The sequence below is a fragment of the Achromobacter agilis genome, assembly GCF_900496965.1.
Lineage (GTDB): Bacteria > Pseudomonadota > Gammaproteobacteria > Burkholderiales > Burkholderiaceae_B > Achromobacter > Achromobacter agilis.
Map to the genome: position 1 here is coordinate 54,281 of NZ_UFQB01000025.1, position 49,686 is coordinate 103,966.

Annotated in this window: 53 protein-coding genes and 1 tRNA gene (1 of these 54 running past the window's edge); 27 read left to right on the top strand and 27 right to left on the bottom strand. The window is 66.7% G+C overall.

The annotated features are described in order from the left end of the window. A protein-coding gene (locus tag AGI3411_RS24095) for an OsmC family protein (RefSeq protein WP_129529848.1) crosses the window boundary here: on the top strand, nucleotides 1-50 show its 3' portion. Its footprint begins 349 nt before the window's first position; only the last 50 of its 399 coding nucleotides appear in the window; its start codon lies off the left edge, out of view; the stop codon is at nucleotides 48-50. Nucleotides 51-98: 48 nt separating this feature from the next. On the opposite strand, the gene fabI is transcribed toward AGI3411_RS24095, so the two are convergent. The 3 genes from fabI to gloB form a co-directional block, all read right to left on the bottom strand. After that, nucleotides 99-884, bottom strand: coding sequence for an enoyl-ACP reductase FabI (gene fabI, locus AGI3411_RS24100; protein ID WP_129529849.1), 786 nt, complete (start codon nucleotides 882-884; stop codon nucleotides 99-101). A gap of 125 nt (nucleotides 885-1,009) precedes the next feature. Then, nucleotides 1,010-2,428 carry a transglycosylase SLT domain-containing protein gene (locus AGI3411_RS24105; protein WP_129529850.1) on the bottom strand — a complete coding sequence of 473 codons (1,419 nt, stop codon included), beginning with the start codon at nucleotides 2,426-2,428 and terminating at the stop codon, nucleotides 1,010-1,012. A 7-nt stretch (nucleotides 2,429-2,435) separates the two neighbouring features. Next, the gene (gene gloB, locus AGI3411_RS24110) at nucleotides 2,436-3,257 is read right to left on the bottom strand and encodes a hydroxyacylglutathione hydrolase (protein WP_129529851.1); all 822 of its coding nucleotides are present in this window, start codon (nucleotides 3,255-3,257) and stop codon (nucleotides 2,436-2,438) included. A 21-nt stretch (nucleotides 3,258-3,278) separates the two neighbouring features. Between gloB and AGI3411_RS24115 the strand changes: the two genes are divergently transcribed. The 7 genes from AGI3411_RS24115 to AGI3411_RS30195 all read left to right on the top strand — a co-directional run bounded on the left by AGI3411_RS24115 (nucleotide 3,279) and on the right by AGI3411_RS30195 (nucleotide 10,400). Then, the gene (locus tag AGI3411_RS24115; protein WP_129529852.1) at nucleotides 3,279-4,064 is read left to right on the top strand and encodes a class I SAM-dependent methyltransferase; all 786 of its coding nucleotides are present in this window, start codon (nucleotides 3,279-3,281) and stop codon (nucleotides 4,062-4,064) included. 50 nt (nucleotides 4,065-4,114) lie between these two features. Further along, the gene (gene rnhA / locus AGI3411_RS24120; protein WP_129529853.1) at nucleotides 4,115-4,576 is read left to right on the top strand and encodes a ribonuclease HI; all 462 of its coding nucleotides are present in this window, start codon (nucleotides 4,115-4,117) and stop codon (nucleotides 4,574-4,576) included. A gap of 247 nt (nucleotides 4,577-4,823) precedes the next feature. Continuing rightward, nucleotides 4,824-5,912 carry an efflux RND transporter periplasmic adaptor subunit gene (locus AGI3411_RS24125; protein ID WP_129529854.1) on the top strand — a complete coding sequence of 363 codons (1,089 nt, stop codon included), beginning with the start codon at nucleotides 4,824-4,826 and terminating at the stop codon, nucleotides 5,910-5,912. A 33-nt stretch (nucleotides 5,913-5,945) separates the two neighbouring features. Then, nucleotides 5,946-9,062 (top strand): efflux RND transporter permease subunit, encoded by a 3,117-nt coding sequence (locus AGI3411_RS24130; protein ID WP_129529855.1) that lies wholly within the window; start codon nucleotides 5,946-5,948, stop codon nucleotides 9,060-9,062. Nucleotides 9,063-9,068: 6 nt separating this feature from the next. Further along, a complete protein-coding gene (gene dnaQ, locus AGI3411_RS24135) occupies nucleotides 9,069-9,791 on the top strand; it encodes a DNA polymerase III subunit epsilon (RefSeq protein WP_129529856.1) in 723 nt (240 codons plus the stop codon). Nucleotides 9,792-9,850: 59 nt separating this feature from the next. After that, nucleotides 9,851-9,925, top strand: a tRNA-Val gene (locus AGI3411_RS24140). Between the two features lie 307 nt (nucleotides 9,926-10,232). Continuing rightward, nucleotides 10,233-10,400, top strand: coding sequence for a hypothetical protein (locus tag AGI3411_RS30195; RefSeq protein WP_087881433.1), 168 nt, complete (start codon nucleotides 10,233-10,235; stop codon nucleotides 10,398-10,400). Between the two features lie 18 nt (nucleotides 10,401-10,418). On the opposite strand, the gene AGI3411_RS24145 is transcribed toward AGI3411_RS30195, so the two are convergent. The 5 genes from AGI3411_RS24145 to AGI3411_RS24165 form a co-directional block, all read right to left on the bottom strand. Beyond that, entirely contained in the window at nucleotides 10,419-10,874 is a 456-nt protein-coding gene (locus tag AGI3411_RS24145; protein ID WP_129529857.1) for a YaiI/YqxD family protein, read from the bottom strand. Between the two features lie 4 nt (nucleotides 10,875-10,878). Next, on the bottom strand, nucleotides 10,879-11,145 hold the full coding sequence (locus AGI3411_RS24150) for a hypothetical protein (RefSeq protein ID WP_129529858.1): 267 nt from the start codon (nucleotides 11,143-11,145) through the stop codon (nucleotides 10,879-10,881). Nucleotides 11,146-11,186: 41 nt separating this feature from the next. Then, entirely contained in the window at nucleotides 11,187-12,683 is a 1,497-nt protein-coding gene (locus AGI3411_RS24155; RefSeq protein WP_129529859.1) for a TAXI family TRAP transporter solute-binding subunit, read from the bottom strand. Nucleotides 12,684-12,685: 2 nt separating this feature from the next. Beyond that, nucleotides 12,686-13,894 (bottom strand): sodium/glutamate symporter, encoded by a 1,209-nt coding sequence (gltS, locus tag AGI3411_RS24160; protein ID WP_129529860.1) that lies wholly within the window; start codon nucleotides 13,892-13,894, stop codon nucleotides 12,686-12,688. Between the two features lie 187 nt (nucleotides 13,895-14,081). Then, nucleotides 14,082-14,588, bottom strand: coding sequence for a GNAT family N-acetyltransferase (locus AGI3411_RS24165; protein ID WP_129529861.1), 507 nt, complete (start codon nucleotides 14,586-14,588; stop codon nucleotides 14,082-14,084). 223 nt (nucleotides 14,589-14,811) lie between these two features. Here AGI3411_RS24165 and AGI3411_RS24170 point away from each other — a divergent pair, with 223 nt between their 5' ends. Further along, the gene (locus AGI3411_RS24170; RefSeq protein ID WP_244240447.1) at nucleotides 14,812-15,804 is read left to right on the top strand and encodes a glycosyltransferase family 2 protein; all 993 of its coding nucleotides are present in this window, start codon (nucleotides 14,812-14,814) and stop codon (nucleotides 15,802-15,804) included. Nucleotide 15,805: 1 nt separating this feature from the next. Continuing rightward, a complete protein-coding gene (locus AGI3411_RS24175; RefSeq protein WP_129529863.1) occupies nucleotides 15,806-17,389 on the top strand; it encodes a glycosyltransferase family 39 protein in 1,584 nt (527 codons plus the stop codon). On the opposite strand, the gene AGI3411_RS24180 is transcribed toward AGI3411_RS24175, so the two are convergent. Then, nucleotides 17,349-17,744, bottom strand: a complete 396-nt coding sequence (locus AGI3411_RS24180; RefSeq protein WP_129529864.1) for a GtrA family protein — start codon at nucleotides 17,742-17,744, stop codon at nucleotides 17,349-17,351. The two genes, AGI3411_RS24175 and AGI3411_RS24180, sit on opposite strands and share 41 nt — an antisense overlap. Before the next feature lie 36 nt (nucleotides 17,745-17,780). Here AGI3411_RS24180 and AGI3411_RS24185 point away from each other — a divergent pair, with 36 nt between their 5' ends. Beyond that, nucleotides 17,781-18,608 (top strand): ChbG/HpnK family deacetylase, encoded by an 828-nt coding sequence (locus AGI3411_RS24185; protein WP_129529865.1) that lies wholly within the window; start codon nucleotides 17,781-17,783, stop codon nucleotides 18,606-18,608. Between the two features lie 10 nt (nucleotides 18,609-18,618). Here AGI3411_RS24185 and AGI3411_RS24190 read toward each other — a convergent pair whose 3' ends face one another. Further along, the gene (locus tag AGI3411_RS24190; protein WP_129529866.1) at nucleotides 18,619-19,512 is read right to left on the bottom strand and encodes a LysR family transcriptional regulator; all 894 of its coding nucleotides are present in this window, start codon (nucleotides 19,510-19,512) and stop codon (nucleotides 18,619-18,621) included. A 113-nt stretch (nucleotides 19,513-19,625) separates the two neighbouring features. Between AGI3411_RS24190 and AGI3411_RS24195 the strand changes: the two genes are divergently transcribed. Next, nucleotides 19,626-20,102 carry a multidrug/biocide efflux PACE transporter gene (locus AGI3411_RS24195; protein WP_129529867.1) on the top strand — a complete coding sequence of 159 codons (477 nt, stop codon included), beginning with the start codon at nucleotides 19,626-19,628 and terminating at the stop codon, nucleotides 20,100-20,102. Between the two features lie 28 nt (nucleotides 20,103-20,130). Here AGI3411_RS24195 and AGI3411_RS24200 read toward each other — a convergent pair whose 3' ends face one another. After that, nucleotides 20,131-21,018, bottom strand: a complete 888-nt coding sequence (locus AGI3411_RS24200; protein ID WP_129529868.1) for an alpha/beta hydrolase — start codon at nucleotides 21,016-21,018, stop codon at nucleotides 20,131-20,133. 38 nt (nucleotides 21,019-21,056) lie between these two features. Beyond that, nucleotides 21,057-21,944 (bottom strand): LysR family transcriptional regulator, encoded by an 888-nt coding sequence (locus tag AGI3411_RS24205; protein ID WP_129529869.1) that lies wholly within the window; start codon nucleotides 21,942-21,944, stop codon nucleotides 21,057-21,059. Between the two features lie 97 nt (nucleotides 21,945-22,041). Between AGI3411_RS24205 and AGI3411_RS24210 the strand changes: the two genes are divergently transcribed. Both AGI3411_RS24210 and AGI3411_RS24215 read left to right on the top strand, forming a co-directional pair. After that, nucleotides 22,042-22,446, top strand: coding sequence for a CidA/LrgA family protein (locus tag AGI3411_RS24210; RefSeq protein ID WP_129529870.1), 405 nt, complete (start codon nucleotides 22,042-22,044; stop codon nucleotides 22,444-22,446). Beyond that, the gene (locus AGI3411_RS24215; protein WP_129529871.1) at nucleotides 22,436-23,128 is read left to right on the top strand and encodes an LrgB family protein; all 693 of its coding nucleotides are present in this window, start codon (nucleotides 22,436-22,438) and stop codon (nucleotides 23,126-23,128) included. The genes AGI3411_RS24210 and AGI3411_RS24215 overlap by 11 nt, the downstream gene beginning before the upstream one ends. A 9-nt stretch (nucleotides 23,129-23,137) precedes the next feature. On the opposite strand, the gene AGI3411_RS24220 is transcribed toward AGI3411_RS24215, so the two are convergent. Both AGI3411_RS24220 and AGI3411_RS24225 read right to left on the bottom strand, forming a co-directional pair. Further along, on the bottom strand, nucleotides 23,138-23,782 hold the full coding sequence (locus AGI3411_RS24220; RefSeq protein ID WP_129529872.1) for a LysE family translocator: 645 nt from the start codon (nucleotides 23,780-23,782) through the stop codon (nucleotides 23,138-23,140). Beyond that, nucleotides 23,779-24,699 (bottom strand): DMT family transporter, encoded by a 921-nt coding sequence (locus AGI3411_RS24225; protein ID WP_129529873.1) that lies wholly within the window; start codon nucleotides 24,697-24,699, stop codon nucleotides 23,779-23,781. The genes AGI3411_RS24220 and AGI3411_RS24225 overlap by 4 nt, the downstream gene beginning before the upstream one ends. Nucleotides 24,700-24,811: 112 nt before the next feature. Between AGI3411_RS24225 and AGI3411_RS24230 the strand changes: the two genes are divergently transcribed. The 4 genes from AGI3411_RS24230 (at nucleotide 24,812) to fusA (ending at nucleotide 29,626) form a co-directional block, all read left to right on the top strand. Then, nucleotides 24,812-26,272: an aminotransferase-like domain-containing protein gene (locus tag AGI3411_RS24230; protein WP_165359259.1), complete on the top strand. Its 1,461-nt coding sequence runs from the start codon at nucleotides 24,812-24,814 to the stop codon at nucleotides 26,270-26,272. A 41-nt stretch (nucleotides 26,273-26,313) separates the two neighbouring features. Next, on the top strand, nucleotides 26,314-26,658 hold the full coding sequence (locus AGI3411_RS24235) for a protein tyrosine phosphatase family protein (RefSeq protein ID WP_129529874.1): 345 nt from the start codon (nucleotides 26,314-26,316) through the stop codon (nucleotides 26,656-26,658). A 98-nt stretch (nucleotides 26,659-26,756) separates the two neighbouring features. After that, nucleotides 26,757-27,221, top strand: a complete 465-nt coding sequence (locus AGI3411_RS24240) for a universal stress protein (protein ID WP_043544932.1) — start codon at nucleotides 26,757-26,759, stop codon at nucleotides 27,219-27,221. A 293-nt stretch (nucleotides 27,222-27,514) separates the two neighbouring features. Further along, complete coding sequence (fusA, locus tag AGI3411_RS24245; RefSeq protein WP_129529875.1) at nucleotides 27,515-29,626, top strand: elongation factor G; 2,112 nt, start codon at nucleotides 27,515-27,517, stop codon at nucleotides 29,624-29,626. Nucleotides 29,627-29,633: 7 nt separating this feature from the next. Here the strand turns inward: fusA and AGI3411_RS24250 are convergent, their stop codons facing one another. Further along, a complete protein-coding gene (locus AGI3411_RS24250) occupies nucleotides 29,634-30,590 on the bottom strand; it encodes a DMT family transporter (protein WP_244240446.1) in 957 nt (318 codons plus the stop codon). A gap of 244 nt (nucleotides 30,591-30,834) precedes the next feature. Here AGI3411_RS24250 and AGI3411_RS24255 point away from each other — a divergent pair, with 244 nt between their 5' ends. Next, nucleotides 30,835-31,305: an Lrp/AsnC family transcriptional regulator gene (locus tag AGI3411_RS24255; RefSeq protein WP_129529876.1), complete on the top strand. Its 471-nt coding sequence runs from the start codon at nucleotides 30,835-30,837 to the stop codon at nucleotides 31,303-31,305. On the opposite strand, the gene AGI3411_RS24260 is transcribed toward AGI3411_RS24255, so the two are convergent. Then, a complete protein-coding gene (locus AGI3411_RS24260; RefSeq protein WP_129529877.1) occupies nucleotides 31,302-32,111 on the bottom strand; it encodes an alpha/beta fold hydrolase in 810 nt (269 codons plus the stop codon). The two genes, AGI3411_RS24255 and AGI3411_RS24260, sit on opposite strands and share 4 nt — an antisense overlap. Before the next feature lie 137 nt (nucleotides 32,112-32,248). Here AGI3411_RS24260 and AGI3411_RS24265 point away from each other — a divergent pair, with 137 nt between their 5' ends. Then, nucleotides 32,249-32,746 carry a YbaK/EbsC family protein gene (locus AGI3411_RS24265; RefSeq protein ID WP_129529878.1) on the top strand — a complete coding sequence of 166 codons (498 nt, stop codon included), beginning with the start codon at nucleotides 32,249-32,251 and terminating at the stop codon, nucleotides 32,744-32,746. Nucleotides 32,747-32,753: 7 nt separating this feature from the next. Here AGI3411_RS24265 and AGI3411_RS24270 read toward each other — a convergent pair whose 3' ends face one another. The 10 genes from AGI3411_RS24270 to AGI3411_RS24315 form a co-directional block, all read right to left on the bottom strand. Next, complete coding sequence (locus tag AGI3411_RS24270; protein WP_129529879.1) at nucleotides 32,754-33,560, bottom strand: ABC transporter ATP-binding protein; 807 nt, start codon at nucleotides 33,558-33,560, stop codon at nucleotides 32,754-32,756. Beyond that, entirely contained in the window at nucleotides 33,557-34,600 is a 1,044-nt protein-coding gene (locus AGI3411_RS24275) for a FecCD family ABC transporter permease (protein WP_129529880.1), read from the bottom strand. The genes AGI3411_RS24270 and AGI3411_RS24275 overlap by 4 nt, the downstream gene beginning before the upstream one ends. Next, complete coding sequence (ybgF, locus tag AGI3411_RS24280; protein ID WP_129529881.1) at nucleotides 34,600-35,289, bottom strand: tol-pal system protein YbgF; 690 nt, start codon at nucleotides 35,287-35,289, stop codon at nucleotides 34,600-34,602. Before ybgF ends, AGI3411_RS24275 begins: the two co-directional genes overlap by 1 nt. Before the next feature lie 85 nt (nucleotides 35,290-35,374). Beyond that, nucleotides 35,375-35,875 (bottom strand): peptidoglycan-associated lipoprotein Pal, encoded by a 501-nt coding sequence (gene pal, locus AGI3411_RS24285; protein WP_129529882.1) that lies wholly within the window; start codon nucleotides 35,873-35,875, stop codon nucleotides 35,375-35,377. Nucleotides 35,876-35,906: 31 nt separating this feature from the next. After that, the gene (tolB, locus tag AGI3411_RS24290) at nucleotides 35,907-37,229 is read right to left on the bottom strand and encodes a Tol-Pal system beta propeller repeat protein TolB (RefSeq protein WP_129529883.1); all 1,323 of its coding nucleotides are present in this window, start codon (nucleotides 37,227-37,229) and stop codon (nucleotides 35,907-35,909) included. A gap of 16 nt (nucleotides 37,230-37,245) precedes the next feature. After that, nucleotides 37,246-38,361 (bottom strand): cell envelope integrity protein TolA, encoded by a 1,116-nt coding sequence (gene tolA, locus AGI3411_RS24295; protein ID WP_129529884.1) that lies wholly within the window; start codon nucleotides 38,359-38,361, stop codon nucleotides 37,246-37,248. A gap of 39 nt (nucleotides 38,362-38,400) precedes the next feature. Further along, complete coding sequence (locus tag AGI3411_RS24300) at nucleotides 38,401-38,859, bottom strand: ExbD/TolR family protein (RefSeq protein WP_129529885.1); 459 nt, start codon at nucleotides 38,857-38,859, stop codon at nucleotides 38,401-38,403. Then, entirely contained in the window at nucleotides 38,859-39,539 is a 681-nt protein-coding gene (gene tolQ, locus AGI3411_RS24305; RefSeq protein ID WP_129529886.1) for a protein TolQ, read from the bottom strand. Before tolQ ends, AGI3411_RS24300 begins: the two co-directional genes overlap by 1 nt. 2 nt (nucleotides 39,540-39,541) lie before the next feature. Beyond that, nucleotides 39,542-39,964 (bottom strand): tol-pal system-associated acyl-CoA thioesterase, encoded by a 423-nt coding sequence (gene ybgC / locus AGI3411_RS24310; RefSeq protein WP_129529887.1) that lies wholly within the window; start codon nucleotides 39,962-39,964, stop codon nucleotides 39,542-39,544. A gap of 58 nt (nucleotides 39,965-40,022) precedes the next feature. Next, on the bottom strand, nucleotides 40,023-41,753 hold the full coding sequence (locus AGI3411_RS24315) for a proline--tRNA ligase (protein ID WP_129529888.1): 1,731 nt from the start codon (nucleotides 41,751-41,753) through the stop codon (nucleotides 40,023-40,025). Between the two features lie 65 nt (nucleotides 41,754-41,818). On the opposite strand from AGI3411_RS24315, the gene AGI3411_RS24320 reads away from it, so the two are divergent. The 6 genes from AGI3411_RS24320 (at nucleotide 41,819) to AGI3411_RS24345 (ending at nucleotide 47,927) form a co-directional block, all read left to right on the top strand. Continuing rightward, nucleotides 41,819-42,391 (top strand): RNA pyrophosphohydrolase, encoded by a 573-nt coding sequence (locus AGI3411_RS24320; RefSeq protein ID WP_129529889.1) that lies wholly within the window; start codon nucleotides 41,819-41,821, stop codon nucleotides 42,389-42,391. Then, entirely contained in the window at nucleotides 42,372-43,067 is a 696-nt protein-coding gene (locus tag AGI3411_RS24325) for a response regulator (RefSeq protein WP_129529890.1), read from the top strand. Before AGI3411_RS24320 ends, AGI3411_RS24325 begins: the two co-directional genes overlap by 20 nt. A gap of 60 nt (nucleotides 43,068-43,127) precedes the next feature. Next, nucleotides 43,128-44,660: a sensor histidine kinase gene (locus AGI3411_RS24330; protein ID WP_165359260.1), complete on the top strand. Its 1,533-nt coding sequence runs from the start codon at nucleotides 43,128-43,130 to the stop codon at nucleotides 44,658-44,660. Between the two features lie 261 nt (nucleotides 44,661-44,921). Next, entirely contained in the window at nucleotides 44,922-45,350 is a 429-nt protein-coding gene (locus AGI3411_RS24335) for a tripartite tricarboxylate transporter TctB family protein (protein ID WP_129529903.1), read from the top strand. Nucleotides 45,351-45,356: 6 nt separating this feature from the next. Next, on the top strand, nucleotides 45,357-46,886 hold the full coding sequence (locus AGI3411_RS24340) for a tripartite tricarboxylate transporter permease (RefSeq protein ID WP_129529891.1): 1,530 nt from the start codon (nucleotides 45,357-45,359) through the stop codon (nucleotides 46,884-46,886). Nucleotides 46,887-46,997: 111 nt separating this feature from the next. Beyond that, nucleotides 46,998-47,927, top strand: coding sequence for a 2-hydroxyacid dehydrogenase (locus AGI3411_RS24345; RefSeq protein ID WP_129529892.1), 930 nt, complete (start codon nucleotides 46,998-47,000; stop codon nucleotides 47,925-47,927). On the opposite strand, the gene AGI3411_RS24350 is transcribed toward AGI3411_RS24345, so the two are convergent. Then, the gene (locus AGI3411_RS24350) at nucleotides 47,921-48,856 is read right to left on the bottom strand and encodes a LysR family transcriptional regulator (RefSeq protein ID WP_129529893.1); all 936 of its coding nucleotides are present in this window, start codon (nucleotides 48,854-48,856) and stop codon (nucleotides 47,921-47,923) included. The two genes, AGI3411_RS24345 and AGI3411_RS24350, sit on opposite strands and share 7 nt — an antisense overlap. A 111-nt stretch (nucleotides 48,857-48,967) precedes the next feature. Here AGI3411_RS24350 and AGI3411_RS24355 point away from each other — a divergent pair, with 111 nt between their 5' ends. Beyond that, the gene (locus AGI3411_RS24355) at nucleotides 48,968-49,597 is read left to right on the top strand and encodes an FMN-dependent NADH-azoreductase (protein ID WP_129529894.1); all 630 of its coding nucleotides are present in this window, start codon (nucleotides 48,968-48,970) and stop codon (nucleotides 49,595-49,597) included. Nucleotides 49,598-49,686: the final 89 nt, after the last annotated feature.

Here is a 49,686-nt window from a genome sequence, read left to right on the forward strand (position 1 = left end):
TGACGGCGGTGGACGTGCAGGTGTCCACGGTGGTGGTGCGGCCGGCCTGAGCGGCCGGACGCGGCAGGCCGCGCGCAGGGCGCCGCCCGCGCCGGCGATCAGCCTTCCATGCCGGGGACGACGGTGGAGAAGCCGGCGTCCACGTGGGTGATTTCGCCCGTCACGCCGGCGGCCAGGTCCGACAGCATGAACGCCGCGACGTTGCCGACTTCTTCGATGGTGACGTTGCGGCGCAGGGGCGCCTGGGCCTCGACGAACTTCAGGATGGCGGAGAAGTCCTTGATGCCGCTGGCGGCCAGCGTCTTGATGGGGCCGGCGGAAATGCCATTGGCGCGGATGCCGAGCGGGCCCAGCGCGGTGGCCAGATAGCGCACGCTGGCTTCCAGCGAGGCCTTGGCCAGGCCCATCGTGTTGTAGTTCGGGACCACGCGTTCGGCGCCCAGGTAGGTCAGCGTCAGCACGGAGCCGTTGCGGCCTTGCATCAGCGGCAGGGCGGCCTTGGCCATGGCGGGGAAGCTGTAGGCCGAGATGTCGTGCGCGATGCGGAAGGCTTCGCGCGACAGGCCGTCCAGGAAGTTGCCGGCGATGGCTTCGCGCGGGGCGAACCCGATGGAGTGCACCAGGCCGTCCAGGCCGTCCCAGTGCTTGCCGAGCTCGGCGAAGGCTTCTTCGATCTGGCTGTCTTCGGCCACGTCGCAGGGCAGCACGATCTTGCTGCCGAATTCGGCGGCGAATTCGCCCACGCGGTCCTTGAAGCGGTCGCCCACGTAGGTGAATGCCAGTTCGGCGCCCTGCTGGTGACAGGCGCGCGCGATGCCGTAGGCGATGGATCGGTTGGAAAGCACCCCGGTGACCAGGATGCGCTTGCCGGCGAGAAAGCCCATATATCTATCCTTTGATTTTTTCCCTTCTGGAATCCGCCTATTTTAAGGAGTTTGGCGGCCCATCGATGAAAGAAAAAGAGGGCGCGCCCGCCTTGGGGTGCGCCCTCTTGCCATTCCCGGCACGGTCAGCCGCGGGCGTTGGTGCCCGGGACGCGCAGCGGGGTGCCTATCTTCAGGGCGCTGCCCTTGATGTTGTTCAGCGCGCGCAGGGCGTCGACCGAGGTGCCGTATTGCTTGGCCAGCGAGAACAGCGTATCGCCCTGGCGCACCTTGTGAGTGCGCACGTTCGGGCGGGCGCTGGCGACGCGGGCGGCCGGCGTCTGCGCGCCGCGGCTGCGCGCCGCGGGGGCCTTGTCGTTGGACGGCGACGATTCCAGGGCGCCGACCGGGGGCGCCAGCGAGGCCAGTTGCACGCCGCCTGTGCCGGAATCGCCCGGCACCAGCAGGGATTGGCCGGACGCGGACTTCTGGCGCGAGCCGATGTCGTTGGTCTGGCGCAGCGTGGCTTCGCTGATGCCGAACCGCTTGGCGATCGAGGCGTAGGATTCGCCCCGGCGCGAGTGGTAGATCTTCCACGCGCTGAGGTCGCCCTTGTAGTTGGTCAGGTTGGCGTTGAAGATTTCGACGCGGTCGGCCGGCAGCAGCAGGGTGGGGCCGTGGTCGCCGCGGATGACCGGGCGGTTGAAAGAGGGATTCAGCGCCTTGAATTCGTCCAGCGGCATTTCGGCCAGCTTGGCGGCGATTTCCAGGTCGATGTCGCTGTTCTTCTGCACCGTCACGAAGTAGGGCGTGTTGCCTACCGGCGGCAGGGCTACCGCATAGCGCTGCGGGTCGGCGATGATGTTTTTGATGGCCTGCAGCTTGGGCACGTAGTTGCGGGTCTCGTCGGGCATGTTCAGGGACAGATAGTCCGTGCCCTGCCCGGCGGCCTCGTTCTTGGCCATGGCGCGCTGCACCGAGCCTTCGCCCCAGTTGTACGAGGCCAGCGCCAGGTACCAGTCGCCCTGCATTTCGAACAGCTTTTCCAGGTAGTCCAGCGCCGCGTTGGTCGAGGCGATGGGGTCGCGGCGCTCATCGCGCCACCAGTCCTGCTTCAGGTTGAAGTGCTGGCCGGTGGCCGGCACGAACTGCCACAGGCCGGAGGCCTGGGCGCGCGACAGGGCGGTGGGGTTGTAGGCGCTTTCGACGAAAGGCAGCAGCGCGAGTTCGGTCGGCAGGCCGCGGCGATTGATTTCGTCGACGATGAAATACAGGTACTTGCCGGCCCGTTCCGCCATGCGCTGCACCGACTCGGGGTGGGACGCGTAATAGTCGGTCCACTGCTGCGAGAGGTCGGTGTTCAGGTTGGGGATGGCGAAACCGCGGCGGATGCGATCCCAGGCGTCCGCGGGCGGATTGGTGAGGTCGACGGTGCGGGAAGTGTCGCGGGCGATGTAGCGCCCTTGGGAATTGGTGGTGAGGTTCTTGCTGTCGGGGGATTTGGTTCCTGCGCAACCGGCGAGGACTGCCAGCATGAGCGGCAGAAGGAGTCGGGATAGATTCATCGGGCTGTCACTTGAATTCGTTCTTCCATTCACGAAGGGAGGCAAAGACCTCTACCGGCGTAGCGTGGTTGTGGCCTGCCCAGCGTTCTGCCGCTTGGACGACCTCGATTTGTTGCGTGCGCAAAAAAGGATTGGTCGCGCGTTCCTGACCGATGGTCGATGGAAGCGTGGGAAGACCTTCTGCTCGTAATTGCCGGGCCCGCTGATGCCATTGCTGCAGGTTGCGGTTGGCCGGTTCGACTGCCGACGCCCAGCGCAAGTTCGCTAGAGTGTACTCGTGCGCGCAAAAAACCTGTGTATCTGGCGGTAAAACGGAAAATTTTTCCAAAGAATCAAGCATTTGCGCAGGAGTTCCTTCGAAAAGGCGGCCGCAGCCCCCCGCAAACAGGGTGTCGCCGCAGAACAAAACGGGTTCCACGCCGGCCGCACGGCCGGTATAAGCGATGTGGCCGGCGGTGTGGCCGGGCACGTCCAGCACGCTCAGGTCCAGGTCCAGTTCCGGTATTTCCACGCGGTCGCCTTGCGCCAGCGGCACGTCGCAGCGCGGCAGGCGTTCCCGCGCCGGGCCGTATACGGTGATGCCCTCGATGCGGGACAATTCGGATACGCCGCCGACATGGTCGCCATGATGGTGCGTGAGTAGAATGGCGCGCAGCCTCAGGCCTTGCTGCTCGAGCAGCCGCAGCACGGGGCCGGCCTCGCCGGGGTCCACCACGGCGGCCTGGCCGTCGCGCACGATTGCCCAGATGTAGTTGTCGGAGAAAGCGGGTAGCGGCAAGACCGCGGCGTTGCGCTCGCGGCCGCCTGAAGGGGCGGTCAAGGCTTGCATGGGATTCGAAGGATATAGAACGTGGCAGAAGATACTCCGCCGATTGTAGAACTGGCCGAATGGTTCCAGACGCCGCCGGGACAATACGTCCTGGCCTGGGAGCGGGCGCAGTTCGACGCGGCTGTCGCGGACGTGTTCGGATATTACGCCTGGCAGGTCGGTTTGGCCGACATGAATCTGCTGCGCGCCAACCGCATGCCGTTCAAGGGCTACGTGGGCACCGAGTCGCCGTCGGCGGACGACGGGGCGGGCTGGCATTCCCGGGTGGTGATCGCCCAGCCGGAGGCATTGCCTTTCGAATCCCAAAGCGTGGATCTGCTGATCCTTCCGCACGCCTTCGAATGCACGCAGGAGCCCCACAACGTGCTGCGCGAGGTCGAGCGCGTGCTGGTCCCGGAGGGGCGCGTGGTGATCTCGGGGTTCAATCCCTGGAGCATGTGGGGCGCACGCACGCGCATGCCCGGCATGGAGCCCTGGCTGCCCCAGCCGCCGTCGTCCCAGGTGTCGCTGCCGCGCTTGAAGGACTGGTTCAAGCTGCTGTCGCTCGAGGTCGAGGAAAGCCATTTCGGCTGCTACGCGCCGGCCTGCCGCAGCGAAAAATGGCTGCAGCGCTGGTCCTTCCTGGAGTCGGCCGGTACCCGCTGGTGGAGCGTCGGCGGCGCCGTTTATCTGGTGTCGGCCGTCAAGCGCGTGGCCGGTATGCGTATCATTGGCCCGGCCTGGAAGACCAGGACCAAGCCCAAGCGCGCGCGGGCGGCGTCGGTGGTGGTCAACCGCCAGGCGGACGACGGCTTCGACCGCTCCTGAGCGGCCGGCCGGGACGGAATCAGCACGAACAAGGAAAACCAGGCAGCACCATGCAGGACAGCAAAGCGAACGAGCAGAAAGTGGAAATGTGGACGGACGGCGCCTGCAAGGGCAATCCCGGCCCGGGCGGCTGGGGTGTGCTGATGCGCGCCGGCAGCCACGAGAAGACGCTGCATGGGGGCGAGCTCCAGACCACCAACAACCGCATGGAGCTGCTGGCGGTCATCCAGGGCCTGCGGGCGCTCAAACGGCCGTGCGTGGTCACCATCCACACGGATTCCCAGTATGTGATGAAGGGCATGACCGAATGGCTGGCCAACTGGAAGCGGCGCGGCTGGATGACGGCGGACAAGAAGCCGGTCAAGAACGCCGAACTGTGGCAGTTGCTGGACGAGCAGGTGGGCCGCCATACGGTGTCCTGGCGCTGGGTGCGCGGACACGCCGGGGATCCCGGTAACGAACGGGCCGACCAACTGGCCAATATGGGCGTGGAAGCGGCCCGCCGGGCCTGATTCCTTTGCGGCCGCCGATTGGCTGCGCCGCCTCGACTCCCGACTGAGGCGTGGCGGGAATCGGCGCAAGGCATTGGGATATACCCTCAATTGCGCCTTCCGGGGCGAATTTAGTTCTTTCATCCGGCTTCTGGATTGTTCCAGTATGTAAGTCCGGGTGCTAAAGTGCCAACCCTCATTCCCGTTCCTGCGGCGCCGTCCGCGCGGCCTGGCTCGCGCTTGCGCCGCGATACCGCCATATTCGCGCATGAAAAAAGCAGTTCTGCTGGCCGCCGTCGCGGCAGGGTTGGCCGCGGGGGCCGCGCTCGGTGTTTTTGTGCCGCGCTGGCTCGCGTCCGGAACCGTCAGTCCACAGCCTGGCGCCGTCGAGGCGCCCCTGGTCACGCGCGTCGCGCCTGTCCGGGTTGAAGTGGCCGCCGTCCAGGAGATTCCTTTCGCGCGCGGCATCTCGGCCGTGGGCAGCCTGCGTTCCGACGAATCCGTCGTGCTGCGGCCCGAGGTCGCCGGCCGGATCCAGTCCATCGAGTTCAAGGAAGGCCAGCCGGTCAAGCGCGGCGAGGCCCTGATCCGGTTGGACGATTCCGTGCCGCGGGCCGAACTGGCCCAGGCGCGGGCCAACCTCACCCTGGCGCAAAGCCATTACCGGCGCTCCGTGGAACTGCAGGGCAAGGGCTTCGTCAGCCAGCAGGCCCGCGACGAGGCCGCCAGCACACTGAAGGTGCAGGAAGCCGCCGTGGCGCTGGCGCAGGCGCGGCTGGACAAAATGACGATCACGGCGCCGTTCGGCGGCATCGTGGGCCTGCGCAGCGTCTCCGTGGGCGACTACGTGAACCAGGGCCAGGATCTGGCCCCGCTGGAGGCGATCGACCCGCTCAAGGTGGATTTCCGTGTGCCGGAAATGTATTTGAGCAAGGTGGGCGTGGGCCAGCAGCTGACCGTGCGCTTGGACGCGTTGCCGGGCCAGGAGCGCCAGGGCATGGTCTATGCGGTCAGTCCGCTGGTTGACGCCGGGGGCCGGTCCATCTTGCTGCGCGCCACCGTCGCCAACAAGGACGCCGTGCTGCGCCCGGGGATGTTCGCCCGCGTGCAGCTGTTGTTCAGCCAGGACAAGGCGCTGGTCGCCCCGGAAGCCGCGCTGTCGCCCTCGGGCGAAACGCAGTACGTTTACCGGGTCAGGAACGGCGTGGCCGAGCGGCGCGAGGTCACGATCGGCGAACGCCGCGAGGGCCGCGTGGAAATCCTGACCGGCGTGGCCGCGGGCGACCATCTGGTGGTATCCGGCCTGCAGCGCGTGACGGACGGCGCGGCCGTGACCGTGCTGGGCAACGGCGCGTGACGCCGGCCCCTCTCCATTCTTGGCGGTAGCGCAATGCGTATCTCGGAAACCTGTATCAAGCGGCCGGTGTTCGCATCGGTCCTGTCGCTGATCATCGTGCTGATCGGCCTGATTTCCTATTCGCGCCTGACCGTGCGGGAGTATCCGAAGATCGACGAGCCCATCGTCTCGGTGGACACCACCTACAAGGGCGCCTCGCCCGAGGTGATCGAGTCCCAGGTGACCAAGCCGCTGGAGGACCAGCTCGCCGGCATCGAGGGGGTGGACGTGATGACCTCGCGCAGCCGCTCCGAACGCAGCCTGATCAACATCAAATTCAGCCTGTCCCGCGACCCCGACGCGGCCGCGGCCGAAGTCCGCGACAAGGTGTCGCGCGCCCGGCGCTTCCTGCCCGACGAAATCGACGAACCGATCATCGGCAAGGTCGAGGCGGATTCCCAGCCCATTATCTATATCGCGGTGGAGGCCGGGTCGTACTCCGCCATCCAGACGTCCGATTACATTAACCGCTACATCAAAACCCGCCTGTCGGTGCTGCCCGGGGCGGCGGAAGTGCGCGTCTTCGGCGAGCGCCTGCCGTCTATGCGCATCTACGTGGACCGCGACAAGCTGGCTGCCTACGGTCTGACCGTGCAGGACGTCGAATCCGCGCTGCGCAGCCAGAACGTGGAAATCCCGGCCGGCCGCATCGAGTCCCGCGCGCGCGAGTTCTCGGTCGTGTCCTCGACCGACCTGCAGACGCCGGCGCAGTTCGAGGACGTGATCGTCGCCAACGTGAAGGGCTACCCCGTCCGCCTGCGCGACGTCTCCAAGGTGGAGATCGCGGCCGCCAGCGACCGCGTGCTGTCGCGCTTCAACGGCAAGCCGGCGATCAACATCGGCGTGACGCGGCAGTCCACCGCCAACCCGCTGGAACTGTCCAAGGCGGCCCGCGAGGAAGTGGCCCGCCTGAACGAGAACCTGCCGGCGGGCATGAAGCTGAACATCGCGTACGACTCGTCGGTGTTTATCGAACGCTCCATCGATTCCGTGTTCCACACCATCGGCGAAGCCATCGCCCTGGTGGTGCTGGTGATCTTTTTCTTCCTGCGCAACCTGCGCGCCAGCATCATTCCCATCGTCACCATTCCGGTATCGCTGGTGGGCGCTTGCGCGCTGATGTACCTGTTCGGCTTTTCGATCAACACGCTGACCCTGCTGGCCATGGTGCTGGCCATCGGCCTGGTGGTGGACGACGCGATCGTAGTGCTGGAAAACATCTTCCGGCACATCGAGGACGGCATGCCGCGCAAGGAGGCGGCCCTGCGCGGGTCCCGCGAGATCGGCTTCGCCGTGGTCGCGATGACGATGACGCTCGTCACCGTCTACGCGCCGCTGGCGTTCGCCACCGGCCGCACCGGACGGCTGTTCATCGAATTCGCGCTGGCGCTGGCCGGCGCGGTGCTGGTGTCGGGCTTCGTGGCGCTGACGCTCACCCCCATGATGTGCTCGGTGCTGTTGCGCCACCAGAGCAGCCACAGCCGCTGGTACAACCTGATCGAAGGCTGGCTGAATGGCATGAGCAACGGTTACCGCCGCGTGCTGGCGGCATCCCTGCGCCACCGCTGGCTGGTGGTGGCGATCGGCCTGGCGGTTGCGGCCGGCAGCGGCGTGCTGTTCAAGGTGGTCAAGAGCGAACTGGCTCCCATCGAGGACCGCGGCGTGGTGTTCGGCATCGTCAGCTCGCCGGAAGGCGCCACGCTGAACTACACGCTCGAGAGCATGCTCGGCATCGAAAAATTCTATGCGGACATCCCGGAGGCCAGCGGCAGCCAAGTCACGGTGGGCTTTCCCACCGTGACGGACGGCACCGCCATCCTGCGCCTGAAACCCTGGGAAGAGCGCAGCCGCAAGCAGCAGACCATCACGGAGCTGCTGCAGCCGCAATTCGCCTCGCTGCCGGGCGTGCGCGCCTTTCCCACCAATCCGCCGTCGCTGGGCCAGTCCGCGCGCTCCAAGCCGGTGCAGTTCATCATCATGAGCCAGGCCTCGTACGTGGAACTGGCGCGCCTGACCGATGTGTTCATGGCCGAGCTGCGCAAGTATCCCGGCCTGATCAACCTGGATACCGACCTGCGGCTGAATACGCCCGAGCTGCGCGTGCGCGTGGACCGCGACAAGATGGCCGACGTGGGCGCCAACGTGGACACGGTGGGCCGCACGCTGGAATCCATGCTGGGCGGGCGGCAGGTCACCCGCTACAAGGATGAGGGCGAACAGTACGACGTGATCGTCCAGGTGACGCCGCGCGACCGCGCCAATCCCACCGACATCTCGGGCATCTACGTCCGCGCGCGCGACGGCAGCATGGTGCAGCTGGACAACCTGCTCGGCGTGCACGAAGGGGTGTCGCCGCAGTCGCTGAACCACTTCAACCGGCTGCGCGCTGTGAAGATCGACGCCGCGGTAGCCCCGGGCTACGCGCTGGGCGAGGTCCTGACGCACATGCACCAGGTGGCGCGCGACGTGCTGCCCAACACCATCGTGACCGATCTGGACGGCCAGTCGCGCGAATTCCGCGACTCGTCGGGCAGCATCTACCTGGTCTTCGCGATGGCGCTGGCCTTCATCTACCTGGTGCTGGCGGCGCAATTCGAGAGCTGGCGCAATCCGTTCATCATCATGCTGTCGGTGCCGCTGTCCATGACCGGCGCGCTGCTCGCGCTGTGGCTGACAGGGGGCACCTTGTCCATCTACAGCCAGATCGGCCTGATCACGCTGGTCGGCCTGATTACCAAGCACGGCATCCTGATCGTCGAATTCACGAACCAGCTGCGCGACGAGGGCAAGGAACTGTTCGAGGCCGTCATCGAGGCCAGCGTGCTGCGCCTGCGCCCGATCCTGATGACCACCGGCGCCATGGTGCTGGGCACCGTGCCGCTGGCGCTGTCCACGGGCGCGGGGGCGGAATCGCGCCAGCAGATCGGCTGGGTCCTGGTCGGCGGGCTGATGCTGGGTACACTACTGACCTTGTTCGTCGTGCCGGTGGCCTATACGCTTATCGCTACCGCACGCAAGAAACCCGGCCAGGCCGGCAGCGCAGCGCACCACCCGGACCCGGCTCCGGCCCCGCACACGCCGCCGGCCGCGCCCGCCCAAGCGTCGGAATAGTGAGTTATGCGCCAGATCATCTTTGACACCGAAACCACGGGACTGGATCCCGCCCAGGGCCATCGCATCGTCGAGATCGGCTGTGTGGAACTGGTCAACCGGATGTCCACGGGCAACAACCTGCACATTTACCTGAACCCGGACCGCGATAGCGACCCGGAAGCCCTGGCCGTGCACGGGCTGACGACCGAATTCCTGTCCGACAAGCCGCGTTTCGCCGAGGTCGCGGACGAATTCGTCAAGTTCATCCAGGGCGCGGAACTCATCGCGCACAACGCGGCGTTCGACGTGAAGTTCTTCAATGCGGAGCTCGCCAAGACCGGCCGCGGCCCGATCACCGAGTTCTGCGACACGGTCACCGATTCCCTGTTGCACGCGCGCTCGCTGTTCCCCGGCAAGCGCAACTCGCTGGACGCGCTGTGCGACCGCTTCGGCATTTCCAACGCCCACCGGACGCTGCACGGCGCATTGCTGGACTCGCAACTGCTGGCGGAGGTCTGGCTGGCCATGACCCGCGGCCAGGACGCGCTGCTGATCGACGTGGACGACGGCGGCGCAGCTGGCGGCGATGGCGTCGTGCTGGCCAGGTTCGACGCCTCGGGCCTGCCCGTATTGAAGGCCGGCGACGAAGACCTGGCCGAACACGAGGCCTACCTCGCCGCCCTCGACAAGTCCGTGGGCGGGGAGTGCATCTGGCGCAAGATGGACGCGCCGGCAGCGTCTGCATAAAGTTTTTCGGGGCGACTTGCACATCTTCAAAAAAACGTGCTAATATTTCGCCTCTTTCGGGGTGGTTAGCTCAGTGGTAGAGCACTGCCTTCACACGGCAGGGGTCACTGGTTCGAACCCAGTACTACCCACCAAAGACCCTTGAAAGACAACGCTTGCGCCAAGCCTGCCGTTGTCGGCGTCCAAGGAAAAAAGACGCAAAGCAAAAAGCCAGCCCTCGCGGTTGGCTTTTTTGTTTTGGCCGATCGCCGGCCCTGCTGTTGGCGTCTGGCCGCGGCATCCCGGAGCAAGCCATTGCGCGGGCGCAGCCCATTCATTACTCTTCTCTTGATTTGACGCAAGCGGGCCTTCATCGATTGAGCCGCATCGCCTGCGGGCCTGTCTATCATTGATAACAAAGGCAGGGCTCGCGGGCCAGGCCGAGGCGAACAGGAGAAGGCGATGCCCCCGAACACAAACACCATGCTGATCATCATCGTCACGGGCGTGGCGCTCATGCTGGTCGGCTTCGGGCTGCGCGACCGCAATATCGGCATGGGGCTGATGGGCCTGGGCCTGATCACCGCCATCGGCACCATCATCTACAAGGCCTACATCACCTTCTATTGACGCGCGCGGGGCGGATCCTCAACGCTGGCGCGCCACGCGCGACAGCAGGGTATCCAGCTGATTGGCGAACGCCTTGCGGTCGGCGTGGCTGAACGACGGCGGGCCGCCGGTGTCCACGCCGCTTGCGCGCAGTTCTTCCATCATGTCCCGCAGGGCCAGCCGTTCCCGGATGGTTTCCGGCGAATAGCGTTCGCCGCGCGGGTTCAGCGCCATCGCGCCTTTTTCCAGCACTTGCGCGGCAAGGGGGATATCCCCGGTGATCACCAGGTCGCCGGGTTCTGCGCGTTCGGCGATGTGCGCGTCGGCGACGTCGAAGCCGCGCGGCACTTGCACCGCGCGGATCAGCGGCGAGGGCGGGGTGTAGAGCGGCTGGTTGGCCACCAGGGTCAAGGGCGTTTGCCAGCGCTGCGCAGCGCGGAACAGGATGTCCTTGATGACCGCGGGGCAGGCGTCCGCATCGACCCAGATGTGCATCGCGCTATTCGCCCAGCGCTTTGCGCAGGGCCTCGGTCACGATGTCGTTGGTGGAAATGCCGCGTTCGGCCGCGGCGGCGCGCAGCTTGTCGGCATCCGCCTGGGACAGTTTCAGGGGGAACGGCACCAGGCCGGCGGCCTGGTCCAGCTTGCGCTGCTCGCGGCGGTCCAGGCCTTGCGAGGCGGTGCCGTAGCGGTCCGGCGTGCCGGCCTGCTTGAGCTGGCCGGCCAGCTTCAGGGCCTGGTTTTTCTGCAGATCGAATTTGTTCATGGGTATTCCTGATGAGGAGCGCCATCATAAGCGCAACGGCCTCATCGCGGTTTGCCGTGCTCCAGCGCCGCCAGGCCCTCCTGGGCGCCGTCGTGCAGCGGCACGGTCAATCCACGGCGGGCGGTGGCGGCCGAGACCTGGGCGCCCTGGGTCGATCCGGCGGCCAGCAGGTCTTGCCCGGTCAGGTAGACGGCGCGCACGATTACCAGGGCTTCGTCGCGGGTCAGGTCCGTGGTGGTGAGCAACAGCGCCGCCATGCCCACGGTGGGAATGGCTTCCGTCTGGTTGGGATAGGTGCCGGCGGCGATGTCCAGCGGCATCAGCGCGCTGTCCGAGGCCGTCAGCGCCTTGATGGCGGTGGGGTCCAGCGGCAGCAGTTTCAGGCGCGCCTGGGTCAACGCATCGCGCAGGGGCGTCGCCGGCACGCCGATTACTTGAGCCGCCGCGTCGACCTCGCCCGAGTTCAGCGCGGGCAGGGAGGCGGCGAACGGCGTGCTGGCGACGGTGTAGTCGCGGCCGGGCTGCAGTCCGTGCGCCGCCAGCACCGCTTCCAGGGTGGCGCGCACCGCCGAGCCTTCCGGCCCCAGGGCAATGGTCTTGCCTTTCAGGTCGCGCACGCTGCGCAGGGCGGCATCGTCGCGTACGACGATATGGACGAGTTCCGGGTAGAGGCTGCCCAGGGCCCGCAGGCCGGTGAATGGCCCTTGGGAGGCGAACGGCCCCTTGCCGTCGTAGGCCAGCCGCGCCGTGTCGGCTTGCGCCAGCCCGACCACTGCGTCGCCGCTACGCAGCAGCGCGATGTTTTCGGCGCCGCCTCCGGTGATCAGCGGCGAGACGCGGATCTGCTGGCTGCGGGCCACGTCGCTCAAGGCGCGGGCGAACGCCACGTACTCGCCGCGGTCTGGTCCGCCCGCCAGCGGGTAGCCCTGCTGCAGGCGCGACAGCCGGCCGTTGATGCGGGCCACGGAACGTTCCAGTTCCTGCTGCACCACGTGCTGCGCGGTGCTGGATGCGCTGTAGGCGACGGAATGGGTGATCTGGTCCAGGGTGTCGAGCAGCTGGCGCGTGACGGGCGGCGGCGCGCCAGTATCCAGGCTGGGGGCCTCGGCCGCCTTGAAGCCGGCGGGCGTCACCAGCTTCCAGCCTTCGCCTTCCTGGCGGTAGATGGCGCTGGCGTGGGCGACGATGCGGTCGCCGGCCTGGTTGCCGCCGGATTTCACGCCGCTGATGCTGCGCGGGCCCGCGCCCAGCAGGGTGACGAGCGAGGCCGCGCCGGGCTGGTCCCAGGCGCCGAGCGACACATCGCGGCCCACGTCCAGGGCGACGTCGTAATAGACCACGCGGCGGTTTTCACCCGCGGGCGCGTTATTGTCTGCGGCGGATCCCATGCGCTTGAGCTCGGCGATCCGGAAGAGGCCGTCGCCATAGGCGGTGGTCAGGCTGCGTTCGACGTCGGTCCGCAGCACGTCGGCGTCGGGCGCGCGGCCGCAGGCCGTCAGCGCCACGCAGAGAAGCAGGAGAACGAGGCGTTTGAACATGCTTACATCCCTCCCACGAACGGCAAGGAGATCAGCGAGGTCAGCACGATGACGTTGAGGATGTCGACCAGGAACGCGCCGGTGACCGGCACCACGATGAACGCCTCGGGAGCCGGGCCATGGCGGCGCGTGAGCGCCTGCATATTGGCGATGGCGGTGGCGGTGGCGCCCAGCGAAAAGCCGCAGAAGGCCGCCGACATGATGGCCGCCTCGTAGTCGCGCTTGAGCAGGCGGAACACCACCCAGGCGGCATACAGCGCGCAGAACACGGTCTGCACCGCCAGTATCAGCGCCAGCGGGCCGGCCAGGCGCGCCACGCTGGACAGGTCGAGCGTCATCATCGTCATGCCTAGGAACAGCGACAGGGCGATCGTGCCGATGATGTCGGTGACGCGGTCGTCCAGTTTCAGGCCCAGGTGTTCGCCGCCGTTGCGGATGACCACGCCCGTGGCCAGGCACCACAGGAAATTGGGCAGGCTGACCGGCGCGTCCTCGACCAGCGCGGCCAGGTAGCCGCCGACGACAAGGCAGACGAAAGCGGCAGTCATCGACACGATGAACGTACCGGCGGAGGCAGGGCCGGCGTTTTCCGTGAGGTCCGGGGCTTCATGTTTGGCGTCGGGGGCATGGTCCAGGCTGCCCGACAGCTTGTGCCGCCGCATGATCCATTCCGCCACCGGGCCGCCCACCACGCCGCCCAGCACCAGGCCCATAGTGGCGGAAGTCATCGCCAGCGCCATCACGTCCTGGATATTGTTGAAATCGGCAAAGCGGGTGGCGTAGGCCGCGCCCGTGCCATGCCCGCCCACCAGGGTGATCGTGCCGCCCAGCAGGCCCATCAGAGGGTGCAGGTCCAGCAGCCAGGCCATGCCCAGCCCGACGGCGTTCTGCAACACCAGGAATGGAATCAAGGCCAGCAGGAAGGCGATCAGCCGGGGGCCGCCCTTGGCCAGCAGCTTGAGGTTGGCGGTCAGGCCGATGCAGCCGAAGAACAGCAGCAGCAAGGTCGGCTTGACGCTGGTTTCGAGCGAAACCGAGATGCCGCCCCAGGTCGACAGCAGGTAGGCAATCACGGCGAACAGCAGGCCGCCCACGATGGGGTCGGGAATGCTGTAGCGCGCCAGGAGTCCGATCCGGGTGGTCAGTACCCGGCCGACGACGAGCACCAGGCAGCAGGCCAATAGCGATTGAACGGGCGAAAGCGAGATCATAGATACCTTTGCGCCCTGTCGGGGCACAGTTAGATTTCCGGCTATGGGAACCCTGCCGCCTCACACGCATGCGGATCATGTTACGTCCGCTGCGGTAGCGTTGTACATGGGGACAGGCAGGCGGCGCCCGGCGCGGGGGGGCGTCCGGCAGGCGCCGTGGTTGAAGGGATTTGCCGCGGCGGGGCGGCTAGAGCGGCAGCCCGCGCGACATGTACTGGGCCTGCGGCCCGTAGCCGGCAAGCTTTTCTGCCAGCCCGGCATTGGCGACGGCCATGGGGGCGTAGCCATGGCGCCGCCAGTAGCCCGTCGCGGATTCCAGCGAGACCAGGCTGGCCCGGCGCAGGCCGCCTGCCAGGGCGGCGGCGGCGGCGGCGCGCAATAGCGCCTGGCCGACTCCCAGCCCCTGGGCCTGCGGCACCACGGCGCAGTCGTGCAGGAACCAGTGGTCGGCGCCGGCCGGCAGCGACGCCAGCGTGACGTCCAGGGCCGGCGGCAGGCCCGCATCCCAGGGGTACGAGATCAGATAGCCCAGCAGGCTTTCGCGGCCGGCGGGCGCCGCCGCGGCTTGGGCGACCCAGCAGTGCGACGGGGCGAGCGTCAGCCGGTTCCGGAAGAAACCGGCGCTCTCCAGCAGGAAATCGGGATAAGCCAGGGTCTGGGCGGCCAGGATGCCGTCCACGTCGCTGGCAAGCATGGGCCTGACTCGGTATTGCATGACGATCTGGGAAAACAGGGAATCGGACGCATTGTAGCGACGCCGGCCCGTCCCGGCTTTGCCGCCGGCATTTCATGAAAATTCGACGAGCCCCTGCGCATACTGCCCGGCATAGTGTCCTGCATTCCGAGTTTAACGTTCCATGCACATCCAATTCCGGTCCGATCCCATCGCCCCGCAAGTGCTGACCAAATCGTTCCCCATGGAATCGCTTTGGTCCGCGCCGGCGGCCAACGTGCCGTACGACACCTGCGTGACTTGCGTCATTCCCTGCCTGAATGAATGCGAGAACCTGCGGGTGCTGCTGCCTTTGCTGCGCAGCCGGCTCACGGCGCTGTGCTCCGGCTGGGAAGTGATCGTCGCCGACGACGGCAGCACCGACGGCACCGAAGCGCTGATGGCGGAATGGACGGAGCACGAGGGCTTCCGCTACGTGCAGCTGTCGCGCAACTTCGGCAAGGAAGCCGCGCTCAGCGCCGGCCTGGAGTCCGCCTCCGGCGACGTGGTGATCTGCCTGGACGCCGATCTGCAGCATCCGCCGGCGCTGATCGAACAGATGCTGGCGCGCTGGGCCGCCGGCGCCGAAATGGTCTACGCCGTGCGCGAGAGCCGCGCCGACGAATCCTGGATCAAGCGCTCGGGCGCGCGCTGGTTCTACAAGTTGCTCAGCGGCGCGCGCGGCGTGGACGTGCCCGCCCATGCCGGCGATTTCCGCTTGATGGACCGCAGCGTGGTCGACGCGCTGAACGCGCTGCCGGAGCGCACCCGCTTTATGAAGGGGCTGTATGCCTGGGTCGGCTTCAAGGGTGAAGCCCTGGCCTATACGCCGGACGAGCGGATGCATGGCGACAGCCGTTTCGGCAGCATGCGCCTGTTCCGCCTGGCGCTGGACGGGCTGACCGCCTTCACGACCTGGCCGTTGCGCCTGGTCAGCCTGGTGGGCGTGTCCTTTGCCGTGCTGGCGCTGGCCTACGCAGCCTATCTCGTCGGCGACTACCTGCTGTCGGGCAATCCGGTTTCGGGCTGGACGACGATCGTGACGGCCGTCCTGTTCTTTGCCGGCGTGAACCTGATTTCCCTGGGCGTGGTGGGAGAGTACGTCGCCCGCATCTTCGATGAGGTCAAAGGCCGGCCCCTGTTCGTGGTGCGCCGCCGCCAGGGACGCGCTTCCCGTCCGGATCAGGATCCGCGCTGATATGTCCGCCAACATACTACGGGGGCGTTCCGCCTGGACCCCGCCGGCAGGACGCTTTCTGCTCGTGATCGGCGTCTGGCTGGCCTGGCTGGCGTGGCTGAGGCCGTTGACGCTGCCCGACGAGGGCCGCTACGCCGGCGTGGCCTGGGACATGCTGCGCAGCGGTTCGCATGCCGTGCCGCTGCTGGACGGCATGCCTTACTTCCACAAACCGCCGCTTTATTACTGGCTGACGGAGCTGTCCTTTTCGGTGTTCGGCGTGCATCCCTGGGCGGCGCGTGTGCCGTCCTGGCTGGCGGCATGGGGCGCGGCGGCGGCCCTGTACGGCTTCCTGCGGCGCTACCGCGACGCGGCGGCGGCCACGCTGACCGTACTGATCCTCGCCACCATGCCGTTCTTCTACGGTGGCGCGCAGTTCGCGAATCTGGACATGCTGGTCGCCGGCATGATTACGCTCTGCCTGCTCGCCGCGGTGGACGCGGTGCTGCGCGCCGAACGCGGACAGCCCTGGCGCTGGATGTCGCTGGCCGCCGCGGCGCTGGCGGCCCTGGCCGTGCTGGCCAAGGGCTTGATCGGCGTGGTTTTGCCGGGCGCCATCCTGTTCCTGTGGCTGGCGTGGGGGCGGCGCTGGCGCGGCCTGGCCACGCTGCTCTGGCCGCCCGCCGTGCTAATGTTTCTTGCGGTGGCGGGGCCGTGGTTCGTGCTGATGCAGCTGCGCTACCCCGGCTTCTACGATTACTTCTTCGTCTATCAGCATTTCCAGCGCTTCGCCGCGACCGGTTTCAACAATGCGCAGCCGTTCTGGTTCTACCTGCCGGTGCTTGCCGGGCTGAGCCTGCCCTGGTCCCTGTGGGGCGGCGGCATCCTGCGCAAGGCATTCTGGGCGGAGGGCCCGGCGCGGGATCTGCGGCGCTTCGCGCTAGCGTGGCTCGCCGTCGTGATCGTGTTCTTTTCGCTGCCGCATTCCAAGCTGGTGGGTTACGTCCTGCCCGCGCTGGCGCCGCTTGCCTTCCTGCTGTCGGAAGTCATCCTGAGCGCCTGGCGCGGCGAGGCCGAGGGCGTCACGCCACGCCTGGTGCGCTTGAGCGCGGCCGTGGCGGCGGGCATCTGTGTGATCGCGGTGGGTATCGCCGCCAATAATGCGCGCGGCAGCGCGGCCCCGCTGGCAAAGGTCGTGCGCGAGCAGGCGCGGCCCGAGGACACCTTCGTGTCGCTGCATGCCTATCCCTTCGACCTGGCCCTGTACGCCAGGGCACCCCGGCCGACGTGGGTGGTGGACGATTGGCTCAATCCGGAAGTGCCGACCCGGGACAACTGGCGCAAGGAGCTGTACGACGCGGCCAAGTTCGACCCCGCCACGGGCGAGCAGGTGCTGGTGAGTCCGGCGGCGTTCAACGCCCGCCTGTGCAAGGCGCCGGACGGCGCGCGCTATTGGGTGTGGGGCACGGTCGCGGACAATCCAGTCTATCTGCCGCTGCGGGGCCTGGAGCCGGCGGTCAGCAGCGCGAAGTACGCGATGTGGCGTGTCGAGGTGGACGCCGCGCTCAGGCAGCGGGTTTGTGGCGGAACGCCCAAAGCCGGCTAGCGATGAAGGTGACGACGGCCAGCCCGGCGAGGATCAGGGCAAGCAGGATGTCGTAGCGGATCGCCGTGCTGTGCAGCAGCCAGGCGTAGGCGGCTTCATTGATGGCGAAGCCGGCGGCTGACACAAGAAAGAAACGACGCGCTGCTATTGTCCAAGGGGTTTTTGAATGTCGGAATGTAAGCCGGTAGTGGCCCGCGAAGGAAACCGCGAACGCAATCAGCCAGCCGATCAGGTTGGCGGCGAGCGGCGGCATTCCAAAGGCTTCCACGCAACCGACGGCAACGGCCCAATGCGTGGCCGCGGCGGCGCATCCAACGGCAATGAAAGTGCTTACTTGTTGCAGCAGGGTGCGCATGGAAACCGTGGCGAAATGGAAGTAAGGGGTATTGCGATGAGCAAACGTATCGTGGTCTGCGGTGACGATTTTGGCATGAATGCCGAGATCGATGAAGGCATGATCGAACTGGCCGGCATGGGCCGCCTCAGCGCGGTGAGCTGCCTGACGCTGGGGACTTCGTTCGCTGCGAACGCGCGGCGGCTGGCGTCGCTGGACGTGGACGTCGGCCTGCACGTGAACTTCACGGAAGCGCTGGCCCCGGACGCCGAGCCGCTGCCGGCGCTGGGCAGGCTGATCTTCAACGCCTATACCGGCCGCCTGGACACCGCGTGGATCGACGCGCATCTGGCGCGCCAGTTCGATGCCTTCGAAGCGGCCCTGGGGCGCGCGCCGGATTACGTCGACGGCCACCAGCACGTGCACCAGCTGCCCGGCATCCGCGCACGCCTGTTGCTCCTGCTCAAGAGCCGCTATGGCGCAAACCGGCCCTGGCTGCGCCAGACGGCGCCGGGCATGCAGTGCGGCATCCCGCTGCGGGAAGCGGTCAAGGCCCGCGTCATCGGCGCGCTGGGCGCGGCGGCGCTGGCGCGCGAGGCGCGCAAGGACGGTCTGCGCACGAATCGCCGGCTGCTTGGCGTGTACGGGTTCGAGGGCGGCAAGCGGCGCTACGCGGACCTGCTGCAGAACTGGTTGTTCAATGCCCGCGATTGCGATCTGCTCATGTGCCATCCCGCCGTGGATTGCAAGGACGGTAGCGCCATGTCGCGCCAGCGCCGCGCGGAGTTCGACGTGCTGGCCAGCCCCAAGCTGGGCGACTGGCTCAACATCAACGGCGTGCACATTTCGCGCTTGCCGGACGTGGCGCGCTCGATGGCGGGCTAGGGCCAGTTCACTAACTGGAACCTGGCTCCGGCCCCGGGGCCTGGCCGCCCGTCAGGCTTTGCAGCAGCCAGGCGCCGGCGGGCCCCAGCGCCCTGCGCCGGGACCAGACCGCATCCACCCGGATGTGGCGCGGCCAGCCCGGGGCCTTCAATTCGGCCAACTGGTCCTGCCCGAAGCGCTGGATCATCCAGCGCGGCAATTCGGTCCAGCCAAACCCCCGGCTGGCCATTTCCAGCAGCATGAGATAACCCGGCGCCGACCAGGTCGAATAGGCCGGCTCGGCCTCTTTGTCGCCCAGCTCATAGGTACTCAAGCGCAGCGCGCGCGCGGATTTCAGCTGGTCTTCCGTGACGCTGGGCAGCTTGGCCAGCGGATGGCCGCGGCCCACGCACAGGACGATTTCCGACAGTTCCGCCAACGTGGCGTGCGCCACGTCGGGCGGGTAGTCGTCCTGGGCGGCCATCAGCCCCAGGTGCGCGCGGCCCTGTTGCACCAGCGCCACCACGTCCTCGTATTCCGCGATCAGGCATTCGAAGCGCAGGGCCGGATAGCGCTGGTCGATCTGGCTGAGCATGGTGTCGAAGGTTTCCGACTGGAACGTATCGGACAGCACCACGGTCAGCCGGGGCTCCAGGCCTTCGGCCAGCTGGCTGGCGCTGCGGTTCAAGCGATCGTTGGCCGCGAGCACCTGCAAGGCCTGCCCCAGCAGGACCCGGCCCGCCTCGGTCAGCGCCGGCTGCCGCTGGCTGCGGTCGAACAGCGTGACGTTCAGGTCCACTTCCAGGTTGGCGATGGTTTCGCTGATGGTGGACTGGCTTTTTCCCAGCTTGCGGGCGGCCGCGGAGAAGGTGCCTTCCGAAGCGACCTGGGCGAAAGCCGCCAGGGATTCCAAGGAGTGGCGCATGGGTGGCGTCCGGTGCAGGTTATATCGGAATTTCCGATGGATTCTATCTTTATGGTACCGGAAATATCGTGGAAAATCGCTTCCACTCAGTAGCAACCGACCTCAGGTGGGTCATGACGCAAGCCAAGAAAACCCTCAAAGAACGTTTCCTCCACGCCTTTCTGTTCGAAATCCTCGCCATCGGCCTGTGCGCGCCTGCCGCGGCCTGGGCCATGGGCAAGTCCCTGTTCGAAATGGGCGTGCTGACCGCGGTGATCGCCTGGATCGCGCTGGTCTGGAACATGATCTACAACGCCGGATTCGACCGCATCGAGAACCGCTTCGGCTGGACCCGCAACCTCCGGGTGCGTGTTGTGCACGCCTTCGGCTTCGAGCTGGGCCTGATCCTGATCGTGATTCCGCTGGCGGCCTGGTGGCTCAGTATCAGCCTGTGGCAGGCATTCGTGCTGGATATCGCGCTGGTGCTGTTCTATCTGCCCTACGCCTTCCTGTACAACCTGGCCTACGACCGCTCGCGTCCGCGGGTCATGAAATGGCTGGGCCGCAACGGTGCGCAGGCGGCCCCGGCCGTCGCCAGCCAGGCGCCCTGAGCGCGGGCCCGGCCCGGCGCGCGGCGGCTCAGCCCGCCTTGCTCCGGTAGGCGCGGCTGGCGTCGCGCATGAAGGTTCTTACGGCGGTTTCGTATTGTGCGCCGCTACGGAAGGCGCCCGAATGCGAGGCGCCTTCTATCTTGACCAGGCGCTTCATGTCCGGCGAGACATTGCGCGCGGCGGCAAAGAGCTCGTCGCTCATCGTATGCGGTACCACGCGGTCCGCGGTGCCGTGCATGAACAGCATCGGCGTGTGCATGCTGGCCAATTTGTCTACCGAATCGAACGGCTGCGTGACCAGCAGGCCGGCGCCCGGCACCTTGCCCCAGCGCAGGGTGGCCAGCATCGCGCCGATGCTGGTGAAGCTCGACTCCACGATCAGGCCGGCGAAATCCGGCTGTTCCGGGCGCGCGGCCAGATCGATCGCGATCGCGCCGCCCAGGCTATGCCCGTAGATGAAGCGGCGCGACGGGTCGGGCTGCAGCCGGGCCAGTTCCTTCAGCCCGGCGATGGCGTCTTCCTGCGCGCTTTTCTCCGACGGCAGGCGCGCGGTGGAGGCGCCGAAGCCGCGGTAGTCGATCGCCAGCACGGAATAGCCCATGCGGGTCCAGCCGTCGATCCGGAAGGCGCTACCGTTCAGGTTCCAGCGCGCGCCGTGCAGGTACAGCACGGTCGGGGCGTTCGGCTGGGGGCTCTGCCAGTACCAGGCCCGCACCTGGTCGCCGCCGGCCAGCGCCAGATCGTAGACGCGGGTGCCGGCGGCGGGTTCGCGCCACCAGGTCTGGGGCTCGGCCTGGGGAGAGAAAATGGTCTGGCGCTGCCAGGAATCCAGTTGCGAACAGCCGACCGCGCCAGCGCCCGCGAGCAGGGCGGCGGTAAGCAATCGGCGGAAAGAGAGGCGGGAGAGTGCGGGCATGGAACGTGTGACCCCGGCGATGCGGCGGGGTTCCGGCATCAGCATACTTCGGGATGGACTTCGCGGGTCAAGGCCAGCCAGGCCTGGGCGGCATGCGACAGGTAGCCGCCGCGGCGCCAGACCAGCACCATCTCCCAGTCCGTGCCCGCATCGCGCAGGGGCACCCGGGACACGCCGGCGTGCAGTTCTTCGCGAGCCTTCAGGCGCGGCAGGAAGGCCACGCCCAGCCCGGCTGCCACCAGCGCCACGATGAAATCGATCTGGCCGCTGCGCGCCGCGATCGCGGGGGCGAAACCCGCGCGCTGGCAGGCGTCGTGCAGGATGCGGTTCAGGGCGAAACCCGTCTCGAACAGGATGAAGGGCGAATCGCGCAGTTCGCGCAGGCTCACCGCCTCGGCGCGCGCCTTTGGGTGGTCGGCGGGCATCAACGCCACCAGCGGTTCGCGGGCCACGGGCTGCCATTCGAAGTGGTCCGGCACCGGCCTGAGCGAGGCCGCCAGCTCGATTTCGCCGGCCATCACCATTTCTTCCAGGCGGCGGCTGCCGTGTTCCACCAGGCTGATCTCCACCTGCGGATAGCGGCTGCGGAAGCGCGCGAACATCGGCGCGAACAGCGTGCTGCTGCCCAGCGGCGGCAGGCCCAACCGCAGCACGCCGCGCTTGAGCCCTTTCAGTTCGTCCAGTTCCGCGTACAGGTCGTCGCGCTGGGCCAGCATGGCCACCGCGCGACGGTAGACGATTTCGCCCGCTGCGGTCAGCCGCGGGGGTTGGGCGTGGCGGTCCAGCAACGGCATGCCCAGTTCGTCTTCGAGCTGACGCACGGCCTTGCTTACCGTGGGTTGGGTCGCGAAGACGGCTTTGGCCGCCTGCGAAAAGCCGCCCTGGCGAACCACTTCGACCAGGGCGCGCAAGGGGCGCAGTTCCATGGCTATGCCTTATTGGAATAGGGTGAATTCAATGAATTCATTTTATCTATAGGTGGCATGGGCGTAAAACGAAGGCTTGCCGCTGGAACCCCTTCCGATGTCCGTTCTTCGTTACTCCGTTCTCCTGCGCAGCGTCCTGCGCCGCAGCCGCGTGCTGCAGATCTGCTTGATCGTCCTGTTTTCCTGCCTGGGCCAGGCCGTCGCCCAGGGCCTGGGGCTGCCCGTGCCCGGCGGCGTGATCGGCATGGCGATCGTGCTGGTCCTGCTGGCGACGCGTCGCCTGCGCGTGCGCAATGTGCATCGCGGCGCCAGCTGGCTGCTGGGCGAGATGCTGCTGTTTTTCGTCCCCGCCGTCATGTCGCTGCTGGATCACCGCGAGTTCCTGGGGCTGCTGGGATTGAAGCTGCTCGCGGTCATCCTGCTGGGCACCGCGCTGGTCATGGCCGGCACGGCGCTGACCATCGACTTCTGCTACCGCTGGATGAACCGCCATGCCGCTTGATTTCAATCTGCTGTTCTGGCCGGCGGCGACGGTGTTCGCCTATGCCTGTGCCCGGCTGTTCTACCGCCGCTACGCCTACTGGTGCACGTCGACCCTGGTGGTGGCGCCGGCATTGCTGCTTGCGCTGGCGATCGCGCTGCATACCGGCTATCGGGACTACATGGCGGGGTCCCATTGGCTGATGGCGATGCTGGGGCCGGTCATCGTGGCATTTGCGCTGCCGCTGTACGAGCAGCGCGCGCTGATCCGCCGCTACTGGCCCGTGCTGGCGGCGGGCGTTGCCGTCGGCAGCCTGATCGCGGGGGCCAGCGCCTGGATGCTGGGCAGCCTGCTCGGCCTGCCGGCTGATCTCAGGCTGAGCCTGCTGCCGCGATCCGTGGCCACGCCCTTCGCCGTGGCCGTGTCGTCCCACGTAGGCGGCGTGCCTGACCTGACGGCCGTTTTCGTCATCGTGACAGGCGTGTTCGGCGCGGCCATCGGCCAGTTCATGCGCCGCTGGCTGCCGCTGCGCTCGGCCCTGGCGCGCGGCGCGCTGTTCGGCATGGGCGCCCACGGCGCCGGCACGGCGAAGGCCCGCGAACTGGCTGCCGACGAGGGCGCGGTCGCGGGCCTGGTGATGGTGATGGCGGGCCTGTTCAACGTGCTGGTCACGCCCGCCGTGGTAGTAGCCCTGCAGGCCTGAGCGCCGCGCTCAGTGCACCAGTTCAAGCGCTACCGGATACAGGGACGCCACCAGCAGCAGCGCCATGCTCACGTTGAAGGCCCGGATGGCCCAGGGCTTGTGGAGCACGCGGCGCAGCGCCGTGCCGAAGGTGACCCAGATGCCGATGCTGGGCAGGTTGACGATGCCGCAGACGATGGTGGCGATCACCAGATTGGCGAAGAAGCCGTTTTGCGGCGTATAGGTCGCCACCACGCCCACGGCCATCACCCATGCTTTCGGGTTGACCCACTGGAAGGCCGCGGCCTGCAGGAAGGTGAACGGCTTGCCGCGGGCCTCGCCGTCGTCCATGCTGCCCGAGTTGGCGATCTTCCAGGCCAGGTACAGCAGATAGGCGGCCCCTGCGTACTTCAGCACGGTGTACAGCTGCGGCACCTGCTGGAACACCGAGCCCAGGCCGATGCCCACCAGGAAGATCATCAGCGTGAAACCGAGGTTCACGCCCAGCAGGTGCGGCACGCTGCGGCGGAAGCCGAAGTTCAGGCCCGAGGAGGCCAGCATCACGTTGTTCGGTCCGGGCGTGATCGAACTGACCAGCGCGAACATCGCCAGCGGGCCCAGCAACGACAGTGACATCAAGGGCACGTCGGCCCAATTGGAGGGAAGCAGATTCATTTCTTGGTTCCGACGATGGCGCGGCGTCCGCCGGCGATCACGACGATCACGGCGGCGGCGAAGAAGAACGTCGCCGTTTCCACGGATTCGCCAAACAGCAGCGCCGCCGCCACGACCGTGAGGAAGGGTTGCAGCAGTTGCACTTGCCCGACCCGGGCGATCCCGCCCACGGCCAGCCCGCGATACCAGGCGAAGAAGCCCAGGAACATCGAGCCGAACGCCAGGTAGGCGCAGGCGAGGACGACCGGCGTGCTGGGCCAGCTGGCCTGCGCGGCCATCCAGCCCACCGGCGCCGCCACGACCGGGGCGCTGATCGCCAGCGCCCAGCATATTGTGCGCCCGCCGCCCAGCGTGCGCGAGGCCCGCGCGCCTTCGGCATAGCCCATCCCGCCCAGCACCACCGCCACCAGCAGCCAGAGATCGCCCAGCGACAGCGTGCCGTGGCCCTGGCGCAGCGCGTAGGCCGTGACCAGCGCCGCGCCCACGAGGGCCCAGGCCCAGAACGTGGGCGACGGGCGTTCGCCGCTGCGCAGGGCCGCGAACGCCGCGGTCGACAGCGGCAGCAGCCCGTTGAATACCGCGCCGTGCGACGAAGGCACGGTCTGCATCGCGAAGGACGAGGCCAGCGGCCAGCCTACGACGATGCCCAGTGCGGCCAGGATCACGCCGGGCCATTCCTGCCGGTTCGGGCGGCGCGCGCGCGTCAGCCACAGCACGGCGACGGCCGGCACCGCCGCCACTAGCGCCCGGCCCAGCCCGATCAACAGCGGCTGCAGTTCGGCGACGGCCAGCCGCGTCATGGGTAGCGTCAGGGAAAAAACCAGTACCCCCAGAAATCCATAGGCATAGCCTTCCCACGGCGTGCCGGACGTGCCGGCCGCGGCCTGGGCGGAGGGGTAGAAAGCGGGACGGGTCATGACAGCCACCAGTTGCGGGTTTTCGTTATTGCTGCCACTCTACGCACAGTTATCGGTACAGTACCGGTACACTTTTGCATGTCACTTTAATCACTGGCCTGGTAAAAGTCCCATGACAGTTGCTTCCGCTACCTCATCTTCCATGCCTTGGCAGCCGGTGCGCCAGGCCGATGCCACCCTGGTGGCGCAATTGGCCGACGGCCTGGCTCGTCGCATCGACGAGCAGGGCTTGCGGCCGGGCACCCGGCTGCCGTCCATCCGCAAGATGGCCGAACAGTCCGGTGTCAGCCGCTTCACCGTGGTGGAAGCCTATGACCGTCTGGTGGCCCGAGGCCTGGTGCAGTCGCGCCGGGGCGCGGGGTTCTTCGTCCGGGCGCGCAGCGGCCCGCTGGCCGCGGTGGCCACGGCGGCCCCCAGCACCCTGGCGCCGCCCGCTCGGATCGACGTCGCCTGGCTTCTGCGCAGCATGTTTCGCGACAACAGCGCGCTCGGCATGCCGGGCGGGGCGGGGCTGCTGCCGGCAGACTGGCTGGATCCGGAGATGGTGGCGGGAGCCGTGCGCGCGGTGGGCCGCTCGGTGCGCGGGCATCTGGTCAGCTATGGCCATCCCCAGGGTTTCGCGCCGCTGCGTCAGCAGATCGCCGCCACCTTGCAGAACGATGGCGTGCCGGCGCACCCGGAACTGAACCTGCTCACCACCAATGGCGTCACGCATGGTCTGGACCTGATTGCCCGGCACCTGGTCAAGCCGGGAGATACTGTACTGGTCGAAGATCCGGCCTGGTTCGTCATCTTCGGCCGCCTGGCCGCCTTCGGCGCGCGCCTGATCGGCGTGCCGCGCGGCCCGGACGGCCCCGACACGGTCCTGCTGGAGCAGTTGGCGGCGCAGCACAAACCCAAGCTCTTCATCGTCAATAGCGCCGTGCACAACCCCACGGGCCATACGCTGTCGGCCGGTGTGGCCTACGACATCCTGCGGATCGCCGAGCGCCACGACTTCATGGTCGTCGAGGACGATACCTACGGCGAACTGCACCCGGGTGGCGCCATGAAACTGGCCGTGCTGGACCGCCTGAACCGCGTGATCCTGGTGGGCGGCTATTCCAAGATGCTGGCGGCCAGCCTGCGCGTGGGCTACCTGGCCGCCAACCCCGATACCCTGCAGAAACTGGCCGACCTGAAAATGCTGGCCGGCCTGACCTCGCCCGAACTGGGCGAACGGGTCGTGCACCGCGTGCTGATTGAAGGGCAGTACCGGCGGCACATCGAGCGCGTGCGCGCGCGGGTGGACGACGCCCGCCAGCGTTGCCTGAAGGGGCTGTTCAAGCTGGGGCTGACGGTGCACCACGAGCCCCATGCGGGGATGTTCGTCTGGGCGGACTGCGGCCGCGATTCCGAAGAACTGGCGCGGGTGGCGGCCGATCACGGCATGCTGCTGGCGCCGGGCACGCTGTTTTCGCCGTCGCAGGCGCCGTCCACCATGGCGCGTTTCTCTGTCACCATCGCGGATCATCGCGGTATCTGGGCCGATCTTGAAAAAATCTTCGCGCAAACCCGGTCCGGCAATCAATAATAGAAGACAGCAATATCTCTGAAGCCATTGAAGGAATCGTCATGTCCGCACCCATCAAGCCCCTGACCCAGAATTTCGCCGTGGCGCCGCAGCTCGGCCCCGACGACATGGCAGATGTCGCCGCCGCCGGCTACAAAAGCGTCATCATCAACCGTCCCGATTTCGAAGGCGGCCCGGACCAGCCCACCGCCGCGGACGTGTCCAAGGCGGCGCAGGCAGCGGGCCTGCAGATCGAATACCAGCCCGTGGTGGGCAGCGCCATGACCGCGGCCGACGTCCAGCGTTTCGCCGAACTGCTGCGTACTCTGCCGGGTCCTGTACTGGCGTACTGCCGCACCGGCACCCGCTGCACCAGCCTGTTCGCCGCCGCCCAGCAACTGGGCTGAACGGCCGATTGACGCGCATCAAGGATGCCGGGTTCAATTGATGTGAACCTGGCGTGTTTCCGGTAGCATGGAGACTCCTCTCAAACAGGAGCAGGCAGATGTTCAAGAAGATCCTGATTCCCACCGACGGTTCGCCGCTCTCGGCGCAAGCCGCCAATGCAGGTATTTGCTTTGCGCGTTCAGTGGGCGCTGAAGTCGTCGCGCTCTACGTGACGCAGCCCTTCGCCGCCACGATCGGCTTTGACGGCATGGCCGCAGCCTATGCCATTACCGATGAAGACTACGAAAAGGCGTCGGCCGAGCAGGCCGACAAATACCTCAAGCAGATCACCGATCGCGCCGACACCGCCGGCGTGAAGTCCGAAGCGCGCGCCGTGTCCAATTTCAATGTCGCCGACGGCATCGTGCAAGCCGCCGCCGACGCCGGCTGCGACCTGATCTTCATCGGCAGCCACGGCCGCAGCGGCCTGTCGCGCCTGCTGCTGGGCAGCGTCACCGCCAAGGTCCTGTCGCTGGCCAGCACCGCGGTGCTGGTCTATCGCGTCAAGGAAGAAAAGAAGTAGATGCCATCGGGCCGGGCAGCCCGCGGGTTGCCCTGGCCGCCGCACGGCATCCAAGCCCCTCCTGGCCGAGGGGCTTTTTTTTCGTCCTGGCAGCGCGCCAGGCAAGGCGGCAAACGACGTGGCGGCGATGCGTCGATGCCTTTGTGTCTTGAGGCCGGCGCGCGTAATATTTACGCATCAGCGCGGGCGCGATTTCGCTATACCCAAGCACTCTACGCGGCATGGCGCCCGCCGCGGCAACGCCCGGTCGGGCTTGCCGTCTTTGCCTGGCGGCTCACTCCAAGGAAGAGGCCATGACTCGCAAGACGCGTATCGAGCTATACCGCAATATCGGCATCAGCGCCCATATCGATGCGGGCAAAACGACGACCACCGAGCGCATCCTCTTCTATACCGGCATCACCCACAAAATCGGCGAAGTGCATGACGGCGCGGCGGTGATGGACTGGATGGAACAGGAGCAGGAACGCGGCATCACGATCACGTCGGCCGCCACCACCGCCTTCTGGAAGGGCATGGCCGGCAACTATCCCGAGCACCGCATCAACATCATCGACACGCCCGGCCACGTGGACTTCACCATCGAGGTCGAACGTTCCATGCGCGTGCTGGACGGCGCGGTCATGGTCTACGACGCCGTGGGCGGCGTGCAGCCCCAGTCCGAGACCGTCTGGCGCCAGGCCAACAAGTACAAGGTGCCGCGCCTGGCGTTCGTCAACAAGATGGATCGCGTGGGTGCGGACTTCCTGCGCGTGCAGCGCCAGATCGCCGAGCGCCTGAAAGGCGACGCGGTTCCCATCCAGCTGCCGGTGGGCGCCGAAGACCATTTCGAAGGCGTGATCGACCTGGTCAAGATGAAGGCCATCATTTGGGACGACGCCAGCCAGGGCGTGCGCTTCGAATACCAGGACATCCCTGCCGCGATGCAGGCGCAGGCGCAGGAGTGGCACGACAAAATGGTCGAGAAAGCCGCCGAAGCCAACGAGACGCTGCTTGAGAAATACCTGTCGGGCGAGACGCTGACCGAGGAGGAGATCAAGCAGGGCCTGCGCATACGCACCGTGGCCAACGAGATCGTGCCCATGCTGTGCGGCAGCGCCTTCAAGAACAAGGGCGTGCAGGCCATGCTGGACGCCGTGCTCGACTATATGCCGTCGCCCGTCGACGTGCCGGCCATCAAGGGTCATGACGAGCGCGACCGCGAGATCGAGCGGCACCCGGCCGACAACGAGCCGTTCTCGGCGCTGGCCTTCAAGATCATGACGGATCCGTTCGTCGGCCAGCTGGTGTTCTTCCGCGTCTATTCGGGCGTCGTGAAGTCCGGCGATTCCGTCTTCAATCCCACCAAGGAGAAGAAGGAAAGGCTGGGCCGCATCCTGCAAATGCACGCCAACGAGCGGCGCGAGATCACGGAGGTCTATGCGGGCGACATTGCCGCCGCGGTGGGCATCAAGGACGTCACCACCGGCGATACGCTGACGGATCCGGCGCACGTCATCATCCTTGAACGCATGGTCTTTCCAGAGCCGGTAATTTCTCAGGCCGTCGAGCCCAAAACCAAGGCCGACCAGGAAAAGATGGGCATCGCGCTGGGCCGCCTGGCGCAAGAGGACCCGTCCTTCCGCGTGCGCACCGACGAGGAATCCGGGCAGACCATCATCTCGGGCATGGGCGAGCTGCACCTGGAAATTCTGGTCGACCGCATGAAGCGCGAGTTCGGCGTCGAGGCCACCGTGGGCAAGCCGCAGGTGGCCTACCGGGAGACCATCCGCAAGACATGCGACGAAGTCGAAGGCAAGTTCGTCAAGCAATCCGGCGGCCGCGGCCAGTATGGCCACGTGGTGCTGAAGCTCGAGCCGCAGGAGCCCGGCAAGGGCTACGAGTTCGTCGACGCCATCAAGGGCGGCGTGGTACCGCGCGAATTCATCCCGGCGGTGGACAAGGGCGTGCGCGAATCGCTCAACGCCGGTGTGCTGGCCGGCTATCCGGTGGTGGATGTGAAGGCGACGCTGTTCTTCGGGTCCTACCACGACGTCGACTCGAACGAGAACGCGTTCAAGATGGCGGCCTCCATGGCGTTTAAGGAAGGCATGCGCCGGGCGGACCCGGTGCTGCTGGAGCCCATGATGCAGGTCGAGGTGGAAACGCCCGAGGATTTCACGGGCAATGTCATGGGCGACCTGTCATCGCGCCGCGGCATGGTCCAGGGTATGGAGGATATCGCCGGGGGCGGCGGCAAGCTCGTGCGGGCCGAAGTGCCGCTGGCCGAGATGTTCGGCTATTCAACGTCGCTGCGTTCGCTGACCCAGGGGCGGGCGACCTACACCATGGAGTTCAAGCACTACGCCGAGGCGCCGCGCCAGGTGGCGCAGGAAGTGATGGCGGCCCAGAGCACGGGCCGCTGAACGCGCCTCAGGCCGGGGCGGCGGCGCTGGCCGCCGCCGCGCGCACGCGCGACGAGGCCAGCTTCACGCCCAGCAGGATCATCACGAAGCCGTAGGCATGGAACAGCTGCGGGGCTTCGCCCAGCAGCGGCCAGGCCAGCAGCGCCGCGTAGACCGGCACCAGGAACATCGACAGGCCAGCCGTGGCGGGGCCCGCCCGGCTGATCAGCCGGCCGTACGCGTAGTAGGCGCCCAGGCTTGGCACCACGGCCAGGAACAGCAGCACCGCCGCAAGGCGGGGATCGCCCCACGGCGGCGTGGCGCCGGCCGCCGCTTCGATCGCGGCGAAAGGTGCCAGCGCGAGCACGCCGCCCAGCATCATCGTCGCCAGCCGCGCGCTGTCCGGCACCGCGGGCAGGACCAGGCGCTTTTGCAGCACCGTATAGAACGCCCAGCCGGTGGCGGCCAGCAGCACCCAGAGGTCGCCCTGCCCAAAGGCCAGGCGGGCAAGTGCTTGCGCATCGCCGCGCGACAGCACCACCAGCACGCCGCCCAGGGCCAGCGCCAGGCCCGCGCCGCGCAGGGCCGACAGGGGCTTGCGCCAGATCATGGCCTCCAACAGGGCCACCAGAATGGGGCTGCACGAAAAAATCAGCGCAATGTTGGTGGCGCTGGTGGTCTGGGCGCCGATGTATTGCGGCGCCACGGCCACGCCCATGCCCAGCACCGCCAACGGCAACAGCGCCGGCAGGTTGCGCCGCAACGTCCTGCGATGCGCGTGCAGGGCGGGCGCCGCCAGTGGCAGCAGGATCAGCAGCGCGATCAGCCAGCGGCCGAAGGCAAGAAAGACGGGGGGAAGGTTGGCGTCGTGGGCCCAGCGGGCCGCGACCATATTGGAGGCGAATAGCGCCGGGGCGGTAAATAGCATGGCGGTGCCGGACAGGCCCAGGCCGGTTCTTGCGGGTGCTGCTGCTGCGGAGGACATGGTTTCCCGCCGCGCGGATCGGCGCGCGGCTTGATGCGTTGGAACTGCCGGCGTTCACGCCGGGTTGTGCCGCAGCGTCAGCGCCGAAATCCGACGGCCGGGATAGGCGGCCGTCTTGGAGGAAAGTCTACGGGCAGGTCCGCAAAATAGGCTTCCTGATTTATGCTGGATTTTCTGATTATGAAAAATATCTATCTTGTAGAATTGATTTTTTCAGAGATATTCTCTTATTTCACCGTCCGTCATGTCCGTCACGCCCAAAATCGACGAAACCGACCGCAAGATCCTGCGCGCGCTGCGCGCGGACGGTCGGCTTACCAACCTTAAACTGGCCGAGCAGGTGGGGCTGTCGCCCACACCGTGCTGGAACCGCGTCAAGGCGCTGGAGGACGCGGGCGTGATCGAGGGCTACGCGGCCCTGTTGAACCAGAAGGCGCTGGGCTTGCCGGACACGGTCATGATCGAGGTGACGCTGGAGCACCACGACGACGAAGCGCTGGCGCGCTTCGGTGAAGAGATCACCCGCCTGCCGGAGGTGGTCGAGGCCTTTCTCGTCACGGGCGAATACGACTACCTGATCAAGGTGGCCGTGGCGGGCACCGAAGGCTACGAGGCCTTTCTGCGCAAGCGGCTGTATAAGCTGCGCGGCGTGCGCCACAGCCGGTCCACGTTTGTGTTGCGGCGCCTGAAGCACACGCCTTCGGTCGAGCCCTAGCTGCCGATGAATTCCTCGATGGCGCCATTGAAGGCGCGCGGATTGCCCAGGTTCATGCCATGCGAGGATCCGGCGATGGTCACGCGGTGCGCTTGCGGCAGCCACTGCGACAGCGCGTCGAGCACGCAGGGGTAGGGCGCCGGGCTCAGGGCGCCGCCGATCAGCAAGGTCGGCAGTTTCAGGGCTCCGATCTGTTGCGGCGCGAGCGCCGGGGGCGTCTCCAGCACCTGGCCGAACAGTGTGCCGACATTGTCGCGCACCATTTCCTTGAACCAGGGCACCATGCGTTGCCAGGTGTTGGGGCCGGTCACGGTATCGACGAACAGCGCCAGGCCCGCCTCGGTGTCGCCCTGGCGGATCAGCGCCAGCGCCTGCTGGCGAAAGCCGCCACGCAGGTCGTCCTCGCCGGGCAGCGGCAGGCCAGGGTCGGCCAGGGTCAGGCTGCGCAGTGCATCGGGCTGGCGCAGCGCTGCTTCCAGCGCGATGCGGCCGCCGCGCGAGTGGCCCACCAGATGAGCCGGGCCGCCGGCCACGGTATCGATGAATTCCAGCACGTCGCTGGCATGCTGCTCGATCGAAAAACCGTCGCCCGCGCCGTCCCAGGTCTCGGGCCAATAACGGCGCAGGCAGACCGCCAGCACGCGGAACGACCGGCCCAGCGGCGCCATCTGCGATTTCCAGTAGCGGCAGTCGGACAGGGAGCCGTGTACCAGCACCAGGGGCGTGCCGCTGCCGTACTCGGTGTAGGACATGGCATAGCCGCCGATCAGCGCGGTTTGCAGGGGCAGGACGGGTTCGGAACGCATGGGATTCGTGTGGAAAAGCCAGGCCCGCATTCTAGCCCGGTGACGCGCCGGGGCGGGGCGCCCAACGCTGATACACTCGTTTTCCGGCCAGCCGGCAAACGGTTCGTGCCGGCCCCCCTAGAACGGAGTCCATCCCGATGTCGCCCGAGTCCCTTGCCGCTCTGCCCGAATCCGCCCAACGCGTCGCCCGCCTGCTGCTGGACCTGGGGCACGACAAACCCGTGGTCGTCCTGCCGCAAACCGGCAAGACCTCGGCGGAAGCCGCGGCAGGGCTGGGCTGCGAGGTCGCGCAGATCGCCAAGTCGATCATTTTCCGGCGCGCGTCGGACGATGCGCCGGTGCTGGTCATCGCCAGCGGCGTCAACCGCGTGGACGAAGCCAAGGTGGCGGCGCAAGTGGGCCAGTTGGCCAAGGCGGACGCCAGGTTCGTGCGCGACATGACCGGCTACGCGATCGGCGGAGTCTGCCCCATCGGCCACGCGGTCAAGCCGGTGATGCTGCTGGACGCGGACCTGTTCAAGTACGACAGCCTGTGGGCCGCCGCCGGCCACCCGCATGCCGTGTTCAATCTGACGCCGCAGCAGTTGGCGGACATGACCGGCGCGCCCGTCGCGGACGTGGCGCAGCGCACCTGAGCCCGCCTCAGCGCGGGTGTGCGTCGAGGCCGTCGATCAGCACCTGTCGCAAGCCGCGCGAGCAGGTTTCAACGCGCCCCTGCACGCCGTAGACGTCCGCCAGCGAGGCTGGCGTGATCACATCGGCGGGCGCTCCTGCCGCGTACAGGCGGCCGCCATGGATCATGACTGCCTGGTCCGCGTGCTGCAGCGCCACGTTCAGATCGTGCAGCACGATGAGGCTGATGAGGCCGTGCTCCCGTGTTTCCTGCTTCAGCAAGCGCATGACGTGGAACTGGTAGTTGAGGTCCAGGGCCGACAGGGGTTCGTCCAGCAATAGCACGCGCGGATGCCGGACCAGCGCCTGCGCCAACCCCACCAGCTGCTTCTGCCCGCCGGACAGCGCATCCAGGTAATGCAGCGCGAGGTGGGCGATGCCCAGGCGCTCCAGCAGGCGTTCGATGGCCTGCGGATCGGCCGCCGATGCCGCGCCGCCGCTGGCCTTGGCCGCCACCAACACCGATTCGAAGACCCGCAGATGCACTGCGGCGGGCAGGCTCTGGGGCAGGTAGACCACATGGCGGGCGCGCTCGCCGAAACTCTGGCGGATCAGGTCCTGCCCGCCCAGCAGAGCGCTGCCCGTCCGGGCGCGGACCAGGCCCGCCAGCGCCTTGAGCAGGGTGGACTTGCCGCTGCCGTTCGGGCCGAGCAGCGCCGTAACCTGTCCGGTCTTCAGCGCCGGCACGGTCAGCGCGTGCAGCACGTCCCCGCGCCCATAGCCGGCGGCGAGCCCGCCCACGGCCAGCGACATCGGCGGCGCGGCGCCGGCCGTCATGGCAGTTGCCGGCGCAAGACGACCGACACGAAGAAGGGAATGCCGACCAGCGCGGTCACGATACCGACGGGCACGATGACCCCGGGCACGAGATGCTTGGATGCGATCGACGCCAACGACAGGATCACCGCGCCCACCAGCGCGCTGCCGGGCAGGTAATAGCGGTGATCTTCGCCGAACAGCCGGCGCGCGATATGGGGCGCCACCAGCCCGATGAAGCCGATCGTGCCGACGAAGGCCACGGCCAGGGACGACAGCAGGCTGACCCGCGCCAGCGCCGCGACGCGCACCCGGCGCACGTCTACGCCGAAGCTCGCCGCGCGGTCTTCGCCCAGCCGCAGGGCGGTCAGTTTCCAGGATTGGCGCATGGCCAGCGGCAGGGCCAGCCCGAAGGCGGCGGCCAGCACGCCCACGGCGGCCCAGCCGGAACGCGATAGGCTTCCCATGGTCCAGAACACCAGGTTTTGCAGGGCCTCGGCGCTGGCCATGAACTGCACCAGCGATACCAGGGCGTTGAAGGTGAACAGCATGGCGATGCCGAACAGCACCACGGCCGAGGTGTTCATCCCGCCCCAGCGGGTCACGGCATCCAGCAGCAGCGCCGCCAGCATTGCGAAGAGGAAGGCGTTGCCCGCGATCAGCCAGCCGGGAGGGATGCCCGGCACGCCCAGCTGCAGCACGATCGCCAGCGAGGCGCCGAAAGCGGCGGCAGACGACACGCCCAGCGTGAACGGGCTGGCCAGGGGGTTGTTCAGGATGGTCTGCATCTCGGCGCCCGCGAGCCCCAGCGCCATGCCCACCAGGGCGGCCATGAGGGCGGAGGGCAGGCGGATGTCCCACACGATGACCCGGGTGGTCGGATCGGCGGAGGCGGGCGCCGTCAGCGTCTGCCAGAGCTCGTCCCACGGCAGGCCCGAGGGGCCCACGGTGAAGTCGATCAGCAGCGCCAGGAAAATCGCCGCCAGCAGCAGGGCGATCAGCCCTGCCCGGCGGCGCAGGATGTGCCGGTAGGCGGCAACCGCATTTGCGGTTGGCGGCATTACTGCAGCAGCTGCAGCCGGCTCTTGGCCGTGCCGGCGGCCGGCGTGGTCGGGTAGTCGCGGACGATGCGCTGCAGCGTCGTCTTGGCGCCGGCGCGGTTGTTCAGCTCGATCTGGCTGCCGGCGATGACGAGCAGGGCGTCAGGCGCGCGGGCGTTGTCGGGGGACTTCTGGACCATGGCGTTCAATTGGTCGATGGCGCCCTTGAAGTCCTTCAGCGCATAGCGGCTGCTGCCCAGGTAGAACTGGGCGCTGGGTGCCAGCTGGCTGGCGGGGTACAGCGCCGTGAACGCGGCGAGCGATTCGGAGGCGTCCTTGTACTGGCCCTTGCGGAACAGGTCGATCGCGCCGTCATAGGCGGCCTGTTCCTGGGGATCGCCGGCGGAGGCGCCCGGCGGGTTGGCGCTGCCGCCCGCGCCGCCCGGCTTGGCGCTGGGCTGCTGGCGGGACACCAGTTCGAGCTGGTCGCGCAATTGGGCGACTTCCTGCTGCAGGGCCTGGATCTGGTCGGCCAGCTGCAGCTTCGCGCGCTGGCTCTGCTCGTTCTGCTGCTGTACCTGCTGGCGCAGATCCAGGATGGCCCGGCGGGCCTCATCGTCGGAAAAAGCGTGGGCAGGGGCCGCCAGGGCCGTAAGCACCAGGCCTGTGGCCACAATCAGGGGACGCAGGGACAGAACGTTATCGCGCATAAAAATTCCCGGGTATAAAAACAAACGTCGGGACGGCCGGCTGACCGTCCCGACGCGTGGTAGGACACTCGACTATACGGAGAGTTTAGCGGCGATAGACGATATCGGCGCGACGGTTTTCCGCAAAGTCAGCTTCCGACGTACCGGTCGCCTTCGGCTTTTCTTTACCAAAGCTGATGGTTTCGATCTGGTTGTCGCTGACGCCCAGCAGGGTCATCATGCGGCGCACGGCGTCCGCGCGGCGCTGGCCCAGGGCCAGGTTGTATTCAGCGCCGCCGCGTTCGTCGGTGTTGCCTTCGATCTTGATGGTCTGCTGCTGGTGCGAGGCCAGGTACTTGGCGTGGGTTTCAACCAGGCTGCGGTACTGATCCGACACCGTGTAGCTGTCGAAGTCAAAGTATACCGAGCGCTGTTGCGCCAGGATGCTTTGGGGGTTGAAGGGATCAAGGATCTGGCCGGAGGCCGACGATCCTTGGCTAGCGCCTCCGCCCTGACCCGCTTTATCGTCGAGAGGGACGGAGCTGCAAGCTGCCAGGGTGGCGGCCAGCGCGGCGATGGTTAGGCTTTTGGCAATGCGCGACTTCATGATAGTTCCTTTGCAAAGAGAGTCACACGTGTTATCGGGTAAATGGGCCCCAAGTCGGTTCACGTATTTCCCCGTTCAGTACCGAAAGCGTCTGCCGTACGCGGCCATCGCTCGAGACACCCGCAAGCACGCTACGGCCGTTTTGGACTGCGGCGTAAAGGACTTGCATTCCATTTGGCGCAAAGCTCGGGGACTGATCGTCACGACCATCAGTCAGCAAGGTCTCGGCGCCTGAGGACAGGTTCAACGACGCGATTCGAAACGCGCCGTCGCGTCTTGCAACGTACAGCAGCGTCGATCCGTCGGGGGAAATTCGGGGTGAGATGTTGTAACCACCATTAAACGTGAGGCGGCGTGCGTCGCCACCTGTCGAGCCGGTCTGGTAGATCTGCGGCCCGCCGCTGCGGTCACTTGTAAAGATAATGGATGCCCCGTCCGGCGTAAAGCTCGGTTCGGTGTCGATGCCCGGAGAACGCGTAATGCGGGTCGGGTTGGAGCCGTCCTTCGCGCCAACGATGTAAATTTGCGACAAACCATCGCGCGTCAGGGCCACGGCCAGCTTGGAGCCGTCGGGCGACCAGCCGGGGGCGCTGTTGTTGCCCTTGAAGTTGGCGACGGGTGCGCGGGCGCTGGACGCCAGGTTGTGCACATACACCACCGGCTTGCCGGACTCGAAGCTCACGTAGGCCAGCTTGGAGCCATCGGGTGACCAGGACGGGGAAATAATGGGTTCACGCGAGCGCAGGGCCACTTGAGGGTTCTGGCCGTCGGCATCGGCCACCTGCAGTTCGTAGGTGGCGCCTTTTTTCAGCACATACGCGATACGGGTCGAAAACACGCCGCGAACGCCGGTGATCTTCTCGTAGATGCGGTCGGCGATCTGGTGGGCGACCCGGCGTAGTTCCTGCTCGGTGCCGGAGAACGCCACGCCGTCCAGTTGGCCTTTCTTGACCGTATCGGCCAGGCGGTAGCGGACGTCGTAGCGGCCATCGGCGCCGCGCGAGATGCTGCCGTAGGCGATGAAGTCGGCACCCTTGGCGCGCCAGTCGTCGTGGGCGATGGGGGAGTCGACGTTCAAGCCGGAGCCTGCCGCGTTGATCAGACGGAACTGGCCCGTGCGGGTCAGGTCGGCGCGGATCACGTCGGCCAGGGCGCGGCCATGGGTGTCGTCGACGGCAAAGTCGGCGATCGCCACGGGGTACTGGGTGGCTCCGGTGCCCGAGATATCGACACGCAACTGGGCCTGGGCGGGTTTCATGGCCATCAGGCAGGCCAACGCCAGCATCAGCAGCCCGAGCCCATACGATCGCCAGAGAGCGAGCTGGGGTACTCGTCGGCTATAAGCGGGAGTCATATTCTTCAATCTCCTGTCAATCATACATTCTGTACACAACGTCAATAATGGGTTCGTAGCGGCCCGTCGAGGGCTTCGGGAAGGGGTTGCAGCGGCGGATGCCGGTTTCGACCGCGCGGTCGAAGCCGGCATTGCCCGAAGAACTGGTCAACGTCACGCCGTTGACTTTCCCGTCGGAACCTAACTGTACCCGGTATTGTGCCGTGGGATTTTCCGATCCGCTGCGGGGCGGGGGCGGATAAGCCACCCCTGGCTGCACGCAGGCCCGGACCTTGGCGCCATAGCCGCTGTCGCGACCGCCGCCTGCCTGGTTGCGGTCGGCCGTGCCGCCGGGAATGCCCGCGGCGCCCATGGCGTCGTTGCGGAACGCGTCCTTCAGCGCCTTGTCGGCGGCGGCCTTCTTGGCGGCCTCTTCCTTGGCCTTTTTCTCGGCAGCGGCCTTCTTCTCGGCGGCTACCTTTTCGGCGGCGGCCTTCTCTTCGGCAGCCTTTTCAGCCGCCGCCTTCTCGGCAGCCGCCTTTTCCGCGGCGGCCTTCTTGGCGGCGTTGTCCTTGGCTTTCTTCTCGGCAGCCGCCTTGTCGGCAGCGGCTTTCTCGGCCGCGGCCTTGTCGGCGGCAGCCTTTTCAGCGGCCTGGCGTTCCTGTTCGAGGCGCTTTTTCTCTTTCAGTTCGGCCTGCTTGCGCTCTTCCTCGATGCGCGCCTTTTCTTTGGCGGCTTCGGCGGCCTGACGCACCTTTTCCTCTTCTTCGCGCTTCTTCTTGGCTTCCTGGAGCGCGATTTCGGGGTCGACCTCCTCGGTCTTGGGCTGCGCCTCGGGTTCAGGCTCGGGCGGAGGGGGCGGCGGAGGCGGCGGCTCGGGCGCCTTTTCAGGCTCGGGCGCCGGCTGCGGCTTGGGTTGCGGCTTGGGAGGTTCGGGCTGGGGCGTGGGTGGCGGCGAGACGGGCGAATTGCCGTCCGCCCAGAGTTCCACCTGCACGGGGCCGGGGTTCTCCGAGCGCCAGTTCACGCCAAAGATCAAGACGATCAGCAGCAGCAAGTGCACCGCCACGGCCAGCAGCAATGCCTTCCGGTTGTCGTGGTTGGGCGGGGGGGCTGGGGGGCCGCTGCGGTGTCGAATAATGGGTGGCGTCATGAGCGTTGCATGCCGGCGGCGCCGGCGGAAGGCGTCGCGTTAGCGTTTTTTCGCGGGTGCGGGCTGGGGGGCGCCGGAGGATTGGTCCACCAGCAGACCCAGGCGGGTGATGCCGTTGGTGCGCAATTCGTCCATGACCTTGACCACTGTCTCGTACGGCACCTTGCCGTCGGCGGCGATGACCACCGGCGTTTCGGCCGTGATGCGCGAGCGCACTTGCGCCACCAGCTCGGGGCGCGCGATGTCCTGCGGGGTAGCGCCGGGTTCGCGCATGCGCAGGGCGAGCTTGCCGTCTTCCGAAATCTGGACTTCCAGCGGCTTGACCGGCACCTCGGAGGCGGCGCCTACCGAGGGCAGTTGGATCAGGCCGGGCGTAATGAGGGGGGCGGTCACCATGAAGATGACCAACAGCACCAGCATGACGTCGATGTACGGCACCACGTTGATGTCGGCCTTCATGCGGCGGCCGGACCTGCCGCGTGAGCTTACCGAAGGCATTAGCGTACCTGCCGTTGCAGAATGTTCAGGAATTCATCGACGAAGCTGTCGAAACGGATCGAGATGCGGTCGATGTCGTTGGTGAAGCGGTTGTAGGCGACGACGGCCGGGATGGCGGCGAACAGGCCGATGGCGGTGGCGATCAGCGCTTCCGCGATGCCGGGCGCCACGGAGGCCAGCGTGGCCTGCTGCATGTTCGACAGGCCGATGAAGGCGTGCATGATCCCCCAGACCGTGCCCAGCAGGCCGATGTACGGCGATACGGAGCCGGCGGAGGCCAGGAAGTTCAGGTGCGATTCCAGCGAGTCCATTTCGCGCTGGTAGGCGGCGCGCATGGCGCGGCGCGGACCGTCCAGCAGCGCGGTGGCGTCGCCGTTGGCGTTGCCGCGGCGGGCCTTCAGGAATTCGGTCATGCCGGCATCGAAGATACGGGCGAGGGCGCCTTGCTCATCGCGGCGCGAAGCCACGGCCTGCTGCAGCATGGACAGGTCGCCGCCCGACCAGAAGTCGTCTTCGAAACGGCGGGTCTGGGCATGGGCGCGCTTGATGGCCAGGCGCTTGGCGAAGATGTAGGTCCAGGACATGATCGAGATGCCCAACAGCATCAGCATGATCAGCTGGACCGGCACGCTGGCGTGGGTGATCAGCGAAAGCAACGACATGTCGTTGGTGACTTGCATGGTTATTCCTGAATGAATTCCAGTTTGGCGCGGACGTCAGCCGGCAATTCCGCCGGCCGCATGTGAATGGCATCGACGCAACAGACTTGGATATTGCCTTCGGCAAGCAGTTCCCCGTCGCGTTCCGCGCGCTGCGCGAAGTGTATCGAAGCGCGGCCCAGTCGTGTGACTCGGCTGCGTATGGTAAGCAAATCGTCCAGTCTGGCCGGCTTCCGGTAGGACATGTCCAGCGCGCGGACAACGAACAGCCGTTGCTCGCTGGCGGCCAGGCCGGACTGGTTGACTCCCAGGTCGCGCAGCCATTCGGTGCGGGCGCGTTCCAGGAATTTCAAGTAGTTGGCATAGAAAACCACCCCGCCCGCGTCCGTGTCTTCGTAGTAGACACGGACTTGCAGGATGGATTCGGGGGACTTCGGGTCGGTCACGATACGGATAGGCAGATTTCGGGGTCGGGACGCGGGAAGTCCGTAGTTACTATAAGGTTTACAGGGTGTCGAGTTTCGTCAGCACCGCTTCCAGCGCGGACTCTACCGGAATCTTGGCTGCTTCGGTTTCCCGACGGGCCTGCAATTCCACCACACCATCGTTCAGGCCGCGTTCTCCAACTGTTACACGCAGCGGCGCGCCGATCAATTCCCACTCGGCAAACATCACGCCCGGGCGGGCATCGCGGTCGTCCAGGATGACGTCGACGCCGCGCGCCAGCAGGGATTCGTAGAGATTCTGAGCGGTGTCACGCACCGTTTCACTTTTGCCCCAGCCCACCGGGCAGATTACTACCTCGAAGGGCGCGATCGCGCGGGGCCAGATGATGCCGCGGGCATCGTGGTTCTGCTCGATCGCGGCGCCCACGATGCGGGTTACGCCGATACCGTAGCAGCCCATTTCCAGCACCGCCGGTTTGCCGGTTTCGTCCAGGAAGGTGGCCTTGAGGGCTTCCGAGTACTTCTTGCCCAGATAGAAAACGTGGCCCACTTCGATGCCGCGCTGGATGGAGAGGGTGCCCTTGCCGTCCGGCGAGGGATCGCCCGCGACGACGTTGCGCAGGTCGGCCACCTGCTCCGGCTCGGGCAGGTCGCGGCCCCAGTTCACGCCCTGGATGTGGAAATCTTCCTTGTTGGCGCCGCAGACGAAGTCAGCCATGTTGGCCACGGTACGGTCGGCGATGACGTGCACGGGCCGGGCGGTCTTGACCGGGCCCAGGTAGCCCGGCTTGCAGCCGAACGACTCGACGATCTCGCTTTCCGTTGCGAAGCGGAAGCCGCTCAGGCCGGGCAGCTTGCCTGCCTTGATCTCGTTGAGCTCGTGGTCGCCGCGCAGCAGCAGCAGCCAGATGTCGACCTGGCCCTTTTCGCCGTCGGTGGCCAGAACGATGGATTTGATCGTGCGCTCCAGCGGCAGGCCCAGCAGGCGGGCCACGTCCTCGCACTTGGCCGCGCCCGGCGTGGGCACGTCGGCCATGGCCTCGGTGGGTTCGCCGCGCGTGGCGTACAGCGCAGGCGCCTCGGCCAGCTCGATGTTGGCGGCGTAGTCGGAGTCGGCGTTGTAGACCAGCAGGTCTTCGCCGGTCTCGGCGATCACCTGGAATTCGTGGCTGCGGGTGCCGCCGATCGAGCCCGTGTCTGCCGCCACCGCGCGGAATTCCAGGCCCAGGCGGCCGAAAATGCGCATGTAGGCGTTGAACATGACGTCGTAGCTGCGCTGGGCGCCGGCTTCGTCGCGGTCGAAGGAGTAGGCGTCCTTCATGGTGAATTCGCGGCCGCGCATCAGGCCGAAGCGCGGGCGGCGTTCGTCCCGGAACTTGGTCTGGATGTGATAGAAGTTGACCGGCAACTGGCGGTAGCTGTGGATTTCATTGCGGGCGATGTCCGTAATGACTTCCTCGGATGTGGGCTGCAGCACGAAATCGCGCTGGTGCCGGTCCTTGATGCGCAGCAGCTCGGCGCCGTACTGTTCCCAGCGCCCCGATTCCTGCCAGAGCTCCGCCGGCTGGACCACCGGCATCAACAGCTCGATGGCGCCCGCGGCGTTCATTTCCTCGCGGACGATGGCCTCGACCTTGCGGATGACTTTCAGCCCCAGGGGCATGTAGGTGTAGATGCCGCCCGCGAGCTTGCGGATCATGCCGGCCCGGGTCATCAGCTGGTGGCTGGCGACTTCGGCCTCGGAGGGGGCTTCTTTGAGGGTGTTGATGTGGTAGTTGGATGCGCGCATGTTTAAAGGTGGCAGCAGATACGTATAATCGACCGTAATTGTATTGAATTCGGTGGGGGTGGCCCATGCTTGACCGCGAAGGCTACCGCCCCAATGTCGGCATCATTCTCGTCAACAGCAGAAACGAGGTCTTTTGGGGCAAGCGTATCAGGGAACATGCATGGCAGTTCCCCCAGGGCGGCATCAAATATGGCGAAAGCCCGGTGCAGGCCATGTATCGCGAACTCCATGAAGAGGTGGGCTTGAAGCCCGAGCATGTCCGTATTTTGGGGCGTACACGCGATTGGTTACGTTATAACGTGCCCGATCACTTCGTCCGGCGTGAGTGGCGTGGCCACTATAAAGGACAAAAGCAGATTTGGTTCTTGTTGCGCCTCGTAGGACGCGACAGCGACGTTTGCCTGCGCGCGACGCAGCATCCGGAGTTCGATGCCTGGCGCTGGAGCCAGTATTGGGTGCCCCTGGATGCCGTGATCGAGTTCAAGCGCGACGTCTACACGCAGGCGTTGAACGAGTTGTCGGCTATCCTCTTTCGGCGGCATCACGAAACCCGCTACTTGCGCCAGCGGGTGCACGGACAGCGGGCGTCAGAGAATTTGCCCGAAGGAACGGACGGTCATGCGCATATTGTTGGTTGAAGACGAACGGGACATGGCGTCCTGGTTGATGCGCGCGCTCGCCCAGAGCGGGTTCGTGCCGGATCACGCGGCGGACGCCCGGACGGCCGAGGCCTTCATGGCGGGCACGGAATACGACGCCATCGTCATGGACCTGCGCCTGCCCGACAAGCACGGGCTGGTGGTCCTGCGCGAAATGCGCAACCGCGACGACCGCACCCCGGTCTTGCTGCTGACCGCGCAGGGCGCCCTGCAGGACCGCGTGCGGGGCCTGAACCTCGGCGCGGACGATTTCCTGACCAAGCCGTTCGCCCTGGAAGAACTGGAAGCGCGGCTCACCGCCCTGGTGCGCCGCAGCCGCGGCCGCCAGCATCCGCGACTGCAGTGCGGCTCGCTCTCGTACGACAGCGAAAGCCGCGCGTTCACCCTGGACGGCTCCCTGCTGTTCCTGACCCCGCGCGAACACGCCGCCCTGGCGGCGCTGCTGACCCGCAGCGGCTATCCGGTAGACAAGTCGCAACTGTTCGGCAAGGTTTTCACGCACGACAGCGAAGCCAATCCCGATGCCATCGAAGTCGTGCTGCACCGGTTGCGCAAGAAGCTGGCCGGCAGCGACGTGCGCATCGTGACGGTCCGCGGGCTGGGCTACATGCTGGAAAGCGTGGCCAGCGAGTCCGCGGAATCCTCGGGCACATAGCCACCGGAAGGCGCCTGGCATGGCTATCCGAATGCGCTCCCGTCCCGGCGCGAAGCGCCCGTGAGCCTCAAGCTGCCGGGGCTTCCGCGGGTCGGCATTCGCGCGCTGCTGATCATCCTGTTGCTGCCGGGCGTGGTGGTGCTGCTGGTCGTGGACAGCCTGAACGACTACCGCACGCTGTCGGAGATCACCAACGAAGCCTACGACAGCGCGCTCGTCGAGCCTGCCCGCGTCCTGGAAAGCAGCCTGGAGTTCACGCCCGAGGGCAACCTGCAGGTCGCCACGCCGCTCTACGCGCAGGTGATGCTCGAATCCCGGGCGGGCCTGCGTAAGTACTTCCGCATCGAAGAAATCGATCCGCCCCTGCCAGACGGCTCGCCCGTGCCCAAAGGCCAGGGCAAGACCTTGCTGGGCATGCCGGAAATGCCCCGCCCGCCCAATTGGCCGCGTTCCAATGGCCAGCCCGTTTTCTACGACAGCGTCTACCGCAACGATCCCGTGCGGGTCGTCTCGGTGGTGCGCGACCTGTACTACCAGGGGCAGCATCGCCAGGTGCTGGTTGTCGTGGCCGAAAGCACCGGCAAGCGTATCGAGGCCGAGAACCGCGCCCGGCGCCAGGAAATCCTGCGCGATACCCGCATGCTGGCGCTGGTGGTGCTGCTGGTTTGGTGGGGCGTGTCCTGGGCGCTGAAGCCGTTGCGGCGGCTGCGCAACGACATCCGCGGCCGCCGCCCTGACGACCTGACCCCGCTGGACGCATCGCGCGTGCCCAGCGAAGTGGCGCCGCTCGTCGACGCCGTCAACCACCATATCGCGCGCTACCGCCGGGTGCTGGATGAACAGTCGCATTTCCTGGCAGACGCGTCCCACCAATTGCGCACGCCGCTGGCCATCATGCTGACGCAGGCGCAGTATGCGCTGCGTGAGCGCGATCCGGCGCGGGCGCAGGAAGGCTTGCGCGCCATCGTCGATCAACTGGGCCGCACGCGCCGCCTTACCGAACAGCTGCTGTCGCTGGCGCACGCCAACCAGGCCGACCAACTGCCGAGGCAGCTGCTCGACATGAACGCCGTGTCGCGCGAAGTGGTGCTGCAGTACCTGCCGCTGGCGCACGAAAAGCAGCAGGACCTCGGTTGGGTGCAGGCCGGTTCCGAAGCGGGGCTGGAAACACCCGTGCCGGTCTCGGGCAACGAGGCCGAGCTGCACGAGGCGCTGTCGAACCTGGTGCACAACGCTATCCACTACGCACCCGCGGGCGCGCGTATCACCGTGTCGGTCTGCCGCGTGGAGAGTCGCGCGGAGGTCGCCGTGTCCGACAACGGACCCGGGCTGGAGCCGGTGCTGCGCATGCGCGCCTTCTCGCGTTTCGAGCGGGTCGGCACCGACAAGCCGGTGACCTCCTCGGGGTCGGGCCTGGGGCTGGCGATCGCGCGCGCCTACGCGCGCCGCAACGACGGCGATATCGAACTGCGCGACGGCGAGCGCAATGCGCAGGGCGGCGTCGGCCTGGCTTCCGTGCTGTGGCTGCCCGTCGCCTCGACGGTCTCGCAGTATCCGCGCCCGCTCGACGTCGAGCTCAAGGGCGACCAATAGCGCCTCCGCAAGCCGCTTTCACCGCTACTTACACATGCGCTTCGCCTTCCAGTCAGGGATTACCCCTGGATTCAGGAAGGCGACAGCGCGCAGAAAGCGAATTCGCAGCTTCCTTCCGTAATCTGCGCTCCGGCCTGTCGTCAGGGGCCGGGTGGCGTCCGTCCGGGGCGGCACATCGAGGGCCGGCATGTGCCCTGCACCAGGAAGGAGGATGACGTGCAAAAAACAATCAATAGGAAGGACTACTACGGCGGAGCGCTGATGGTCCTCATCGGGCTGGGGGCGATCTACGGCGGCACCGACTATCACATCGGTACGCTCAGCCACATGGGCCCAGGCTTCTTCCCGGCGGCGCTGGGCGGCTTGCTGGCGTTGACCGGCGTGTTGATCGCGATATCGGCGCGGTCGGGCGAAGCCACCCCGCCGGCGCCCGGCGACGGCCACGCCCACGGGCTGCCCGACTTGCGCGGCGGGGCCTGCATTCTGCTGGGCATCCTGGCCTTCCTGCTGCTGGGTCACTACGGCGGCTTGCTGCCGGCCACGTTCGCCATCGTATTCATCTCGGCGCTGGGCGACCGCAAGAACACGATCAAGCAGGCGTTCCTGCTGTCGATCTCCATGGTCGCTATCGCGGTCGTCGTTTTCTGGTGGGCGCTGCAACTGCAGCTGCCGCTGTTTCGCTGGGGTTGAAGCGCCATGATCTCCCAATCTTTGATGGACCTCTGGTACGGTTTCGGCGTTGCCTTCCAGTGGCATAACCTGATGTGGTCGTTCTTCGGCGTGCTGGTGGGCAACCTCATCGGCGTGCTGCCCGGCATGGGCGCGCTGTCGGCCATTTCGATCCTGTTGCCGCTGACCTACGTCATGCATCCGGTGCCCGCCATCCTGATGCTCGCCGGCATCTTCTACGGTTCGCAGTACGGCGGCGCCATCGGCGCGATCCTGCTCAACCTGCCTTCGCATCCGCCCCATGCGGTCACGTGCCTGGACGGCTATCCGTTGACCAAGCAGGGCAAGGGGGGGACGGCGCTGGGCATTACGATGATCTGCTCGTTCTTCGCCGCCTCGGTGGGGATCATCGTCATGATCTTCGCCTCGCCGCTGCTGGTCGAGATTGCGTTCAAGTTCGGCCCGACGGAGATCTTCTCGATCATGCTGCTGGGGCTGCTGGCGGGCGCGACGATGTCCCGCGGCTCGCCGCTCAAGGGCGTGGCCATGACCCTGTTCGGCCTGATGTGCGGCGTGGTGGGCACGGACGTGAACACGGGCACCATCCGCTTCTCCTTCGGCCTGCTGGACCTGTCCGACGGCCTGGAGCTGGTGGCGATTTCCATGGGCCTGTTCGGCGTGGCCGACTTCCTGATGAGCGTCAACCGCATGAGCATCATCGGCAGCGGCGCCAAGCTGCGCCTGAAAGACATGCGGCCCAGCCGGCAGGAGCTCAAGACGGCATTCTGGCCGATGGTCCGCGGCACGACCGTGGGCACGCTGTTCGGCGCTATGCCCGGCACCGGCCCCACGATCACGACCTTCGTGGCCTATGCGCTGGAGCGCAAGATCTCCAAGACGCCGGAGAAGTTCGGCACCGGCATGATCGCTGGCGTGGCCTCGCCTGAAGCGTCGTCGCACTCCAAGACGCAGGTGGACTTTATCCCGACGATGAGCCTGGGCATTCCGGGGGACGCCGTGATGGCGCTGATCCTGGGCGCACTGCTGATCCAGGGCATCCAGCCCGGCCCGCAGCTGATCACCGAGCATCCGGACATCTTCTGGGGGCTGATCGCCAGCTTTTGGGTGGGCAACGTGCTGCTCATGGTGCTGAACGTGCCGCTGATCGGCGTGTGGGTGAAACTGCTGCAGGTGCCTTACCGCTACCTGTTCCCGTCCGCGCTGTTCTTCATTGCTGTGGGCGTGTTCAGCACGCAGAACAGCCTCTTCCAGATCTGGGAAGTGCTGGCGTTCGGCGTGATCGGCGCCATCCTGATGACCCTGGAGTTCTCCGTGGCCCCCATCCTGCTCGGCTTCGTGCTGGGGCCGATGGTAGAAGAGAACTTCCGCCGCGCGCTGCTATTGTCGCGCGGCGACCTGGCGGTGTTCATCGAGCGGCCGATCAGCGCCTGGTTCATCGCGGCGAGCGCCTTGCTGATCCTGTTGCAGGTCTGGGCGTTCCTGCGCCGCGGCCGGAACAAGGGCGGAAACAAGCCCGAAGTGCCGCAAGCGGCCTGAACGGGCCCCCCCTCCGGCTCGAGAACGGCCCGGCGAAAGCCGGGCCGTTTGATTTGTGAGGCGGCATCCCTCATGCTTGGGGTTCCCTGAGTTCCGCACACGAATGCCACCATGCACATACTCTTTGCCTGTCCCCACCACGATCCCGACGCCTGGGTTCCACGGCTGGAAGCCGCCATGCCCGGCTGCCGCATTTCGGTATGGGATCCCGAGGGTCCGCCGTCGGGGGCGGACGTCGCCCTGGTCTGGCGTCCGCCGGCCGAACTCTTCAAGCACGAGACCGGCCTGACGACGCTGTTCAACCTGGGCGCGGGCGTCGATGCCCTGCTGAAAATGCCCGAGATCCCGCCGCACGTGCGCATCGTGCGCCTGGAAGACGCGGGCATGGCGGTGCAGATGGCCGAATACGCGCTCTATGCGTTGCTGCGCGTTTCGCGCGATTTCCAAGCCTTCGACGACGCCCAGTCGCGCCAGCATTGGGATACCCGCGAAGGCACCCGGCCGGCTGACTGGCCGGTGGGCGTGCTGGGGCTGGGGCAGGTGGGCCTGCGCGTGGCGCAGACCCTGGCCGATTTCGGCTATCCCGTGGCGGGCTGGTCGCGCTCGCCGCGTGATATCCCCGGGGTCGAATCTTTCGCGGGCGAAGCCGCGCTGCCGGCTTTCCTGGCCCGCACGCGGTTCCTGGTGAATGTCCTGCCGCTGACGCCGGACACCATCGGCGTCCTCAATCGGGAGACGCTGTCGCGGCTCCTGCCCGGTGCCCATCTGGTCAACGTCGGCCGTGGCGAACACCTGGTCGAGGACGACCTGGTCCAGATGCTCGAAGAGGGCGAGATCGCCGGCGCCACGCTGGACGTCTTCCACACCGAGCCCTTGCCGCGCGATCACCCGTTCTGGCACGATGCGCGCGTGCACGTGACTCCCCATATCGCGGCGCGCACGCTGCGCGATGAAAGCATTGCGCAGATCGCGGGCAAGGTCGCCCAGCTGCTGCGCGGGGAAGAGATAAGCGGCGTGGTGGAGCGTTCGCGCGGCTACTGAACCGCCGGGGCCGGCGCCTTTTCCAGGCGCTGGTACATCGAAGGCAAACGCTCCGACAGGAAGTCGAGCAGGGCGCGCACGGCGGGCATCATGCCCCGCCGCGACGGATAAATGCAGTGCACGATGCCTTCGGGTGACTGCCACTGGGGCAGCACCGGCACCAGCTGGCCGCGCCGCAGCTCTTCGTGCGTTGCGATAGAGGGCAGCAGCGCAATGCCGCGTCCGCGCACCGCTGCCTCGGTCAGCACGATGAAGTCGTTGCAGGAGAGCTGGGGCTTCAGCTCGACGTGAACTTCTTCGCCCTTGTCGTTGCGCAGCGGCCAGCGCACTTCGTGTTGCGGGTCGCTGAAACTCAGCGTGGTGTGCGTGGCCAGATCCTGGGGGGTGTCAGGCACCCCGTGGCGCTGCAGATAGCCGGGGCTGGCGACCAGCGTGCCGCGCGCCGTGCCGAAGTGGCGCACCACCAGTTCGGCGTCCGTATCCAGCTTGGTGCGCACCCGCAGCGCCAGGTCCACGCCCTCGCGTATCAGGTCCACGCGGCGGTTGGTGACCAGCAACTGCACGGATATCGCCGGCCACGCGTCCAGGAATTCGGGCAGCAGCGGCGCCAGCACGTCCTGCGCAATGGACACCGGGCAGCTCACGATCACGGGGCCGCTGGGCTCCGACTGCAGCTGCCGCATGGCTTCGTCGGCCGCGCGGGCGGATGCCGCCATTTCGCGGCAGTAATGCAGGTAGCGTTCGCCCGCGGACGTCAGGCGCAGCCGCCGGGTCGTGCGTTGCAACAGGCGCACGCCCAGGCTTTCCTCCAGGTGCGAAATCCGGCGCGAGAGCCGGGATTTCGGGATGTCCAACGCCCGCGCCGCGGCGCTGAAACCGCCCTGTTCGACGACTTGGGAAAAATAATAGAGGTCATTGAGATCTTGCATGATTGTTCTGCACCTGGAACGAACAGTTCATCATAACCCTATTTATGTGATCAATTAACCCGTCTACAGTGGCTGCATGCATTCGGCATCTGCCAACTGGAGAAATTTGCAATGAAGACCCTCGTTATCCTTTCCTCGATTCTCGGCGACCGTTCCAACAGCAAGCAATTGGCTGACCACCTGATTGCGCGCGTCAAGGCCGCCAATCCCGCCGCCGCCGTCAAGGTGCGCGACATCGGCGCGCAGCCCATCCCGTATTTCGACGGCAACACCGCCGGCGCGCTGTTCACTTCGGCCGACGCCCGCACCGTCGAACAGCACTGCATCGTCGAAATGAGCGACGCGCTCGTCGCCGAACTGATGGAAGCCGATCGCATCGTCTTCGCGGTGCCCATCTACAACTTCAACCTGCCGGCGCAATTCAAGAGCTATCTCGATCACGTCGCCCGGGCAGGCGTCACGTTCCGTTATACGTCCGAGGGCGTGCCCGAGGGGCTCGTCAAGGGTAAGCAGGTGTTCGTGTTGACCGCCCGCGGCGGCAAGGCCGAAGGCACGCCGGCCGACACGCTGACGCCCTACCTGCGCCAGATGCTGAGCTTCCTGGGCATGGACGACGCGACGTTCATCGCCGCCGAAGGCATGGCCATGGGCGAAGTCGCGGCGCTGGAAGGCATCGCGCAGGCCAAGCAGCGTATCGACGCGTTGGTGTCCGACGCCGCGCCGGCCAGCCTGGCGGCGTAATTCCTGGCGCAATGACCCGTCCTGCCCTGGGTTGACACCTACGGGCCGGTATCCGTAGCGATTACGGACTGAGCACCCGATGAACTTCA

Bases quoted from the DNA above. Each gene is read 5' to 3' on its own strand.
- fabI (WP_129529849.1), bottom strand. From the start codon at position 884: ATGGGCTTTCTCGCCGGCAAGCGCATCCTGGTCACCGGGGTGCTTTCC.
- AGI3411_RS24105 (WP_129529850.1), bottom strand. From the start codon at position 2,428: ATGAATCTATCCCGACTCCTTCTGCCGCTCATGCTGGCAGTCCTCGCC.
- gloB (WP_129529851.1), bottom strand. From the start codon at position 3,257: ATGCAAGCCTTGACCGCCCCTTCAGGCGGCCGCGAGCGCAACGCCGCG.
- rnhA (WP_129529853.1), top strand. From the start codon at position 4,115: ATGCAGGACAGCAAAGCGAACGAGCAGAAAGTGGAAATGTGGACGGAC.
- AGI3411_RS24125 (WP_129529854.1), top strand. From the start codon at position 4,824: ATGAAAAAAGCAGTTCTGCTGGCCGCCGTCGCGGCAGGGTTGGCCGCG.
- AGI3411_RS24130 (WP_129529855.1), top strand. From the start codon at position 5,946: ATGCGTATCTCGGAAACCTGTATCAAGCGGCCGGTGTTCGCATCGGTC.
- dnaQ (WP_129529856.1), top strand. From the start codon at position 9,069: ATGCGCCAGATCATCTTTGACACCGAAACCACGGGACTGGATCCCGCC.
- AGI3411_RS30195 (WP_087881433.1), top strand. From the start codon at position 10,233: ATGCCCCCGAACACAAACACCATGCTGATCATCATCGTCACGGGCGTG.
- AGI3411_RS24145 (WP_129529857.1), bottom strand. From the start codon at position 10,874: ATGCACATCTGGGTCGATGCGGACGCCTGCCCCGCGGTCATCAAGGAC.
- AGI3411_RS24150 (WP_129529858.1), bottom strand. From the start codon at position 11,145: ATGAACAAATTCGATCTGCAGAAAAACCAGGCCCTGAAGCTGGCCGGC.
- AGI3411_RS24155 (WP_129529859.1), bottom strand. From the start codon at position 12,683: ATGTTCAAACGCCTCGTTCTCCTGCTTCTCTGCGTGGCGCTGACGGCC.
- gltS (WP_129529860.1), bottom strand. From the start codon at position 13,894: ATGATCTCGCTTTCGCCCGTTCAATCGCTATTGGCCTGCTGCCTGGTG.
- AGI3411_RS24165 (WP_129529861.1), bottom strand. From the start codon at position 14,588: ATGCTTGCCAGCGACGTGGACGGCATCCTGGCCGCCCAGACCCTGGCT.
- AGI3411_RS24170 (WP_244240447.1), top strand. From the start codon at position 14,812: ATGGAATCGCTTTGGTCCGCGCCGGCGGCCAACGTGCCGTACGACACC.
- AGI3411_RS24175 (WP_129529863.1), top strand. From the start codon at position 15,806: ATGTCCGCCAACATACTACGGGGGCGTTCCGCCTGGACCCCGCCGGCA.
- AGI3411_RS24180 (WP_129529864.1), bottom strand. From the start codon at position 17,744: ATGCGCACCCTGCTGCAACAAGTAAGCACTTTCATTGCCGTTGGATGC.
- AGI3411_RS24185 (WP_129529865.1), top strand. From the start codon at position 17,781: ATGAGCAAACGTATCGTGGTCTGCGGTGACGATTTTGGCATGAATGCC.
- AGI3411_RS24190 (WP_129529866.1), bottom strand. From the start codon at position 19,512: ATGCGCCACTCCTTGGAATCCCTGGCGGCTTTCGCCCAGGTCGCTTCG.
- AGI3411_RS24195 (WP_129529867.1), top strand. From the start codon at position 19,626: ATGACGCAAGCCAAGAAAACCCTCAAAGAACGTTTCCTCCACGCCTTT.
- AGI3411_RS24200 (WP_129529868.1), bottom strand. From the start codon at position 21,018: ATGCCCGCACTCTCCCGCCTCTCTTTCCGCCGATTGCTTACCGCCGCC.
- AGI3411_RS24205 (WP_129529869.1), bottom strand. From the start codon at position 21,944: ATGGAACTGCGCCCCTTGCGCGCCCTGGTCGAAGTGGTTCGCCAGGGC.
- AGI3411_RS24210 (WP_129529870.1), top strand. From the start codon at position 22,042: ATGTCCGTTCTTCGTTACTCCGTTCTCCTGCGCAGCGTCCTGCGCCGC.
- AGI3411_RS24215 (WP_129529871.1), top strand. From the start codon at position 22,436: ATGCCGCTTGATTTCAATCTGCTGTTCTGGCCGGCGGCGACGGTGTTC.
- AGI3411_RS24220 (WP_129529872.1), bottom strand. From the start codon at position 23,782: ATGAATCTGCTTCCCTCCAATTGGGCCGACGTGCCCTTGATGTCACTG.
- AGI3411_RS24225 (WP_129529873.1), bottom strand. From the start codon at position 24,699: ATGACCCGTCCCGCTTTCTACCCCTCCGCCCAGGCCGCGGCCGGCACG.
- AGI3411_RS24230 (WP_165359259.1), top strand. From the start codon at position 24,812: ATGACAGTTGCTTCCGCTACCTCATCTTCCATGCCTTGGCAGCCGGTG.
- AGI3411_RS24235 (WP_129529874.1), top strand. From the start codon at position 26,314: ATGTCCGCACCCATCAAGCCCCTGACCCAGAATTTCGCCGTGGCGCCG.
- AGI3411_RS24240 (WP_043544932.1), top strand. From the start codon at position 26,757: ATGTTCAAGAAGATCCTGATTCCCACCGACGGTTCGCCGCTCTCGGCG.
- fusA (WP_129529875.1), top strand. From the start codon at position 27,515: ATGACTCGCAAGACGCGTATCGAGCTATACCGCAATATCGGCATCAGC.
- AGI3411_RS24250 (WP_244240446.1), bottom strand. From the start codon at position 30,590: ATGTCCTCCGCAGCAGCAGCACCCGCAAGAACCGGCCTGGGCCTGTCC.
- AGI3411_RS24255 (WP_129529876.1), top strand. From the start codon at position 30,835: ATGTCCGTCACGCCCAAAATCGACGAAACCGACCGCAAGATCCTGCGC.
- AGI3411_RS24260 (WP_129529877.1), bottom strand. From the start codon at position 32,111: ATGCGTTCCGAACCCGTCCTGCCCCTGCAAACCGCGCTGATCGGCGGC.
- AGI3411_RS24265 (WP_129529878.1), top strand. From the start codon at position 32,249: ATGTCGCCCGAGTCCCTTGCCGCTCTGCCCGAATCCGCCCAACGCGTC.
- AGI3411_RS24270 (WP_129529879.1), bottom strand. From the start codon at position 33,560: ATGACGGCCGGCGCCGCGCCGCCGATGTCGCTGGCCGTGGGCGGGCTC.
- AGI3411_RS24275 (WP_129529880.1), bottom strand. From the start codon at position 34,600: ATGCCGCCAACCGCAAATGCGGTTGCCGCCTACCGGCACATCCTGCGC.
- ybgF (WP_129529881.1), bottom strand. From the start codon at position 35,289: ATGCGCGATAACGTTCTGTCCCTGCGTCCCCTGATTGTGGCCACAGGC.
- pal (WP_129529882.1), bottom strand. From the start codon at position 35,875: ATGAAGTCGCGCATTGCCAAAAGCCTAACCATCGCCGCGCTGGCCGCC.
- tolB (WP_129529883.1), bottom strand. From the start codon at position 37,229: ATGACTCCCGCTTATAGCCGACGAGTACCCCAGCTCGCTCTCTGGCGA.
- tolA (WP_129529884.1), bottom strand. From the start codon at position 38,361: ATGACGCCACCCATTATTCGACACCGCAGCGGCCCCCCAGCCCCCCCG.
- AGI3411_RS24300 (WP_129529885.1), bottom strand. From the start codon at position 38,859: ATGCCTTCGGTAAGCTCACGCGGCAGGTCCGGCCGCCGCATGAAGGCC.
- tolQ (WP_129529886.1), bottom strand. From the start codon at position 39,539: ATGCAAGTCACCAACGACATGTCGTTGCTTTCGCTGATCACCCACGCC.
- AGI3411_RS24315 (WP_129529888.1), bottom strand. From the start codon at position 41,753: ATGCGCGCATCCAACTACCACATCAACACCCTCAAAGAAGCCCCCTCC.
- AGI3411_RS24320 (WP_129529889.1), top strand. From the start codon at position 41,819: ATGCTTGACCGCGAAGGCTACCGCCCCAATGTCGGCATCATTCTCGTC.
- AGI3411_RS24325 (WP_129529890.1), top strand. From the start codon at position 42,372: ATGCGCATATTGTTGGTTGAAGACGAACGGGACATGGCGTCCTGGTTG.
- AGI3411_RS24335 (WP_129529903.1), top strand. From the start codon at position 44,922: ATGGTCCTCATCGGGCTGGGGGCGATCTACGGCGGCACCGACTATCAC.
- AGI3411_RS24340 (WP_129529891.1), top strand. From the start codon at position 45,357: ATGATCTCCCAATCTTTGATGGACCTCTGGTACGGTTTCGGCGTTGCC.
- AGI3411_RS24345 (WP_129529892.1), top strand. From the start codon at position 46,998: ATGCACATACTCTTTGCCTGTCCCCACCACGATCCCGACGCCTGGGTT.
- AGI3411_RS24350 (WP_129529893.1), bottom strand. From the start codon at position 48,856: ATGCAAGATCTCAATGACCTCTATTATTTTTCCCAAGTCGTCGAACAG.
- AGI3411_RS24355 (WP_129529894.1), top strand. From the start codon at position 48,968: ATGAAGACCCTCGTTATCCTTTCCTCGATTCTCGGCGACCGTTCCAAC.